Annotated in this window: 46 protein-coding genes, 2 tRNA genes, 3 pseudogenes and 1 other annotated feature (1 of these 52 cut by a window edge); of the genes and pseudogenes, 23 read left to right on the forward strand and 28 right to left on the reverse strand. The window is 62.1% G+C overall.

The features are described 5' to 3' along the window. Window positions 1-807: pseudogene (locus PG897_RS16570) on the forward strand (hypothetical protein); the annotation flags it as partial. Window positions 808-897: 90 nt separating this feature from the next. Here the strand turns inward: PG897_RS16570 and PG897_RS16575 are convergent. The 3 genes and pseudogenes from PG897_RS16575 to PG897_RS16585 all read right to left on the reverse strand — a co-directional run bounded on the left by PG897_RS16575 (window position 898) and on the right by PG897_RS16585 (window position 3,132). Further along, a pseudogene (locus PG897_RS16575) lies at window positions 898-1,295 on the reverse strand (YybH family protein). A 90-nt stretch (window positions 1,296-1,385) separates the two neighbouring features. After that, window positions 1,386-1,526 (reverse strand): annotated as a pseudogene (locus PG897_RS16580) (threonine synthase); the annotation flags it as partial. Window positions 1,527-1,536: 10 nt separating this feature from the next. Further along, complete coding sequence (locus PG897_RS16585; RefSeq protein WP_270829203.1) at window positions 1,537-3,132, reverse strand: ATP-binding cassette domain-containing protein; 1,596 nt, start codon at window positions 3,130-3,132, stop codon at window positions 1,537-1,539. Between the two features lie 405 nt (window positions 3,133-3,537). On the opposite strand from PG897_RS16585, the gene PG897_RS16590 reads away from it, so the two are divergent. Continuing rightward, complete coding sequence (locus PG897_RS16590; protein WP_010633339.1) at window positions 3,538-4,440, forward strand: hypothetical protein; 903 nt, start codon at window positions 3,538-3,540, stop codon at window positions 4,438-4,440. A gap of 100 nt (window positions 4,441-4,540) precedes the next feature. On the opposite strand, the gene PG897_RS16595 is transcribed toward PG897_RS16590, so the two are convergent. The 6 genes from PG897_RS16595 to PG897_RS16620 all read right to left on the reverse strand — a co-directional run bounded on the left by PG897_RS16595 (window position 4,541) and on the right by PG897_RS16620 (window position 11,300). Then, window positions 4,541-4,789 (reverse strand): hypothetical protein, encoded by a 249-nt coding sequence (locus PG897_RS16595; RefSeq protein ID WP_010633338.1) that lies wholly within the window; start codon window positions 4,787-4,789, stop codon window positions 4,541-4,543. A 322-nt stretch (window positions 4,790-5,111) separates the two neighbouring features. Further along, the gene (locus PG897_RS16600) at window positions 5,112-5,528 is read right to left on the reverse strand and encodes a YybH family protein (RefSeq protein ID WP_124250446.1); all 417 of its coding nucleotides are present in this window, start codon (window positions 5,526-5,528) and stop codon (window positions 5,112-5,114) included. Between the two features lie 94 nt (window positions 5,529-5,622). After that, window positions 5,623-6,897 (reverse strand): threonine synthase, encoded by a 1,275-nt coding sequence (gene thrC, locus PG897_RS16605; protein ID WP_270829204.1) that lies wholly within the window; start codon window positions 6,895-6,897, stop codon window positions 5,623-5,625. Further along, window positions 6,894-7,874 carry a homoserine kinase gene (gene thrB, locus PG897_RS16610; protein WP_017784806.1) on the reverse strand — a complete coding sequence of 327 codons (981 nt, stop codon included), beginning with the start codon at window positions 7,872-7,874 and terminating at the stop codon, window positions 6,894-6,896. Before thrB ends, thrC begins: the two co-directional genes overlap by 4 nt. A 2-nt stretch (window positions 7,875-7,876) precedes the next feature. Continuing rightward, window positions 7,877-10,336: a bifunctional aspartate kinase/homoserine dehydrogenase I gene (gene thrA / locus PG897_RS16615; protein WP_043169943.1), complete on the reverse strand. Its 2,460-nt coding sequence runs from the start codon at window positions 10,334-10,336 to the stop codon at window positions 7,877-7,879. A gap of 68 nt (window positions 10,337-10,404) precedes the next feature. Continuing rightward, window positions 10,405-10,535 (reverse strand) — a sequence feature (Thr leader region). A gap of 72 nt (window positions 10,536-10,607) precedes the next feature. Next, a complete protein-coding gene (locus tag PG897_RS16620; RefSeq protein WP_017784804.1) occupies window positions 10,608-11,300 on the reverse strand; it encodes a tRNA/rRNA methyltransferase in 693 nt (230 codons plus the stop codon). A gap of 195 nt (window positions 11,301-11,495) precedes the next feature. Between PG897_RS16620 and aceK the strand changes: the two genes are divergently transcribed. Beyond that, window positions 11,496-13,223 (forward strand): bifunctional isocitrate dehydrogenase kinase/phosphatase, encoded by a 1,728-nt coding sequence (aceK, locus tag PG897_RS16625; RefSeq protein ID WP_043169940.1) that lies wholly within the window; start codon window positions 11,496-11,498, stop codon window positions 13,221-13,223. A 109-nt stretch (window positions 13,224-13,332) separates the two neighbouring features. On the opposite strand, the gene PG897_RS16630 is transcribed toward aceK, so the two are convergent. After that, window positions 13,333-13,731 carry an META domain-containing protein gene (locus PG897_RS16630; protein WP_010633332.1) on the reverse strand — a complete coding sequence of 133 codons (399 nt, stop codon included), beginning with the start codon at window positions 13,729-13,731 and terminating at the stop codon, window positions 13,333-13,335. A gap of 172 nt (window positions 13,732-13,903) precedes the next feature. Between PG897_RS16630 and PG897_RS16635 the strand changes: the two genes are divergently transcribed. Continuing rightward, window positions 13,904-14,380 (forward strand): hypothetical protein, encoded by a 477-nt coding sequence (locus tag PG897_RS16635; protein ID WP_017765734.1) that lies wholly within the window; start codon window positions 13,904-13,906, stop codon window positions 14,378-14,380. A 5-nt stretch (window positions 14,381-14,385) separates the two neighbouring features. Here the strand turns inward: PG897_RS16635 and PG897_RS16640 are convergent, their stop codons facing one another. Both PG897_RS16640 and PG897_RS16645 read right to left on the reverse strand, forming a co-directional pair. Next, window positions 14,386-14,865 (reverse strand): putative 4-hydroxy-4-methyl-2-oxoglutarate aldolase, encoded by a 480-nt coding sequence (locus PG897_RS16640; protein ID WP_010633331.1) that lies wholly within the window; start codon window positions 14,863-14,865, stop codon window positions 14,386-14,388. A 42-nt stretch (window positions 14,866-14,907) separates the two neighbouring features. Beyond that, window positions 14,908-15,324 carry a DUF3293 domain-containing protein gene (locus PG897_RS16645; protein ID WP_201882481.1) on the reverse strand — a complete coding sequence of 139 codons (417 nt, stop codon included), beginning with the start codon at window positions 15,322-15,324 and terminating at the stop codon, window positions 14,908-14,910. 376 nt (window positions 15,325-15,700) lie between these two features. On the opposite strand from PG897_RS16645, the gene arcA reads away from it, so the two are divergent. After that, complete coding sequence (arcA, locus tag PG897_RS16650) at window positions 15,701-16,420, forward strand: two-component system response regulator ArcA (protein ID WP_010633329.1); 720 nt, start codon at window positions 15,701-15,703, stop codon at window positions 16,418-16,420. Between the two features lie 144 nt (window positions 16,421-16,564). Here arcA and PG897_RS16655 read toward each other — a convergent pair. Both PG897_RS16655 and PG897_RS16660 read right to left on the reverse strand, forming a co-directional pair. Further along, window positions 16,565-16,639 (reverse strand) — tRNA-Gly (locus PG897_RS16655). A 94-nt stretch (window positions 16,640-16,733) separates the two neighbouring features. Continuing rightward, window positions 16,734-16,807 (reverse strand) — tRNA-Gly (locus tag PG897_RS16660). A gap of 201 nt (window positions 16,808-17,008) precedes the next feature. Between PG897_RS16660 and cydD the strand changes: the two genes are divergently transcribed. The 4 genes from cydD to PG897_RS16680 all read left to right on the forward strand — a co-directional run bounded on the left by cydD (window position 17,009) and on the right by PG897_RS16680 (window position 21,555). Then, entirely contained in the window at window positions 17,009-18,778 is a 1,770-nt protein-coding gene (gene cydD, locus PG897_RS16665; RefSeq protein WP_201882482.1) for a heme ABC transporter permease/ATP-binding protein CydD, read from the forward strand. Next, window positions 18,771-20,516: a heme ABC transporter ATP-binding protein/permease CydC gene (gene cydC / locus PG897_RS16670; protein ID WP_043169934.1), complete on the forward strand. Its 1,746-nt coding sequence runs from the start codon at window positions 18,771-18,773 to the stop codon at window positions 20,514-20,516. The genes cydD and cydC overlap by 8 nt, the downstream gene beginning before the upstream one ends. A gap of 253 nt (window positions 20,517-20,769) precedes the next feature. Continuing rightward, window positions 20,770-21,141 carry an Rcs stress response system protein RcsF gene (rcsF, locus tag PG897_RS16675; protein ID WP_010633326.1) on the forward strand — a complete coding sequence of 124 codons (372 nt, stop codon included), beginning with the start codon at window positions 20,770-20,772 and terminating at the stop codon, window positions 21,139-21,141. Between the two features lie 21 nt (window positions 21,142-21,162). Next, the gene (locus PG897_RS16680) at window positions 21,163-21,555 is read left to right on the forward strand and encodes a DUF488 domain-containing protein (RefSeq protein ID WP_042052170.1); all 393 of its coding nucleotides are present in this window, start codon (window positions 21,163-21,165) and stop codon (window positions 21,553-21,555) included. A 70-nt stretch (window positions 21,556-21,625) separates the two neighbouring features. Here PG897_RS16680 and PG897_RS16685 read toward each other — a convergent pair whose 3' ends face one another. Next, entirely contained in the window at window positions 21,626-22,606 is a 981-nt protein-coding gene (locus tag PG897_RS16685; protein ID WP_043169933.1) for an NAD-dependent epimerase/dehydratase family protein, read from the reverse strand. A gap of 243 nt (window positions 22,607-22,849) precedes the next feature. Here PG897_RS16685 and tsaA point away from each other — a divergent pair, with 243 nt between their 5' ends. Next, window positions 22,850-23,557, forward strand: a complete 708-nt coding sequence (gene tsaA / locus PG897_RS16690) for a tRNA (N6-threonylcarbamoyladenosine(37)-N6)-methyltransferase TrmO (RefSeq protein WP_019839767.1) — start codon at window positions 22,850-22,852, stop codon at window positions 23,555-23,557. A gap of 40 nt (window positions 23,558-23,597) precedes the next feature. Here tsaA and PG897_RS16695 read toward each other — a convergent pair whose 3' ends face one another. From PG897_RS16695 to PG897_RS16710, 4 genes are read right to left on the reverse strand one after another with little or no spacing between them, the layout of a single operon-like run. Then, the gene (locus PG897_RS16695) at window positions 23,598-25,043 is read right to left on the reverse strand and encodes an HD domain-containing phosphohydrolase (RefSeq protein WP_017781989.1); all 1,446 of its coding nucleotides are present in this window, start codon (window positions 25,041-25,043) and stop codon (window positions 23,598-23,600) included. A 50-nt stretch (window positions 25,044-25,093) separates the two neighbouring features. Next, window positions 25,094-26,215 (reverse strand): beta-ketoacyl-ACP synthase III, encoded by a 1,122-nt coding sequence (locus PG897_RS16700; RefSeq protein ID WP_201882484.1) that lies wholly within the window; start codon window positions 26,213-26,215, stop codon window positions 25,094-25,096. A 55-nt stretch (window positions 26,216-26,270) separates the two neighbouring features. After that, the gene (locus PG897_RS16705; protein WP_043169931.1) at window positions 26,271-27,434 is read right to left on the reverse strand and encodes a vWA domain-containing protein; all 1,164 of its coding nucleotides are present in this window, start codon (window positions 27,432-27,434) and stop codon (window positions 26,271-26,273) included. Window positions 27,435-27,437: 3 nt separating this feature from the next. Continuing rightward, a complete protein-coding gene (locus PG897_RS16710) occupies window positions 27,438-28,280 on the reverse strand; it encodes an AAA family ATPase (RefSeq protein ID WP_043169930.1) in 843 nt (280 codons plus the stop codon). Between the two features lie 167 nt (window positions 28,281-28,447). Here PG897_RS16710 and cysK point away from each other — a divergent pair, with 167 nt between their 5' ends. The 4 genes from cysK to crr all read left to right on the forward strand — a co-directional run bounded on the left by cysK (window position 28,448) and on the right by crr (window position 32,441). Continuing rightward, window positions 28,448-29,416, forward strand: a complete 969-nt coding sequence (cysK, locus tag PG897_RS16715) for a cysteine synthase A (protein ID WP_010633318.1) — start codon at window positions 28,448-28,450, stop codon at window positions 29,414-29,416. 442 nt (window positions 29,417-29,858) lie between these two features. Then, window positions 29,859-30,116, forward strand: a complete 258-nt coding sequence (locus PG897_RS16720; RefSeq protein ID WP_005303128.1) for an HPr family phosphocarrier protein — start codon at window positions 29,859-29,861, stop codon at window positions 30,114-30,116. Window positions 30,117-30,160: 44 nt separating this feature from the next. After that, window positions 30,161-31,888 (forward strand): phosphoenolpyruvate-protein phosphotransferase PtsI, encoded by a 1,728-nt coding sequence (gene ptsI / locus PG897_RS16725; RefSeq protein WP_005303130.1) that lies wholly within the window; start codon window positions 30,161-30,163, stop codon window positions 31,886-31,888. A 43-nt stretch (window positions 31,889-31,931) separates the two neighbouring features. Beyond that, entirely contained in the window at window positions 31,932-32,441 is a 510-nt protein-coding gene (crr, locus tag PG897_RS16730; RefSeq protein WP_005303134.1) for a PTS glucose transporter subunit IIA, read from the forward strand. A gap of 78 nt (window positions 32,442-32,519) precedes the next feature. Here the strand turns inward: crr and PG897_RS16735 are convergent, their stop codons facing one another. Beyond that, on the reverse strand, window positions 32,520-33,482 hold the full coding sequence (locus tag PG897_RS16735; RefSeq protein WP_043169929.1) for a GGDEF domain-containing protein: 963 nt from the start codon (window positions 33,480-33,482) through the stop codon (window positions 32,520-32,522). Window positions 33,483-33,822: 340 nt separating this feature from the next. On the opposite strand from PG897_RS16735, the gene PG897_RS16740 reads away from it, so the two are divergent. Continuing rightward, window positions 33,823-34,368, forward strand: a complete 546-nt coding sequence (locus PG897_RS16740; protein ID WP_010633316.1) for a cytochrome b — start codon at window positions 33,823-33,825, stop codon at window positions 34,366-34,368. 83 nt (window positions 34,369-34,451) lie between these two features. On the opposite strand, the gene PG897_RS16745 is transcribed toward PG897_RS16740, so the two are convergent. From PG897_RS16745 to PG897_RS16760, 4 genes are all read right to left on the reverse strand, one after another. Beyond that, entirely contained in the window at window positions 34,452-38,207 is a 3,756-nt protein-coding gene (locus tag PG897_RS16745) for an AAA family ATPase (protein WP_201882489.1), read from the reverse strand. After that, the gene (locus PG897_RS16750) at window positions 38,204-38,386 is read right to left on the reverse strand and encodes a hypothetical protein (protein WP_043169924.1); all 183 of its coding nucleotides are present in this window, start codon (window positions 38,384-38,386) and stop codon (window positions 38,204-38,206) included. The genes PG897_RS16745 and PG897_RS16750 overlap by 4 nt, the downstream gene beginning before the upstream one ends. Then, a complete protein-coding gene (locus PG897_RS16755; RefSeq protein WP_043169921.1) occupies window positions 38,383-39,609 on the reverse strand; it encodes an exonuclease SbcCD subunit D C-terminal domain-containing protein in 1,227 nt (408 codons plus the stop codon). The genes PG897_RS16750 and PG897_RS16755 overlap by 4 nt, the downstream gene beginning before the upstream one ends. Before the next feature lie 102 nt (window positions 39,610-39,711). Continuing rightward, entirely contained in the window at window positions 39,712-40,140 is a 429-nt protein-coding gene (locus PG897_RS16760; RefSeq protein ID WP_005303147.1) for a GNAT family N-acetyltransferase, read from the reverse strand. Window positions 40,141-40,320: 180 nt separating this feature from the next. Between PG897_RS16760 and rdgC the strand changes: the two genes are divergently transcribed. From rdgC to PG897_RS16780, 4 genes are all read left to right on the forward strand, one after another. Next, a complete protein-coding gene (gene rdgC, locus PG897_RS16765; protein WP_005303149.1) occupies window positions 40,321-41,232 on the forward strand; it encodes a recombination-associated protein RdgC in 912 nt (303 codons plus the stop codon). A gap of 178 nt (window positions 41,233-41,410) precedes the next feature. Beyond that, window positions 41,411-43,189, forward strand: coding sequence for a gamma-glutamyltransferase (gene ggt / locus PG897_RS16770; protein WP_201882491.1), 1,779 nt, complete (start codon window positions 41,411-41,413; stop codon window positions 43,187-43,189). Between the two features lie 386 nt (window positions 43,190-43,575). Then, window positions 43,576-45,219, forward strand: a complete 1,644-nt coding sequence (gene ybaL, locus PG897_RS16775; RefSeq protein WP_043169917.1) for a YbaL family putative K(+) efflux transporter — start codon at window positions 43,576-43,578, stop codon at window positions 45,217-45,219. A gap of 397 nt (window positions 45,220-45,616) precedes the next feature. Then, the gene (locus PG897_RS16780; RefSeq protein WP_005303156.1) at window positions 45,617-46,798 is read left to right on the forward strand and encodes a M28 family metallopeptidase; all 1,182 of its coding nucleotides are present in this window, start codon (window positions 45,617-45,619) and stop codon (window positions 46,796-46,798) included. A gap of 74 nt (window positions 46,799-46,872) precedes the next feature. Here PG897_RS16780 and PG897_RS16785 read toward each other — a convergent pair whose 3' ends face one another. Beyond that, the gene (locus PG897_RS16785) at window positions 46,873-47,085 is read right to left on the reverse strand and encodes a hypothetical protein (RefSeq protein WP_043169915.1); all 213 of its coding nucleotides are present in this window, start codon (window positions 47,083-47,085) and stop codon (window positions 46,873-46,875) included. 304 nt (window positions 47,086-47,389) lie between these two features. On the opposite strand from PG897_RS16785, the gene pykF reads away from it, so the two are divergent. The 4 genes from pykF (at window position 47,390) to pgl (ending at window position 54,396) form a co-directional block, all read left to right on the forward strand. Next, window positions 47,390-48,802: a pyruvate kinase PykF gene (gene pykF / locus PG897_RS16790; protein ID WP_019839755.1), complete on the forward strand. Its 1,413-nt coding sequence runs from the start codon at window positions 47,390-47,392 to the stop codon at window positions 48,800-48,802. 150 nt (window positions 48,803-48,952) lie between these two features. Then, a complete protein-coding gene (mscK, locus tag PG897_RS16795; RefSeq protein WP_201882494.1) occupies window positions 48,953-52,276 on the forward strand; it encodes a mechanosensitive channel MscK in 3,324 nt (1,107 codons plus the stop codon). A 210-nt stretch (window positions 52,277-52,486) separates the two neighbouring features. Next, entirely contained in the window at window positions 52,487-53,320 is an 834-nt protein-coding gene (locus PG897_RS16800) for a hypothetical protein (protein ID WP_042007389.1), read from the forward strand. A 65-nt stretch (window positions 53,321-53,385) separates the two neighbouring features. After that, window positions 53,386-54,396: a 6-phosphogluconolactonase gene (pgl, locus tag PG897_RS16805; protein WP_201882495.1), complete on the forward strand. Its 1,011-nt coding sequence runs from the start codon at window positions 53,386-53,388 to the stop codon at window positions 54,394-54,396. Window positions 54,397-54,452: 56 nt separating this feature from the next. Here the strand turns inward: pgl and PG897_RS16810 are convergent, their stop codons facing one another. The 3 genes in view from PG897_RS16810 to PG897_RS16820 are tightly spaced (at most 45 nt apart) and all read right to left on the reverse strand, a layout consistent with a single transcriptional unit that may run on beyond the window. Further along, window positions 54,453-55,193: a dienelactone hydrolase family protein gene (locus PG897_RS16810; protein ID WP_201882510.1), complete on the reverse strand. Its 741-nt coding sequence runs from the start codon at window positions 55,191-55,193 to the stop codon at window positions 54,453-54,455. A gap of 45 nt (window positions 55,194-55,238) precedes the next feature. Then, window positions 55,239-56,765: a methyl-accepting chemotaxis protein gene (locus PG897_RS16815; protein ID WP_005303170.1), complete on the reverse strand. Its 1,527-nt coding sequence runs from the start codon at window positions 56,763-56,765 to the stop codon at window positions 55,239-55,241. A gap of 39 nt (window positions 56,766-56,804) precedes the next feature. After that, window positions 56,805-57,436, reverse strand: the 3' portion of a protein-coding gene (locus tag PG897_RS16820) for a substrate-binding periplasmic protein (RefSeq protein ID WP_005303172.1). 100 nt of this gene lie beyond the right edge of the window; only the last 632 of its 732 coding nucleotides appear in the window; its start codon lies off the right edge, out of view; its stop codon occupies window positions 56,805-56,807.

Genomic DNA, 57,436 nt, shown 5'->3' on the forward strand with positions numbered 1-57,436 from the left:
CAGGCAGCCTGTCAAGGTATTCGAAGAGTACCGTCAGGCGGCATAGGCGAGTGTCGCACTTCGAAGTTGAATTCGCGGAGTGAAGATCTATTTAAACATAATGGAGCGGAAATTCAACAAACTAATTTTGGGAAACTTTTGTTAACTGACATATTTAAGTACACACAGTATAGGAGCTCTGCCTTTTGTCGAAATCTTTATATAGAAATGGGGTTTGAAGAAGCTGTATGCCCATACTGCAACAATAATAAAATAGGCATCATAAAAAAGGAGACCAGAATTAATGGTAGTAGTTTAATGTTATTTGAACTAGACCATTTCTATCCAAAATCGATGTACCCATTCCTCGCTTTATCTTTATACAATCTAATCCCAAGCTGTCATGATTGCAATGCAACAATAAAAAAAGAAAAAGACTTTACTATAGAGACACATACTCATCCATATCATGAATCATTCGATGACTTATATAAATTTAAAGTAGACCTGCAATCTTTTCAAGATCACTCCACTCATAATTTATGCATAACAAAGAATGAAATAAAACCACATGATAAAAGTGCTGTTGATTTTGAACTAGAAGCAAGATATCAGCTGCATCAGAGTGATATAAACAGCTTGATTCAATATTTTATGAAGTATAGACACCTAATAAATAGTGACCGAGCAGATATGCTTTATGACTTTATATTAGGAATCGGAGTAACAAAAGAAAAAAAGGCTATTCTAAAAAAAGCTCGTTCTAAAGTACTAAGAGACATCCTGTTACAAATGGATATACAAAACAATCTAGGGTTAGAGCTTTAAGAGGCACTACATCAAATGATGTGACCAAATTCATAAAAAACTGGTGGTACTGAGAAGTATCACAGGTCTCTATTTTTCGCTTTTTCGCTTCTATTTCGCTAACAACTCCGTTCCATAAGAGTTATCTATGGTACAGCGCCACAGCCCATCGGCCTCTTTACGAAACACATAGGTGACGTGGCGGGTTTCATCGATCCGGCCGCCTTGCCCATCGGGATAGCACAGCTGGGTCTCCATGATCACCAGCGCATTGTCAGCCTCTTCGATCACCTCCATAGCCCCCTGTGTCACCTCGAGCTGGCCCTGTGAAAATAGTCCGAGATGGCCCCGAAGGCGTGGCGGATGGCGGGAATACCGCACACCACCATGCTGGGCTTGACCACTAGGGCGGCATCCTCGGCGTAGAAGGCCATCAGGGCGTCGAAATCACGCCGGGAAATGGCAGCGTCGCAGGTCTCGATGAGAGTTCGAAGAGAATGCTGACTCATCTTAATTCCTTATATGGGGCGGCTTGCCCGCCCTGTCACGGATAGAAAACAACGGATAGCCCCCCCCGAACTCGGGGATTGGCAGTCAACTTAACAGAGCAGGAAGGCCCTTAGGCGAGCAAACTCCGCAGGCAGGTTGTGGGATAGCAGCGGCAGTTCAGCATGCTTGGCGAGCGAGCCGGGCAGCGGCACATCCAGACCCTGAATCTTGTCCACCGACTCCTTGAATTTGTGTAGAGGCTTATACGCTTTTCACCGCCTGCTTCTCCCCCTCCAACCAATACTCCCTTTCAATCCCCACACCGGCCACAAAGTCGGGATCGTGGGAGACCAGCAGCAGGGTGCCCGGATAGTCGGCCAGCACCTGAGTGAGTAGCTGGCGCGAGGAGTGATCCAGATGGTTGTCCGGTTCGTCCAGCAGCAGCAGGTCGGGCTGTTGCGCCAACACCATCAAGAGGCCCAGCTTTAACCGCTCACCGCCGCTCAGACCATGACAGGGCATCAGGGCGCGATCGCCGCGCAGCGCGATACCCGCCAGTCGGGTTCTTGCGTCGCTCTCGGAAAGTGTCGGTGCAACCGCCAGCAGGTTGGCCAGCGGGCTGAGGTCTCGCGCAATCAGGCTGAGCCCCTGATCAAGACACGCCAGCCGGCCATTGATGCGAAAACTGCCTGCCTCGGGCGCCAACTCACTGCGCAGCATCTGCAGCAGGCTCGACTTGCCGCTGCCGTTGCGACCGGCCAACAGACAGCGAGCCCCCCGTTGCAGCACCAGATCTACCTGCTGATCATGCCAGCGCCTGTGGCGCGCCGCCGTGATCACCAGCGGCTGGGCCGCCCCCTTGCGATCGCTTTCCGCCGGCCACTGCATGACAAGCGGCTGCACCTCCGCCAGTGCGGCTGCCGCCTCGGCACGCGCCTCCACCTGGGCACTGTGGCCCCGCTCGTGGCGATCCAGCACCTTGCCAAGGGATTTGCCCGCCTGTTCCGCTTTGAAGTCGAGCAGGATCTTGGCCTGGGAGCCGCGCTCGCGCCGTCCCTGACTGGCCCGCCTGGCCGCCTGTTCGCGCACCTTTTGCACGCTGCGCGCCGCCGCCTTTTCACGGCGCTCCGCCTGCGCCAGTCGGGCGCTGCGGGCAGCCTGCAGCTCCGCCTGCTGCGCCAAGAATGCCTCAAACGAGAGGCTGGTGCTCTGCAGCCCCTGCTCGCCCAGCTCCAAAATCTGGCTCCCCTGATTGAGCAGACGCCGGTCGTGACTTACCAGCAGATAGCCACCACTGTGGCTGGCCAATCGCTGACTCAGCCACGCGATGCCACTGGCATCCAGGTGGTTGTCCGGCTCATCGAGCAGCAGAAAGTGAGCAGATCTCGCAAACAGCGCCAGCAGGCGCAAACGGGTGAGCTGGCCGCCGCTCAGGGTGCTGACCGGGGTATGGGCATCGAGTCTGAGGCCAGCCTCTGCCAGCAGGTCGGCAAGATCGCTGCGCAGGTTCCAGCGATCAGCCAGCCGCTCGAAATCGTCCAGGGCGCCGCTCCCCTGCTCGATGCGCTCAAGGGCCCGCAGCGGCTCGCCCCAGCCGATCACGTCGGCCACGCAGGCTGCGCCGTCATGAGCCTGCGCGGGCGCGAACTGGGACAACCAGCTGATGGGGGTCAACCACTCAATCTTGCCAGAAGCCGCACGGCGCTGGCCTGCCAGCAGTTCCAGCAGCAGACTCTTGCCGATGCCGTTACGGCCGATCAGGGTGCAGCCCGCAGCGGGCAAAGTGAAGGTAAGGGGTACAGTGCAGGCGCCGAAGGGCAGCTGCAAGGCGTTGATATGACATGCGATATGGGTCATCTGAACTCCTGTGGGCCAATGCGGAAGCCGCAGGCCAAGAGCCAAGCCAAATGACAGGGACACGTGTCCACAAGTGGGAAAACAAACAAGGAATCAGCATCAACCTGTCACGGTAAGACGCACCCGTTCTCCCTGGCGGGAGAGGAATCAAAAGAGGGGTGCGGACAGGTTAAATGCGCATCGGAGGAAGTACTCATATATCAGAAGAGCCAAGAGGCTAACCCGGCGAGTGCGGGCAGGTCAACCGCCATGACCGGGTTCACGCAGCTATGCCGCTGAATTTTCACCCACAAAAAGCCTCGTATGAAAACCAGTCAAGAGAGGCAATTCAATACCCATATGGAGCACAATTGATGACTGAGTTGATCTAGACTGTGCGCTCTTTTTTATTCGGGACTCGACAATATGAAACGCGCTTTCTTCGCCGCTCTGACCATGCTGGCTGCACCTGCCATGGCCGAACAGACCATTGCCCACCACTTCGCCACACTGGAATACCAGCGGATCATCGATGGCTGCCAGATGTATCGCCTCAATACCCCGCAAGGCGCGACCCTGCTGTTCGGACACAACTTCAATGACACTGGCGTCAATGCGGAAGGAGGCGTCTCTGCCGGTACCATGGATCTTTACTCCTACATGTATTCGGACCCGAAATATCGCAGCTACTCCCTGCGGGGCACCAATAATCTCTATCAGCCCTCCACCAGCGACTCTTATACCTTTATGACCCTCTCCGTCGGGGCCGGCAGATCACCCGACAACTTCATGTTGTCCCAGCGCAAGAACATCGAACGGGCGACCTCTTACTCCAGCGGCGATACCCAGCTCTCGATGCATTTCTATGACGGACAGGATCAGCCGAAATATGACAAAGCGATGCCGAAATATCTCTCGCTGTGCGGCAGCAACATTGCCTCCTTCGACTCATTGACCAGCCTTAGACTGCGCATCGCCAGCTCCACCATCAAGGTGCAGTACCCAAGATTCAACCAGCCTGCCGGGATCAAGGCCAGCAATGATCTGGTCAGCGAAGTCCAGCTCGCCTGGAGCAATGTCGACAACAGCGCCATCACGACCCGTCAGCTTAAATACACCCGCATCTCCCGCGCCGAGAAACTCGACAAGCCGCAAGATCAGAAATTTGTCGAGCTGGCCAAACTCGGTATCAACGACGATCGCTATATCGACATCAATGGCGACCAGAATCCTCTGATCCCGGGCAAGGAGTATGTCTATCAGGTGCAGTACTGCGACGGTTACGACTTCTGCGAAGCGAGCCCTCAGGTGATTGGCAAAGCCAATTAAGCAGCACGCTATCGAAGCAATAAAAATCCCCCGCGCTCGGGGGATTTTTATTTCCTGTTTATCCTGTTTGGCGGGCAACTGTCTGCGCCGGTGCTCGCTATCAGCGGTTCTTGAGCGCCTCCACCCTGGCGATCAGGATGGCCATAAAGCCGGAGATGATGATCAACCCGACGCTGACAGGCAGCACAGAGACGGCGTAAGGAACAACAATTGCGCCACCGACCAGAGAATCCGAGAAGATGCTCAAGGGCAGCGGCAACAAGATTAACAGTGCGATATAAACCAGCACCCTGGCGATCACCAGAGGGGTCTTAAGGGATTGCGTTACGACTCTTCGGTACGGCCACATGATGGTTTGCTCCCTGATCCGTTATTATCCGGCCATCGGCCGCCAACCCTGAGCAGGGTGCCGACCTTGTTCGTCCATGATGGCTTCATGCAGCACCCTGATTAACAGCCACCGAGCGGCTGGTCAAGGGATTCCCCATCGGCGGCTTTTTCCCACGATTTTTATTCTTCTGCGCGCCGCCACTATGGCGGAGAAAACCTGCATCAAACCGGCGCCGCACCACAGCAACCTCTGACAAGTGTTTCTATATCAGCAGCTTGTTGATTGCCTGCCATTCGGGGGCTTGTAGCAGCCCCCACTCTGGGATAGCCCCAGAGAGCGTTCAGGCAGAAGGCGCGGGATCCACCGCGGCCAGCAGCGCTGTGCCGTAGGAGTTGTCTATGGTGCAGCGCCACTGCCCATCGGTTTCTTTGCGAAACACATAGGTGGCGCGGCGGGTTTCCTCAGTCAAGCTCCCCTGGCCATCGGGGTAATTGAGCCGGGTCTCCATGATCACCAGCGCATTGTCGGCCCCCTCGATCACCTCCATGGCGCCCTGTTTCACCTTGAGCTGTCCCTGAAAGTAATCCGAGATGGCAGTGAAGGCGCCGCGGATGGCGGGAATGCCGCGCACCACCATGCCGGGCTTGACCACCAGGGTGGCGTCCTCGGCGTAGAAGGCCATCAGGGCGTCGAAGTCGCGCCGGGAGATGGCCGCATCGCAGGTCTCGATAAGAGTTCGAAGGGGATGCTGATTCATCTTCACTCCTTATAGGAGGCGGCTTGCCCGCCCTGTCACGGATAGAAAACAACGGATAGAAAAATCCCCCGAGGTCGGGGGATTGGCAATCAACTTAACCGAGCAGGAAGGCCCTTAGCGGGGCAAACTCCGCCGGCAGGTTATGGGACAAGAGCGGCAACACGGCGTGCTTGGCGAGCGGGCCGGGCAGCGGCACGTCCAGCCCCAGGATCTCGTCTACCGACTCCTTGAACTTGGCCGGATGGGCGGTGCAGAGGAACACCCCCACCTCGTCCTCAGCCAGCTGTTCGCCCAACAGATCCCAGGCGATGGCGCCGTGGGGTTCGCACAGGTAATCCAGCTGGTGCAGGCGCTGCAACGCATCGCGAGTCTGGGCATCGTCACGCATGCCTGACCCCAGGGTCTCCAGCGCCCAGCCTTTGCGACGGCACAGCTCTTCTACTCGCGGCCAGTTGTTGGGGCGGCTCACATCCATGGCGTTCGACAAGGTAGCGACCGTCTGGTGCGGATCCCACTGACCGGTTTTCAGGTAGCGCGGCACGGTATCGTTGGCGTTGGTGGCAGCGATAAAGCGCTTCACCGGCAGCCCCAGCGCCTTGGTGATCAGACCCGCGGTGAGGTTGCCAAAGTTGCCGGACGGCACGCTGATGACTGCCTTGGCACGATCGGCTTTCGGCAACTGGGCCACCGCCTCGAAGTAGTAGCAAACCTGAGCCAGCAAGCGGCTGATGTTGATGGAGTTGGCGGAGTTCAGACCAATGGCCTTTTTCAGCTCCTCGTCATCGAAGGACTGCTTCACCAGCGCCTGGCAGGCATCGAAGTCGCCGTCGATGGCGATGGTGCGGATGTTGCCACCCAGGGTGCAGAACAGCGCCTCCTGCAGCGGGCTGATCTTGCCCTTCGGGTAGAGGATCACCACCTCTATCCCCTCCAGACCATAGAAGGCGTGGGCCACGGCGGCGCCGGTGTCGCCGGAGGTGGCGGTCAAGATGGTGATCTTGTCGTTGGTTCTGAACGCAGCCAAACACTGGGCCATAAAGCGGCCGCCGAAGTCCTTGAACGCCAGGGTCGGGCCGTGGAACAGTTCGAGGGCATAAGTGCCATCTTTGAGTTTCACCAGCGGCGCCGGGAAGGTGAAGGCGGCCTTGACCAGCTCGTGTACCTGAGGTGCGGCCACCTCGTCCCCCAGCAGGTGGCTGAGGATGCGGGCGGAGCGCTCCACCAGCGGCAGATCCAGCAGGGCATCCACATCGGCCAACGGCTCAAGCTGCTCGGGGAAGAACAGACCCTGCTCGCGACCCAGACCCTGACGCACCGCCTGAGCGAAGCTCACCTGTTCACTCTTGTCCTTGATATTGTAAAGATTCATAGCTCGCTTCCTGTTACCCGTGCCCCGGCCATGTCGAGTTTGCAAACCCGGGCAAATCCATCTTCGTTCTGCACGAAATGTGCGTCCATCCAATCCTTCATCCGCTCGGCCTGGGCCAGATCCTTCATCACCACGAACACGCTGGGGCCGGAGCCCGAGATGCCGGTGGCCAGCGCCCCGTTCTGGGCGGCCTGGGCCCGCACCTCGGCAAAGCCTTCAATGAGCGCCGCGCGGTAGGGCTCGGCAATCACGTCTTTGAGTACGCTCGCCGCCAGCCCCTCCTGCCCGGTGTAGCTGGCGTGCACGAAGGCGGCCAGCCGGCGGCCATAGGTGAGGCAATCCTGGCGGCGATACTGGGCCGGCAGAATGGCGCGGGCGGCGGCAGTGGAGACCACTGTGCCCGGGTAGCAGACCACCCAGTACCACTCGTCAAACACCGGGATGCCCTGGCTGATGACGCCGTGCTCTTCCAGCACCAGCTGCATGCCGCCCAGATAGCAGGGGGCGACGTTGTCGTAATGGACGGAGCCGGAGATCTTCCCTTCCATCTCCCCCATCAGCAGCAGCAGGTCGTGTTCATTGAGGGGCGCGCCGTGAAAAGCGTTGAGCCCTTCCAGTGCCGCCACCACGCTGCAGGCGCTGGAACCCAGACCCGAGCCCACCGGCAGGTTCTTCTCCAGCACCATTTCGAGCGGCTTGAGACCAAGGCCACGCTTCTCCAGCGCCTCGCCATAGGCGAGCCAGCAGTCATGGAGGATGTTCTTTTTCGGGTCAGCCGGCAACTTGTGGGCGTAGCGGCCCACGCTAGAGAGAGCAAATGCCGTATCGGCCGCCTTGACCTGGACCCTGTCCCCCAGCAGAGAGCCATCCACGGGGGCGAGCGCCGCCCCCAGTACATCGAATCCCACGCTCAGGTTGGCGCTGGAGGCGGGGGCATAGGCCACCACGCTGCTGCTCTGGTACATGTCTGAACTCATGCTTACAACTCCTGCTTCCAGTTTTGGGTGCGCAGCACGTCAGCAAAGACGCCCGCGGCGGTCACTTCGGTGCCGGCGCCATAGCCGCGCAGCACCAGCGGGATCGGCTGGTAGTAGGTAGAGAAGAAGGCGAGCGCGTTCTCCCCGTCTTTGACCTTGAACAGCGGCTCGTCGGCGCCGACTGCCTTGATGGCGACCTTGCACTTGCCACCCTCGATGGAACCCACGTAGCGCAGTACCTTGCCGTCACGCTGGGCAGCTGCGAACTGGTCGCGGAACCAGCCGTCAGCCTCCGGCAGGCGGGCCATAAAGGCTTCCACATCGCCGCTGACGTCAAAGCCGGGCGGCAGCGCCTGCTCCACTTCCACATCGGACAGCTCCAGCGCCATGCCGGCCTCGCGAGCCAGAATGAGCAGCTTGCGGGCCACGTCCATGCCGTTGAGATCGTCGCGCGGATCCGGCTCGGTGAAGCCGTTGCCACGGGCAATCTTGGTGGCATCGGAGAAGGCCATCCCCTCGTCCAGCTTGCCGAAGATAAAGGAGAGTGAACCGGAGAGCACGCCGTCGAAGGCGCGCAGCTTGTCGCCAGCCTTGATCAGGTTCTGCAGGTTCTCGATGACCGGCAGGCCGGCGCCCACGTTGGTCTCGTACAGGAATTTGCGACGGGTCTGGCGGGCGGTGCGGCGCAGCGCCTTGTAGTAATCGAGCGACCCGGTGTTGGCCTTCTTGTTCGGGGTGACCACGTGGAAACCGGCGGCGAGGAAGTCGGCATACTGGACGGCGATGGCCTCGCTGGAGGTGCAATCGACGATCACCGGGTTGATGAGGTGGCTCTCTTCCACCAGCTTCTTCACCGCCTCCAGGCTGAAGCTGTCACGGGCTTCCACCAGCTGTTCACGCCAGTTGGCGAGGTTCAGGCCATCCTTGTTGACCGCCATCTGGCGGCTGTTGGCGATGCCCACTACCCGCAGGCCAGTGCCCTGCTCGGCCAATACCGGCTGCTGGCGGGCAATCTGATCCACCAGGGCCGCGCCGACACCGCCGACGCCGACTACGAAGAGATCGATGAACTGCTGGCTGCCGAAGAAGTTCTGGTGGCAGGCCTTGATGGCTTCCGCCACCTTGCGATCCCGCACCACCGCCGAGATGGAGCGCTCGCTCGAGCCCTGGGCGATGGCGACGATGTTGATGGAGGCCTGGGCCAGCGAGGTGAAGAAGCGGGCTGCCATCCCCTTGGAGGTGCGCATGCCGTCACCGATGAGGGAGATGATGGCGAGATCCTGCATGATCTCCAGCGGATCCAGCAGCTGGTTCTTGAATTCGAGCTCGAACTCGCGCTCCAGCACCTTGCGGGTCTTGTCGCAGTCATAGCTGTGGATACAGAAGCTGACGCTGTACTCGGAGGATGACTGGGTGATGAGGACGATGCTGACCCCGGCGCGGGAGACGGCGGAGAAGATGCGGCCAGCCATGCCCACCATCCCCTTCATGCCGGGGCCGGAGACGTTGAACATGCACATGCCGGAGAGATCCGAGATGGCCTTCACCTTGAGGTCGTCATCCCCCTGCTCGACGCCGATAAGGGTGCCCGGCCCCTGCGGGTTGAAGCTGTTCTTGATGAGGCAGGGAATGTGGAACTGGGCCACCGGCGCGATGGTTTTCGGGTGCAGTACCTTGGCACCGAAGTAGGAGAGCTCCATCGCCTCCTTGTAAGAGAGGGTTTTCAGCAGATAGGCGTCCGGCACCAGGCGCGGGTCGCAGTTGTAGCAGCCTTCGACGTCGGTCCAGATCTCGCAGCACTCGGCATCGACACAGGCGGCCAAGACGGCGGCGGAGTAGTCGGAGCCGTTACGGCCGAGCAGCACGGTCTCCCCCTTGTCGCTGCCACCGGTGAAGCCCGGCATCAGGTAGAGACAGTCGGAGCGCAGGCCCTTGGCGGCGAAGCGCAGGCGGGAGGCTTCGATGTCGACGTGAGCTTCGAGGTAGCCGCCGTCGGTCACCAGCAGCGCTTCCGGCACAATGACGTCCAGCTCGAGGCCGCGCACCCGCAGCAGCTCGTGCATGAAGGCGATGGAGAGGTTCTCGCCCCGGCTCAGGATGCGAGCCTGCACGTTGTCCGGGCAGAGCCCCAGCAGGCGGATGCCCTGCATCAGCCGCTCCACCTGATCCAGTTCGCTGGTGAGACGGGCCTGCAGCGCCTTGTCATCCAGCGCCGGGTAAGCTTCCTTCAAGCCGGCCAGCAGGCGGGAGAAGATGCCGTTGATTTCAAACAGGGTGCTGCTGGCATCCATGCCGCGGCTGGTCTGCTCCACCAGGGCCACCAGGTGGTTGGTCACCTTGGCCGGTGCCGACAACACCAGGGCAACCTGGGATTGGCCGTGGGTATTCACCGCGATATCGGCAACCCGTAAAAAACGCTCTGCATCGGCCAGTGACGACCCGCCAAATTTCAACACTCTCATCGCTATCTCCCTGTATTCCCTGCAAATTGATCCGCTAATCGGTCTGAAAACTGTCTGAAAACAACCCAACAAAAAAGGCCCGTACTGGGTGGGTACGGGCCTTTTTCTGATTTCTGTGCTTGTTCGTCAGCGCATCAACCGGCCCCAGTGCCACCTGTGGTGGTACCGGTAATAATGGTGGTGGTGATGACGCTGGTGAATAACTGCATGACGAACACTCTTGAACGAAGCTGGCTTTTAGCAATACCGCGCCGGGCGCCGGGCTGTCAACCTAAACCTCTTTGCCAAGTTTGCGGGCAAGGTCTTTGCAGAGCAGATGGAGCATGTTCAAATCCCGCTGCGGCAGCATGGGCACTCGGTCCATCACCCATTGATGCAGTTTTTCATCCTGCGAAACACCGAGATCACCAAGAATTTCTGCTGTTTTGCTTTTCAGCACCCGAACCTGTCCGGCGTTATCAATATTTTCTGCTAGCACCTCGGGCTCATCGAGCAACTGGCTCAGCTCGTAGGCGTACAGCATGATCGCCTGGCCCAGGTTCAGGGACGGATAGCTCACCTTGAGCGGCAGGTAACTGATGAGATCGACCTGGGCCAGCTGCTCGTTGGAGAGGCCCGACTCCTCGCAACCAAACACGATGGCGACCTTGCCAAGGGAAGGCTTGGCCTTGATCTGGTCACGGATCTCGGCCGGAGTGAGGTAGTGCTGATAACGGCCGCGCTGGCGGGCAGTGGTGGCCACCACCAGATCCATGTCGGCCAGCGCCTCCTCCAGGGTGTCGAACGCCTCGGCCTGGGCCAGGATCTCCTGCGCACCATGGGCCACCCAGCTCGCCTCCTCCTCTTCGTGCACCCGGCTTGCCACCAGTCGCATGGCATCAAAGCCCATGGTTTTCATGGCGCGGGCGGCAGCGCCCACGTTGGCAGGGCGGGCGGGGGCCACCAGCACAAAATAGAGTTTCATCGGGTCTTCTCCTGGGCAGGGCCGAACGTGCAAACCACAGCGGAACGTCGGCAAAACAGGGGCGCAATCTACCGTTTTCACCCGAAAATTGCCACTTGAACAGACGTTTGAATGTTGCCATAGTGGCCTGGAATGTGGACAAATTGCAGCCAATCCCAGGCGCCATCGGCCCGACAGATCACAAGGAAGAGAGAGATGCAGCAGCCATTGGAACAGGCCGTCGCCGAGACGATTCTGCAACGCTTCGAGTCGTTTTACAGTCGGTTTCTCGAAATCACCCAGGGCAGCAAGAGCCGTTTTGAAAACAGCGACTGGCTGGGGGTACAGCTGGCGGGGCGCGAGCGCATCCGCCTCTATGACCACCACGTGGGGGCGACGGCTGGCTCCATTCGCCAGATGATGGGAGAACACCACGCCACCCAGGAGCTACTCAAGCGGGTCAAGGGGGCCTTCAGCGACCTGCTGCCCAAGTGCGAGAACTTCGAGGTGGCGGAGTCCTTCTTCAACTCCGTCTACCGCCGCATCTTTCGTCATCGCAACATCCGCGACGAAAACCTCTACATCCACCCCTTCGTCAGCCGCGGTGACAAGCCCGATCTGAGCGCATTGCTGCGCATCTACCGCACCGATCTCGCCCACCTGCCGCAGACCCTGAGCCAGCTGCTCGGGGATTACAGCTTCACCCTGCCCTATGAGGACAAACAGCGGGATATTGTCGATATCCATCGTCATCTTGCCGAGAACGGTCCGCATATTCTGCACGATGAGCCTTTCGCCATCGAACTATTGAAAGAGGTCTTCTACCGCAACAAGGGGGCCTATCTGGTGGGGCTGATCCGGGCAAGGGAGCAGGTCTTTCCCTTCATCCTGCCCCTGCTCAGCACCGGCCAGAGCATCTATGTGGATACCGTCATCTTCGAGCCGGATCTCGCCTCCATCGTGTTCGGCTTCGCCCGCGCCTACTTCATGGTCTATGCCCCGGTGCCGGCGCTGTTCGTCGCCTTCTTGCGCCAGATCATGCCCCACAAGCCGGACTACGAGATCTACAACGCCATCGGCTGCCAGAAGCACGGCAAGACAGAGCTCTACCGCCACTATCAGCACCATCTGGCCCAGAGCCGCGAGCAGTTCGTCATCGCGCCGGGCATCAAGGGAATGGTGATGAGCGTGTTCACCCTCCCCTCCTACGACGTGGTGTTCAAAGTGATAAAGGACGAGTTCACCCCCCCCAAGGACGTGAGCCACGAGCAGGTGAAGGCGAAGTACCGGCTGGTAAAGCAGCACGACCGGGTGGGACGGATGGCCGATACCCAGGAGTTCACCAACTTCGAGTTTCCCCTCGATCGCATCTCGCCGGAGCTGCTGGCCGAGCTCAAGGCGGTGGCCCCCTCGGCGCTCACCATCACCGCCGACAAGCTGGTGATCAAGCACCTCTACACAGAGCGCAAGATGATCCCGCTCAACCTCTATCTGGACAAGGCGGACGAGCAGCAGACCCGGCTCGCGCTGGAGGAGTACGGCAACGCCATCAAGCAGCTGGCGGCGGCCAACATCTTCCCAGGGGACATGCTGTTCAAGAACTTCGGCGTCACCCGCCACGGCCGGGTGGTGTTCTACGACTACGACGAGATCTGCTACATGACGGAGTGCAACTTCCGCCAGATCCCGCCACCCCGCTACCCCGAGGACGAGTGGAGCGCCGAGCCCTGGTATTCGGTGGCCCCCAACGACATCTTCCCCGAGGAGTTCGCCACCTTCCTGCTGCAAAAGCCGCAGGTGCGCGAGATCATGCTGGCGCTGCACAAGGAGATGTTCGACGCCAACTACTGGAAGATGCTGCAGAGCAACATCAAGGAGGGGGTGTTTGAGGATGTCTATCCCTACCGGCGCAAGAAGCGCTTCAAGTTCCAGCGCGGCGGCTAGCCGATCCGCCCTCGTTGCAAAAGGGAGTGCAAATAGCAAAAGGGACGCCGTGGCGTCCCTTTCTGCATCCGGCTGCGTGCGCTACGACAGCCTCTGACAAAAACGTCAGTTACTTGGCGGCAGGCATGGCATCGAAGGTGAGCAATGCCGCCTTGTTGGCGTCGCTCAGCACCAGCTGCTGGCCGCTGATCTGGAAGCTCGCCACTTTCTCCAGTGTCTGCAGGTAGAGCATCTCCTTGCCGGCCAGCTCGCCCATGCACATCATGCGGGTCGAGCCCATGGGGCCCAGCGCCAGCACGCCGTCACCCTGCTGGGTAATGCTGCCGAAATAGCGGTTGCAGCCGCCTTTGCCCGCCACCTTGTCACCGGCGACTTGCAGGGTAAAGGTGTCGCCGCTCGCCCCTTGCAGTTGCCAGGTGGAGGCTTGCAGTTGTGTCAGTTTGGAACCAGTGGCCATGGCGCAGCCCCCCAGGGCCAGCGCGGCCAGCAGAGTCAGTTTCTTGTTCATGGATTCACCTCTCGATATCAGCGAAATAGGGGAAGAAACAGGATGATGGGGGCCTGTGTATCATGAGAGCGGAGCAAATCAAAACTGTTTTATTGTGATCGGGGTTCCCTTTACTAACAGCTGGCATGTGCCATGCTTGTATTCCTGTTCCGGACCCAGGGAGGGGAAAAGAATGGTCAAATCATCCGTCATCGCACTCGTCTCATGCCTCAGCCTCACCGCCCAGGCCGCCGACTGGGATTTCCTCAAGAACGACACCGACAGCCAGCTCTACGTCAAAAGCTACTCAGGCGTGCTGCTCGGCAGTCAGACTCATCACAACGACAGTTTCGATCTCTGGCTCATCAATACCGGCTATCAATATCCGCTGCACGATGGCGTCAGCCTCTACATGGAAGCAGGCCCTGCCATCGGCCCCAGCAGCGAGCAATCCGGTTACAACCTGAGCTCGGGGGTGCGCTACCAGCTCTCCCCCATGCTCAACATCGGCAGCCAGCTCAAACAGCTGGAGGTGAACAAGCCCAGCACCTTGCTGGAGCTCAACACCAGCCTGCTGCTGACCCCGCAACTGGCCATCACCGCCAACTACGGTGTCAGCGCCTTTCGCACCGAACAATCCCTCAGCGTCGGGGTCGGCTTCAACTTCTAGCGAGATCAGATAAGCCGGGTGGCGCTCACCAGCACGCCGTTGAGATCGGCGTAGACGTAGTCACCCGGATGTATGGTCACCCCGGCAAACGACACCACCGCATCCAGCTCACCCAGCCCCCGCTTCTCGGTCTTGACCGGGCAGGGCGCCAGCGCCTTGACCCCCAGCGCCAGTGTCGCCAGCGTGCCCACGTCGCGCACGGCGCCGTAGATCACGATGCCTTCCCAGCCCTGCTCCGCCGCCTTGATCGCCAGCTGATCGCCGAGCAGAGCGCGGCGCAGGGAGCCGCCGCCATCGATCACCATCACCCGCCCCTGCCCGGGTCGGTTGACCAGCTCCCGTACCAGGCTGTTGTCCTCGTAACAGGAGAGAGTGACCGCCTGGCCGTGAAACAGCGCCTTGCCACCGAAATTTTGAAACAGCGGCTCCGCCACCTGCAGGGCATCGCCGTACTCGTCGCAGAGATCGGGCAGTAGATCCAGCATCATAAGTCTCCTTCCATGGACATGAATTCGCTCATTCTTTCATCAAGCAGAGCCCCTGACAATCCAGTGGGATTCAATTCTGCCCAGATGGTGTGGCTCCCCCGTCAGCAACACCGGCAGCAGCCAGATCTCCCCCTGTTCCACCCAGTAGATGGCATTCTGACCAAAACGGGCTGCCAGTTGGATAGCCTCGCTGCGCGGGCAGGCCAGCAGCAGCGACGACTCCTGCCATGTTTCATCCAGCGAACTGCCCCGGCAAGGTCCCATCACCTGCCAACGAGGAACCGCCGCAATGGCCCGCCACAGGGCCCGCTGACGGCGGGTATTGCGACGCATTCCCAGCTGGCGACTGGCCGGACTCCAGGCCGTCACTATGGCGTAAGCAGGCCATTTCGGCGCCGAAAAGGGTGCAATAAAGCAGATTTTTCTGTAGTTTTCCCACAAATTCATGTCAACCACATGTTACATTCCATTACATTTTATAGGGGCGAAAATGGGGGCAACCCCAAGTATCATGCTGTGAACTCAGGGTTTGACCTATATCAAACCAGAGTTAAAAAGTTGCTATCTGACGGCAAAGAGTGTTGTTATGCGCCTGTTAACTGATAAAATGCAGCCACTTTTGTAATGGACTACCTTTCCAGGCTTCTCTCGATCAGACTTATTGAGAGCCTATGTGTGGCACAGGGATGTTTGCCAACGCTGATGCCAAATTCGCGATAATCCGACCTGATATTCATACCCAGGATGACGTAATTAATTTTCAGGACCGGTCGGGTAACGCCAAAGAGTGTTAAAATTTAGATAATTAACTGATAAGAATCTGGGAATACTCATGCAAACACCACACATTCTGATCGTCGAAGACGAACTGGTCACTCGCAATACCCTGAAAAGCATCTTCGAGGCAGAGGGCTATATCGTACTCGAAGCCAACAATGGCGACGAGATGCATCAGGCCCTGACTGCCCACACCATCAACCTGGTGATCATGGACATCAACCTGCCGGGCAAGAATGGCCTGCTGCTGGCTCGTGAGCTGCGTGAGGACGACAACATCGCCCTGATGTTCCTGACCGGTCGCGACAACGAAGTGGACAAGATCCTGGGTCTGGAAATCGGCGCCGACGATTACATCACCAAGCCGTTCAACCCCCGCGAGCTGACCATCCGTGCCCGCAACCTGCTGAGCCGCACCATGAACGTGGCCGCCGGTGGCGAAGAGAAGAAACTGGTGGAGCGTTACCTGTTCAACGGCTGGGCACTGGACATCAACAGCCGCGCCCTGGTCAGCCCGGCTGGAGACATGTTCAAGCTGCCGCGCTCCGAGTTCCGCGCCATGCTGCACTTCTGCGAAAACCCGGGCCAGATCCAGACCCGTGCCGAGCTGCTCAAGAAGATGACCGGCCGTGAGCTCAAGCCCCACGACCGAACCGTGGATGTCACCATCCGCCGCATCCGTAAGCACTTCGAGAGCGTCAACGACACCCCCGAGATCATCGCCACCATCCACGGCGAAGGTTATCGCTTCTGCGGCGAGCTGGAGCAGGAGTAACTCTCCCTCCTCCCGAGTTGAAAAGGCGCCGATGGCGCCTTTTTCATTGCAACTGCTTTCAGGAGTGCCGGTCAGGCAGTGAGCCTCGCCCAGAAACGGATAACAAAAAGCCCACTCGCAGGAGTGGGCTTTTTGCATCAAGGCTGGAGCGGGCAGCGGGAATCGAACCCGCATCATCAGCTTGGAAGGCTGAGGTAATAGCCATTATACGATGCCCGCCTGGCATCAAAACTTGCTTGGTGTGATGGGGAAACCCCACGACAGACAGCCGTTTCGGCTGATGTGACAACGGCCTTGGCCATTATCAGGAATTTGGAGCGGGTGATGGGAATCGAACCCACGTATGCAGCTTGGGAAGCTACCGTTCTACCATTGAACTACACCCGCGTCAGGGCCTCTACTATATGCATTTTGCCGCCGAGCGCAATCACCCCGATACGGTTTTTTACCATAAATCAATCTGTTCGGCCAACTAATGAGCAGCAAGCCGCTTTTTCCATCAATCGTTTTCACCGGCCGGAATTTACAAGGTTGCCAAGCCTGGGGGGCGAGGATAGTCTTGCGCCACTCGACGCGAGGATGGTGGTAATGGATAAAAAAACGCAAAAACGACTCTATGGCTGGTTGCGCAATCAATCGAGCCACGGCCGGCGCTGGATCGGCCTCTCCATCGGCTTTGGCCTGGGGCAGGGCATCCTGATGGTGGCGCAGGCCTGGCTGCTGGCCACCCTGCTGCACGGCTTCATCATCGAAGACGCCACCCCGGCGGGATCCATTCCCCTCTTCATTACCCTGCTGCTGGTCACCCTCGGCAAGGCGGTGCTGGCCTATGGCCGCGAGGTGGCCAGCTTCAAGGCAGGCAGCGCGGTGCGCCAGGCCATCCGCGAGCTGGTGCTCACCCGCCTCGGCCGGTTGGGACCGGCCTACATCCAGCGTCGACCGGCCGGCAGCTGGGCCAGCCTGCTGCTGGAACAGATTGAAAACATGCAGGATTTCTTCTCCCGCTACCTGCCGCAAATGGCGATTGCCGTGTTCATTCCGGTGGTGATCCTGGTGGCCGTATTCCCGGTCAACTGGGCCGCTGGCCTTATTCTGCTGGGCACGGCGCCCCTCATTCCGCTGTTCATGATCCTGGTGGGGGTCGGTGCCGCCGATGCCAACCGCCGCAACTTCCAGGCGCTGGCCCGTCTCTCCGGCCACTTCCTCGATCGCCTCAAGGGGCTGCGCACCCTGCAGCTCTTCATGCGCACCCAGGCGGAAGGGGATGCCATTCGCGATGCCTCGGAAGATTTTCGCGAACGCACCATGGAGGTGCTGCGCCTTGCCTTCCTCAGCACCGCCGTACTGGAGTTCTTCGCCGCCCTCTCGGTGGCGCTGGTGGCCGTCTACTTCGGTTTCTCCTATATCGATCACCTGAACTTCGGCCACTATGGCACCAAAGTTACCCTCTTTACCGGCCTGTTCGTGCTGTTTCTGGCTCCCGAGTTCTACGCCCCGCTGCGCGAGCTCGGTGCCCACTACCACGCCAAGGCGCAGGCCATCGGCGCCGCCGAACAGCTGCTGGAGTTCCTCGAGGCCGAGGTGAGTGAACCCGCCTCAGGCAATGCGCCGTTCCATGCCGACTCCCCCATCAGGGTGGAAGCCCGCGCCCTGGAGGTGCTGAGCGCCGAGGGCAAGGTGCTGGTCGGCCCCATCGACTTCACCCTGGAAGCGGGTTCACGCACCGCCCTCATCGGCATCAGCGGCGCCGGCAAGAGCTCGCTGGTCAACGCCCTGCTCGGCTTTGCCCCCTATCGCGGCGAGCTCAAGGTCAACGGCCAGGAGCTGGCCAGCCTCGACATGAGCCAGTGGCGCAGGCAGCTGGGCTGGCTCTCCCAGAACCCGCAGCTGTTCCACGCCTCGCTGCGTGACAATCTGCTGCTGGCCAAACCCGCCGCCAGTGACGGCGAACTGGAAGAGGCCCTGAAACGGGCCCAGGCATGGGAGTTCGCCATGGAGAAGGGACTCGACTATGCGGTGGGGGATCAGGCCGGCGGCCTCTCGGTCGGCCAGGCCCAGCGCCTGGCACTGGCCCGTACCTTGCTCAAGTCCACCCAGCTGATGGTGCTGGACGAGCCGACCGCCAGCCTGGATCGCCACTCCGAGCGAGCCATCATGACCACGCTGGAGCAGGTCATCGCCAACCAGACCCTGCTGATGATTACCCACCGCCTCGATCAGCTCACCAAGATGGACCAGATCCTGGTGCTGGAGCGTGGCAAGCTGGTGGAGCAAGGCAACTTCCAGCAACTCAGTACCTCGCAGGGGCCGTTTGCCCGCCTGCTCTCCCAACGTAACGAGGGTTCTCTCGATGACTGATCTCTTGCCGTTTCTGCGCCTCTATCGCCAGCACTGGCTCAGCCTCTCCATCGGTCTGCTGCTGGCCCTGGTCACCTTGGCGGCCGGGATGGGACTGCTGTCGCTCTCCGGCTGGTTCCTCTCCGCCGCCGCCGTGGCGGGGCTGACGGCGGCCACCCGCGATCACTTCAACTACATGACGCCGGCCGGCGGGGTGCGCTTCTTCTCCATCATCCGCACTGCCGGCCGCTGGGGTGAGCGAGTGGTGAGCCACGACGCCACCTTCCGGGTGCTGACCCGGCTGCGGGTTTGGTTCTGGCAAAAGCTCTCGCCGCTCTCCACCGGCGCCCTGGCAGGCTTTCGCCAGGCGGACCTGCTCAACCGGCTGGTGGCCGACATCGACGCCATGGACCACGTCTACCTGCGGCTGGTTACCCCCATAGGTGCGGCCCTGCTCAGCACTGCCGGTCTGGTGCTCTTTCTCTCCTTCTTTGACAGTGAGCTGGCACTCACCCTGGGCGCCATCCTGCTGTTTGGCATGATTGCCCTGCCGCTGGTGTTCTATTTCCTCGGTCGCAAGCCCGGACAGGCGCTGATAGCGGAAAAATCGCGCCTGCGTACCCGTCTGGTGGACTATCTGGACGGTCAGGCCGAGCTGCAGATGTTTGCCGCCGCCCCCCGGGCGCGCGACGAGCTGCAGCAGGCCGAGCAGGCGCTGATCCAGGCCCAGGCCCGCATGGCCCGGGTGAGCGGGCTGGCCAACGGCTCGGTGCAACTGCTGAGCGGCTGGACCCTGACCCTGATGCTGTGGCTGGCCGGCCACGGGGTGGCTGGCGCTGCGCCGGATCCCATCACGGCGCTGATGGTGTTCGCCACCCTGGCCAGCTTCGAGGCACTGATGCCGCTGGCCGGTGCCTTCCAGCACCTCTCCACCAGCCTCACCTCGGCCCGCCGCCTCAACGAGATCCTGCAAGAGGCCAAGGCCCCCGAGTGGGGCCACGAAGAGCGCCACGCACAACAGGGGGCGCTGCAGATAAGCGACCTCTATTTCAGCTACCCGGGCAACCCGCAGCCGGTGCTGCGCGGCTGCACCCTCCAGCTGCAGGCCGGCGAGAAGCTGGCGCTGCTGGGCCAGACCGGCTGTGGCAAATCGACCCTGATGGGACTGCTGACCCGCGAATGGCACCCGCAGGCCGGCAAGATCCTGCTCGATGGCAAGCCGCTCACCGACTACAGCGAAGGGGCGCTGCGCGCCTCTCTCTCGGTGGTGAGCCAGCGGGTGCACCTGTTTGCCGATACCCTGCGCGGCAACCTCAAGCTGGCCGCCCCCCATGCCAGTGACGAGCAGCTGGTGCAGGTGCTGACCCAGGTCGGCCTCGCCAACCTGCTGGAAGATGACAACGGCCACAGCGACAGCGGGCTCGATGCCTGGCTGGGGGATGGCGGCCGGCCGCTCTCCGGTGGCGAGCGCCGCCGCATCGGCATCGCCCGCGCCCTGCTGCACGACGCGCCGCTCTGGCTGCTGGATGAGCCGACCGAGGGGCTCGACAGCCAGACCGAGCGGGAGATCATGGAACTGTTGTTCAAGCTGGGGGCAGATCGCACCCTGCTGCTCATCTCCCACCGTTTGCTGGGGCTGGAGCAGATGGACCGGATCGCCCTGATGGAAGAGGGGCAGATCCGCCTCTGCGCCCCCCATCAGACGCTGCTGGCGGACGACTACTACCGCAGCCTGCATCAGCGGCTGGCGCCGGCCTGATGAGCAACGAGAGAGGGGCGCCCGGTGCGCCCCTCTCTCATGACAGCAGGCAAGTCATCTTTGCCGGCGGCGTGAAGCTGCACAGGCAACACGTGGCCGGATCCTTGTCACACCCCGTCCATACGGCTAAAAATGGGGCTGGTCGCCACCGTCGACTGGCCCCTATAATGGCCCCTTCGCTATTCCACAAGATGCCGACATGGAGCGCCTGCGCCTTGCTACTGTCCTCATCACCGACACAAGATACGAGACGATGAAACGCCTGATCCTGATGATGCCCCTGATTGCCTCCGGCTGCGCCGACTTTGCCTTCAACAGCAATCTGGACAAAGAGAACTTCGACGAGTACTTCAAACCGGGCAGCGTTCAGATCTATGAACAGGGCCAGCTGGCCGATCTCAACTACCTCTACCTCGGCACCGTCGAAGGAGAGTCCTGCCAGAGCGATGCCAAGCAGCCGATCCCCAACGCCGGCGAGGCCCGCACCCTGGCCCGCCGCCGTGTGGCCGACATGGGCGGCAACGGCGTCACCTTCGACAAGTGCGCCGAATTCAGCGACACCCCGGGCTGCCTGAAGCAGGTGATCTGCTACGGTCAGGCGCTGAAAGTCGCCACCGAGAAATAAGCGCAACTGCAAGGAGCCTGCATGGCACTGGCCATCGTTCGCCTCGGCACACCCCGTCTGCCCGACGAGGGACTGCGGATCGGCACAGTGCGCCGCCCGCCCCGCGGCGTGCCCAAAACCGAGTTTGCCAGCCAGGATTGGTACGACGTCTGGTTCCCCAATCTAGCCCCCAGCAACGACACCATGAAGCTGGGCCAGGCTGCCGAAACGCCCGCCCAGTGGAGCGCCTTCAGCAAACAGTACAAGGCGGAGCTGGCGACCCCCGCCGCCAGGCACGATCTGGCGCTGCTGGCCGCCCTCTCCCACACCACCAACCTGTCGGTGGGCTGCTACTGCGAGCAGGAGTCCCGCTGTCATCGCGCCATCTTGCGCGAGCTGCTGGCCGCCGCCGGCGCCGCCATGCGCGCCGAGTAACGCAGCTCACATCAGACAGAAAAGGGCATCTCTCGATGCCCTTTTGCTTTGCTGCCGCACTTGCCGGCCCCTAGCGGACCAGCTGACGCAGCCGCGCCTCCTGCTCGGCTGTGATGCCGGCGGCCACCACGGCGTCCGGCGCGCCGACCAGCCACTCGGCCACATCCGCCACCGTCTCCTCCAGCGGCCGAAAGTTGAGGCCCTGCACGATGGCCGCCTCGGCGCTTATGCGGCCATAACCGGCATACTCGGGCTGCGCATTGGGCAACAGGGTCGGGTAGCTCTGCCAGGGCTCCACCCCGGCGGCCAGCAGCGCGGGCCAGGGCGCCCATTCGGGCAGGATCGGGGTCGCGGGGGCCAGCCTGGCGGCCAGGCGATCCACCCAGTCGCTCAGCGCGATACCGGGTTTGACCAGATTGAAGATGCCGCTCAATTGCTGATCGGCGGCCCGCAGCACGAACTCGGCGCAGTCGCGCACGTCCAGATATTGCAACCGATCTTCCCCCTGCCCCGGCAGCAGCCAGGGGCCGCCTCGCTGCGCCCGCGTGATCCACCAGGCCAGTCGACCGGTGGGGTCATGAGGGCCGCACAAGACGCCCGGGCGCAAGATGCAGAGCCGCTCGCCCCAGCGGGCACGATAGGTCGCCTCGCACAGCACCTTGAGGGTGCCGTAATCTTCCGGCAGCTCCCCCTCGGCAATCTCGTGCAGCGGCGCCGACTCGTCCTGTCCGGGTTGGGCGAAGTCGCGATAGACACTGATGGTGGAGATGAAGATCAGCCGCTCGCAGCGCCCGAGCAGGGCGGCCGAGAGGCTCGCCGCCTGTTCGGGACGATAGCAGCAGGTATCGATGGCCAGATCCCAGCCATCCTGATGATGATGCAGCGGGGTCAGGTCCTGATCCCTGTCCCCCTGCAGCTGGGTGAGTTCGCGCCAGTCCGGATGCTGGCGCCGGCCGCGATTGAACAAGGTCACCTCGTGGCCCCAGTCCAGCGCCAGTGAGGCGAGATGGCGACCCAGAAATCCGGTGCCGCCGATGATCAGCAGTTTCATCCCTGTCTCTCCTGTGCGGCGCGGCCCATCCTCGATGGCCACGCCGGTTGTGCCGGCCCGCCCTGCCGACGGACCTTTCACTCTTCCTGCGCCCACCCTACGCAAGTTGGCGGCGCGATACAGCCTTCGGGCGGCCGGGATGGGAGCGGGATCACGGCAAACGGAGAGCCACCGGCTGGCGGGCAAGCCTGCGTTTTAAGGGCTGCTGTGCTACATTGCCGGGGTTTTCAGTCAGGATCCGCCATGAAGTTCGAAATCGACACCCTGGGTATCATCCGCTCTCCCTACAAGGAGAAGTTCGCCATCCCGCGCCAGCCCGGTCTGGTCAAATCGGCCCGCGCCCGCCTCGAGCTGCTGCCCCCCTACGATCAGCCGGACGTGCTGCGCGGCATCGAGCAGTTCTCCCACCTCTGGCTCAGCTTCGTGTTTCACCAGACCATGGCGCAGGGCTGGCACCCGACGGTGCGCCCACCGCGCCTGGGCGGCAACGAGCGGGTCGGGGTGTTTGCCACCCGCTCCACCTTTCGTCCCAACCCGCTCGGCCTCTCGGTGGTCGAACTGCACGGGGTCGGCCGTGAGCGCGGCAAGCTGTGGCTGGAGCTGGGGGCGGTGGACCTGCTCGATGGCACCCCCATCGTCGACATCAAGCCCTATGTTCCCTATGCCGACAGCCTGCCGGATGCCCGCGGCGGTTTCGCCCCCGATGCCCCCACCCCGCCGCTGGCGGTGAGTTTCAGCCCAGAGGCGGAGCAGCAGCTGCAACCCTGGCTCAAGGCCCACCCCGAGCTGCGCCTGCTGGTGAGCGAGGTGCTGGCCCAGGATCCCCGCCCCGCCTACAAAAAGGGCAAGCCGGATGACAAGGAGTACGGCGTCAGGCTGTTTGACTGCAACGTGCGTTTTCGCATCAGCGAGCCCAGTTGCCTGGTGCTCGCCATAGAGCCGGCCCAGTGAGCCAACCATAAAAAAAACCACCCATGCGGGTGGTTTTTTGTCAGTCGTGATCCTTGTGCCTGAGGGCAATCTGGCGAAATTCCTCCTCGCAGGCGAGGAAGGCGTCGACGATGGCCGGATCGAAGTGGCGGCCACGCCCCTCCACTATGATGGTTCTGGCCTGCTCATGGCTGAAGGCGGGCTTGTAGACCCGTTTCGAGATGAGGGCGTCGTAGACATCCGCCAGCGCCATCAGCCGGCCCGACAGGGGGATCGCCTCCCCCGCCAGCCCGGCCGGATAGCCGCTGCCATCCCACTTTTCGTGGTGAGTGAGGGAGATCTCCCGCGCTAGCCGCAGGAAGGAGTTGGAGCCGAGCTGGGCTTCGGCGCTCGCCAGCGCATCGGCGCCAATCTGGGGGTGGCGCTTCATGATGGCGAACTCCTCGTCCGTCAGCTTGCCCGGCTTGAGCAGGATGGCATCGGGAATGCCCACCTTGCCCACGTCGTGCAGCGGCGCCGACTTGAACAGCAGATCGATGGTGGCATCGTCCAGCGGATAGCGCTCCCAGTCGCTGCGGCTCAACTGCTCCGCCAGCACCTTGACGTAGAACTGGGTGCGGATGATGTGGGCGCCGGTCTCGTTGTCACGGGTCTCCGCCAGCGAGGCGAGCCCCAGGATGGCCACGTCCCGGGTCAGGTTGAGCTCGTCCTGACGCGCCTTCAGCTCGCCGATCATCTGGTTGGTGCCGGCGGCAATCAGGCCGAACTCATCGTCCCGGATCACCGGCACCCGCGCCTCCAGATCGCCGCACTGCACCTGCGCCATGGCACGAGTCTGATGCATCAGGGAGAGGGTCAGGTTGCGGCCATAGCCGCGAATGATGAGCCAGAGATAACCGAAGGTCACCACCATCACGAAGGCGATCTCCAGCAGTATGTAATGCTGGGCATCGAGCCGCGGCAGGCTCTTGTCCACCGTGACCAGCCACTCCAGATCCTTGTTGAACAGCAGGAAGAACACAGCGCCAAGCAGGGTCAGGGTGGTGAAGGCGAACAGGGAGAACTTGCGGGAAACCGGCATGGCCAGCGGCTGGTTCAGCACCAGACAGGCCTGATGTTCCCGCAGCTTGGCCCGCTGCCAGTCCCGCTGCAGCGACAGATCCGCCGCCACCAGGAAGCCCAGGGTGCTCATCCCCAGCAGGATCTTGAGGTGGCTCTCCAGCGGAAAATCATACCGGATGCCGTTGTAGCCAGAGAGCAGCAAGGCCCCCAGCAGGTAGAAGCCCACCTCCAGCCCGAAGCCTCCCAGCCCCTGACCGGACAGCGTCACCTTGCGCAGCAGCTGATCGCGCAGGACAAACATGATGGCGAAGGTCACCAACGCGGGCCCCAGCAGCTGGGGCAGCGTCAGGCTCTCCAGGAATGGGCAGACCTGCAGCCCGTAAAGACAAAACAGTGACAGTGTCACCCCGTAGTGAAGGGCGCAGCGCCCCGTGATCCTCTGCATGATTCCACCCAAACCTTATCGTCATGACGGCGGGGAGATGACCCCGCCCCTCACAGGCGCCGCAACAACAGGCTCCCGATCGAATAGCCGGCGCCAAACGAGCAGAGCACACCGCGGGCCCCCGCGGGAAGGTCGCGATTGTACAGATGGAACGCGATAATGGAACCCGCCGAGCTGGTGTTGCCGTAGCTGTCGAGGATCACCGGCGCCTCCTGCTGGCTGGCGTCATGGCCGAGCAGCTTGCGGGCGATGAACTGGTTCATGGTCAGATTGGCCTGATGGAGCCAGAGCCGGCTCAGGGAGTCTGCCGCCCAGCACTGCTCATCAAGCTGGCCGGCGATCTGATCGCACACCAGCGGCAGCACCTCCTTGAACACCTTGCGCCCCTGCTGGCGGAACAGCTTGTCGTCGCCGTAACGGGTGCGCGGGCTGAGCCGGTTTAAAAAGCCGAAGTTGTTGCGGATGTTGTTGGAGTACTGGGTCACCAGCTTGCTGGCCACCAGTTGCCAGGGGTTGGCCACCTGGCAATCGGCCTCCCGCTCCAGCAGCACGGCGGTACAGGCGTCACCGAAGATGAAGTGGCTGTCTCTGTCGCGAAAATTGAGGTGCCCAGAGCAGATCTCCGGATTGACCACCAGCGCCAGTCGGGCGGTACCAGCCGCCAGCATGTCCGCCGCCGTCTTGATGCCGAAGGTGGCGGAGGAGCAGGCCACGTTCATGTCAAAGGCCATGCCGCCCGCCCCCAGATAGTGCTGCAGTTCGATGGAGAGGGCTGGATAGGGGCGCGGCATGTTGGAGGCAGCCACTATCACCAGATCTATTTCCCCCGGCTCGCGACCGGCGGCGATCAGCGCCTGCTCAGCGGCGGCCACCGCCATCTCCACCATGATGGAGGGCTTGTCATCGGGTCGCTCCGCCAGCAATGGCTGCATGATGTCGGGATCCAGCACCCCCTCCTTGCTCACCAGATAACGGCTCTTGATGCCGGAGGCCTTTTCGATGAATTCGCTGCTCGAATGCTGTTTGGCGGGCAGCTGGCCGGCGTCGATGGCGGAAGCGTTCTCCTCGTTGTAGAGATCCACGTACTGGTTGAAGGCGGCCACCAGCGCTTCGTTGCTGACGGCAAAGGGAGGGGTATAGAGGCCTGAGCCACTGATCACGATAGAGGTCATCTTTGCTCCTCGCCGGGTTCACTCCCGGCTTGTTGGTCTGTTCGGGTAGAGAGGGTCACAGCTGGTCAATGGCCGCAGCCAGACCCGCCAGAGTCAGCGGGTGCATGCGCCCGCCGATCAATTCGTTCATCAACTTGATGGAGGGGTGCCAGAGCCACTCCCGCCGCGGGGTGGGATTGATCCACACCAGCTTGGGAAAATGCTGCTGCAAGCGGGCCAGCCACACCTGACCGGCCTCCTCGTTCCAATATTCGACGCTGCCGCCAGGCCAGGTGATCTCGTAGGGGCCCATGGTGGCATCCCCCACCAGGATCACCTTGTAGTCGCTGCCGTAGGTGCGCAGCAGGCGCAGGGTGTCGAAGCGCTCCTCGTGCCTGCGGGCGTTGTCTCGCCAGACAAAGTCGTAGAGACAGTTGTGAAAATAGAAGTACTCCAGGTGCTTGAACTCGTGGCGCAGAGCGGAGAAGAGCCGCTGCACCTCGGCCACGTGGGCATCCATGGAGCCTCCCACGTCGAAGAAGACCAGCAGCTTGACCCCGTTGTGGCGCTCGGGTCTGAGCTTCACATCGAGCCAGCCCTGCCTGGCCGTGCTCCGGATGGTGTCGTCGAGATCCAGCTCATCGGGGTTGCCCTGGCGCACCCAGCGCCTGAGTTTGCGCAGCGCCAGCTGGATGGCCCGTTGTCCCAGAGGGGAATCGTCGCTGAAGTTGCGATAATGGCGCGCCTCCCACACCTTGACCGCCTTGCCATGCTGGCCCTCTCCCCCCATGCGGATCCCTTCCGGGTGAAAACCGCCGTGGCCGAACGGGCTGCTGCCACCGGTGCCGACCCACTTGTTGCCGCCGGCGTGACGCTCCTTCTGCTCGTTCAAGCGCTGGTTGAGGGTCGCCAGCAGTTGGTCGAACCCACCAAGGGATTTGAGCAACGCCTTCTCCTCGGCGCTCAACAGCCGCTCGAACTCCTTGCGCAGCCACTCATCCGGCAGGCTCTCCGGCAGCAGGGGGATGGCGGCCAGCCCTTCGTAATACTCGGCGAAGGCGCGATCGAAGCGATCGTAGTGAGCCTCGTCTTTTACCAGCAGACAGCGGGCAAGCTGGTAGAACTCATCCATGTCGAGGCTGGCCAGCCGGGCTGCCAGCGCCCCATGCAAGTCCAGCAGCTCGCGCAGGCTGCAGGGGAGCTGGTGGCGACGCAGGTGGGTAAAAAAGTCGATCAGCATGGGTCAGCTGCCGCGTCTGGCCAGAAAAGCGAGCTTCTCAAAGAGATGCAGGTCCTGCTCGGTCTTGAGCAGGGCACCGTAGAGGGCGGGTACCAGCTTGCCTGGCTCGCGGGCGCGCATCGCCTCGGGGGCGATGTCGTCGGCCAACAGCAGCCGGATCCAGTCCAAGAGTTCCGAGGTGGAGGGTTTCTTGCGCAGCCCCTCTACTTCCCGCAGCTCGAAGAAGAGATCCATCGCCTCACCGAGCAGGCTCTCCTTGAGGTCGGGGTAGTGAAGTTTGACGATGGCCTGCATCTCGGCCTTGACGGGGAAGCGGATGTAGTGGAAGAAGCAGCGGCGCAGGAAGGCATCCGGCAGCTCTTTTTCATTGTTGGAGGTGATGATGACCACTGGGCGCTGGCGGGCCTTGACCCGCTCGCCGGTCTCGTAGACATCGAACTCCATCCGATCGAGCTCCTGCAGCAGATCGTTGGGGAACTCGATGTCCGCCTTGTCGATTTCATCGATGAGCAGCACCGGGCGCTGGTCGGCGGTGAACGCCAGCCACAGCTTGCCGCGGCGGATGTAGTGGCCTATCTCCCCCACCCTGGGGTCGCCGAGCTGGGAGTCCCGCAGCCGGGCTACCGCATCGTACTCATAGAGCCCCTGCTGGGCCTTGGTGGTGGATTTGATGTGCCAGGCGATAAGCTCGGTACCCAGATGGCGGGCCACCGCTTCGGCCAGCTCAGTCTTGCCCGTACCGGGTTCACCCTTGATGAGCAACGGCTTCTCCAGCACGATGGCGGCATTGACCGCCATCTTGAGCGCCTCTGAGGCGAGATAGCGATCGCTTCCTGCAAATCCCATAACGTCCATTCCTTTGACGACGAGAGACCTTTTCGCGAGGGAGGTCTCAATAAGAAAGAATAAGCTCTATATCTTGTAATAACATATTGTTATAACAAATCGTCACTTCTCATTCAGAAACCACAGGGTAATCTTGTTTCATCGCCGTAACAAACAGGGATAGCACCATGAGCAAAATTTTTGAGGACAACAGCCAGACCATAGGTCACACCCCTCTGGTTCGTCTCAACCGTGTTACCAAGGGCCGCGTGCTGGCCAAGATTGAGAGCCGAAACCCGAGCTTCAGCGTCAAGTGCCGTATCGGCGCCAACCTGATCTGGGATGCCGAGAAGCGCGGCGTTCTGACCAAGGGCAAGGAGATCATCGAACCCACCAGCGGCAACACGGGTATTGCTCTGGCCTTCGTGGCCGCCGCCCGTGGCTATCCCATCACATTGACCATGCCGGCCACCATGAGCCTGGAACGCCGCAAGCTGCTCAAGGCACTCGGCGCCAACCTGGTGCTGACCGAAGGGCCGCTCGGCATGAAGGGGGCCATTGCCAAGGCCAACGAGATCCTCGAGTCCGAGCCCGGCAAATACGTGCTGCTGCAACAGTTTGAAAACCCGGCCAACCCGGAAATCCACGAGAAGACCACTGGTCCCGAGATCTGGGATGCCACCGATGGCGAAGTGGATGTGTTCGTGGCCGGCGTCGGTACCGGCGGCACCATTACCGGTGTCTCCCGCTACCTGAAACAGACCAAGGGCAAGGCGGTGGTCTCCGTTGCCGTCGAACCGAGCGAATCGCCGGTGATCAGCCAGCGTCTGGCCGGCCTTGAAATCAAACCGGGTCCCCACAAGATCCAGGGCATAGGTGCCGGCTTCATCCCGGGCAACCTGGACCTCACCCTGCTGGACCGCGTCGAACAAGTAAGCAGCGATGACGCCATCGAAATGGCTCGCCGCCTGATGGAAGAGGAAGGCATTCTGGCGGGCATCAGCTCAGGTGCCGCCGTGGTGGCCGCAGCTCGCCTCGCCGAGCTGCCGGAGTTTGAAGGCAAGACCATAGTGGTCATCCTGCCGAGCGCTGCCGAGCGCTACCTCTCCAGCGCCCTGTTTGCAGGGGTGTTCAGCGAACAAGAGCTGCAGCAATAAGTGATCGGATTATTTCAAAACAACGGCGCTCCCAGGAGCGCCGTTTCTTTATGGGCTAGACTGAGCACTTGGCAGCGCCAGTCGACCCCTTATTTTTCGGGGTAAAATAACAAGCAAAGCAGTGACGAAAAAAGCAGACATTCTGTGATAAATCTCATATCCTGTGCCGCGTCACGAGGTGTTTGCCGACTAGGTATCACAAAGTAACAAAGTGTTATTTTTCGTTATAAAATAATTTCAGGCCAGCATTGACGCGGCTTGTAGCGCGATAACGGAAAAGAGTTGAGGCAGACACCGAATACTGCACAGAAAATTGACCTGGATTAAACCATTGCAGGTCTGATTTCGTTACTTTACAACATATCCATACTGACACGGTGCGAGAAGGAAGCGTCAAAAGCATCCCTCACACCAAAAAATATCAATAATATGGGGTGAAACCATGTACGAGAAGTCTGTTGTTATTACTGCTGAAAACGGCCTGCACACCCGTCCGGCAGCTCAGTTCGTGAAAGAAGCCAAAGAATTCCAAAGCGAGATCACTGTGGTCTCCGGTGGCAAATCCGCCAGCGCCAAGAGCCTGTTCAAGCTGCAGACCCTGGGCCTGACCAAAGGCACCAACGTGACCATCCAGGCCGACGGCCCGGACGCTCAGAAAGCCGTTGAGAAGCTGGTTGCCCTGATGGACGAGCTGGAGTAATCCAGCTTTATTCCTCCCCCACAGTCGTTTTAATAGGAAGGATTATGATATCTGGCATTCTTGCGTCCCCCGGTATCGCATTCGGCAAGGCGCTTCTTCTGAAAGAAGATGAAATCGTTATCAATCAGGGCAAAATCGCTGCCGAACAGATTGATGCCGAAATCAACCGCTTCCTCGAAGCCCGCACCAAGTCAGCCGCACAGCTGGAAGCCATCAAAGAGATGGCCGGTCGCACCTTCGGTGAAGAAAAAGAGGCCATCTTCGAAGGCCACATCATGCTGCTCGAAGATGAAGAGCTGGAAGGGGATATCAGATCCTTCATCAAAGACAACAAGGCCACCGCTGACAAGGCCATCTACGAGGTCATCGAGCAGTACGCGAAGATGATGGCCGAGCTGGATGACCCCTATCTGCGCGAGCGCGCCACCGACTTCCGTGACATCGGTACCCGTCTGGTCAAGAACGTACTGGGCATCGCCGTTGTCAACCTGAGCACCATCGACGAAGAGGTGATCCTGGTCGCCAAAGACCTGACCCCGTCCGAAACCGCTCAGATCAACCTGAAATACGTGCTGGGTTTCGTCACCGACATCGGTGGCCGTACTTCCCACACCTCCATCATGGCCCGCTCCCTGGAGCTGCCGGCCATCGTGGGCACCAACGACATCACCGAGCGCGTCAAGAATGGTGACGTGCTGGTGCTGGACGCGATCAACAACCAGATCGTCCTCAACCCGACTGCCGAACAGCTGGCCAAGTTCAAAGAGATCCAGGCCCAGTTCCAGGCCGAGAAAGACGAGCTGGCCAAGCTGAAAGATCTGCCCGCCATCACCCTGGATGGCCATCAGGTCGAAGTGTGCGCCAACATCGGTACCGTCAAGGATACCGAGGGTGCCATTCGCAACGGCGCCGAAGGCGTGGGTCTGTACCGTACCGAGTTCCTGTTCATGGACCGTGACGCGCTGCCGACCGAAGACGAGCAGTTCAAAGCCTACAAAGAAGTGGCCGAAGCGATGCCGGATCAGCCGATCATCGTGCGCACCATGGACATCGGCGGCGACAAAGAACTGCCCTACATGAATTTCCCGAAAGAGATGAACCCCTTCCTGGGCTGGCGTGCCGTGCGGATCTTCTTCGATCGCGCCGACATCATGCACGCTCAGCTGCGGGCCATCCTGCGTGCGTCTGCCTTCGGCAAACTGCGCATCATGTTCCCGATGATCATCTCCGTCGAAGAGTTCCGCAGCCTGAAGGCCACCGTAGAGACGCTGAAAGCCGAACTGCGTGCCGAAGGCAAAGCCTTTGATGAATCCATCGAAGTGGGTATCATGATCGAGACCCCGGCTGCTGCCGTGATGGCTCATCATCTGGCCAAGGAAGTGGATTTCTTCAGTATCGGTACCAACGATTTGACCCAGTACACCCTGGCCGTCGACCGTGGTAACGAGATGATTTCCGCCATGTACAACCCGCTGTCACCCTCCGTCCTGACCCTGATCAAGATGGTTATCGATGCATCCCACGCCGAAGGCAAGTGGACCGGTATGTGTGGTGAGCTGGCTGGTGACGAGCGTGCCACCCTGCTGCTGCTGGGTATGGGTCTGGATGAGTTCTCCATGAGCGCCATCTCTGTACCGCGTATCAAGAAGCTTATCCGCAACACCAACTTCGAAGATGTGAAGGCCATGGCTGATCAAGCGCTGAGCTTTGCCACCGCCGCCGAAATCGAAGCCTGTGTAGATAACTTTATTAAGCAGAAGGCAGTCTGCTAAGATCGGCTGCAAACAGCGACAATCATCTCTAGGAGCTTTTACTATGGGTCTGTTTGATAAACTGAAGAAACTGGTTTCCGATGACAGCTCTGATACCGGCGGCATCGAAATTTTTGCCCCGCTGTCAGGCGAAATCGTACCGATCGAAGATGTGCCCGACGTTGTCTTCGCCGAGAAGATCGTCGGTGACGGCATCGCCATCAAGCCGGCCGGCAACAAGATGGTTGCTCCGTGCGACGGCACCATCGGCAAGATCTTCGAGACCAACCACGCGTTCTCGCTGGAATCCGACTCTGGTATCGAGCTGTTCGTTCACTTCGGTATCGACACCGTTGAGCTGAAAGGCGAAGGCTTCAAGCGCATCGCCCAGGAAGGTCAACAGGTCAAGCGCGGTGACACCATCATCGAGTTCGATCTGGCCGTTCTGGAAGCCAAAGCCAAATCTACCCTGACTCCGGTGGTCATCTCCAACATGGACGAGATCAAAGAGCTGGTGAAGATGACGGGTGCCGTGACCGTGGGCGAGACCCCGGTGATCCGCATCAAGAAATAAGGCTGCATGGGCCGAACGCCCATCGCTGCAACAAAAAACCGAAGCCCAGGCTTCGGTTTTTTTATAGGCGCCTTCCGGCTATTCCTTGCCGAAGACCACCTGGTTGCGCCCGTTGCTCTTGGCCTGATAGAGCGCCTTGTCAGCCACCTGCAGCAGGCTGTCGCTGCTCTGGCCCTCGCTTCGGGTGGCACAGCCCAGGCTCATCGTCAGGGAGAAGCTCTGCCCCTCCCACGCGACCACATGGCCGACAAACTGCCGGCGCAACTGCTCGGCCCGCTCGACCACCAGCTCAGCATCCACCCCGGGCAGGATCAGCAAGAACTCCTCTCCGCCCCAGCGGGCCAGGTGCTCCCCGGCTCTCAGCTGGCCGGTCATGATGCGGGCCGCCTCGCACAGCGCCGCATCCCCGGCGGGATGCCCGTAGCGATCATTGATCTGCTTGAAGTGATCGATGTCGCCCAGGATCACCGAGAAGGGTTCTCCCTGCAGCCAGAGCGCCTGCAGTTGCTGGCCTGCAGCCCGCCGGTTGCCAAGCTCGGTCAGTGGATCGGTGCAGGAGATCCGACTCACCTCCTCTATCATGCAGTGCAGATCGTGAATGTCGCGCAAGGTCACTATGTGCCAGCCCGGCATGGCATCGGCTTTCAACTGGGCCGTGATGGTAAACCAGCGCTGCTGGCCGTTCTTGCAGTAAAGCAGGGCATTCATCTCGGCCACCGCAGCCCCGCTTGCCAGGCTGCTCATCACCGCCTGGTTCCAACGCGAGATGGCCAGTGCCCGGCTCTCCTCGTCGCGATAGACGGTGGCAAACCAACTGGCCATGTCAGGCAGATCCGTCAGGTCGTAACCCAGTTGCGTCACGAAAGCCCGGTTCACGAACCTGTGATGGCGGGCGGGGATCTCCGACAGCCGGGTGGGGATGCTGTCCAGCGTCTCGCTGCAGGCCGATTCCGAGATCAGGATAGGAAACGGGATCACGTCGAAGGAGCGAAACAGGATCTGCTGCAGCTCGGTCAGGATCACGGGATCTGTGATGGTCAAGGTAATTCCCTTCACCTGTTGAGGATTTTATTAAAGGTAAATGAGGGGAGAAGAGGGGTAAAGCCCTCATTGAACTGGGCTGGGTGCCCGTTTCCCGGCCGCAACACACCCTGCTCTGCGGCTTTGCATCAGCCGTTCTCCCCCCTGGCAGCCTCTCCTTGATGAGCGAAACCAGTTCTTCGACCGGCGCGCTGCCGGCCTGTTACAAATAACATGTTAAAAACACACAGAGATCAAGGTTTTGACACATCTTCGCAGTAACATGGAAAAAGTGGCCCGGAGGCAGGACGCCCGATGAGACCACCCGTGATGCAATGCAAGCCCCGAAAAGGATACGAACATGCTGAAAAATACCGAGCAACGTTATGGCAGCCTGAGCATAGGGCTGCACTGGTTGACCCTGCTGCTGATGATCGCCGTCTATGCGCTGATGGAGTTCAGGGACATCTTCCCCAAAGGGTCGGTCGGCCGCGACCTGATGAAGGAGTTTCACTTCATGGTGGGTCTGCTGATCCTGGCGCTGGTGGTGGTGCGTCTGCTGGTGCGTGCGAGCAGCCCCTCACCGCGCATCGTGCCCGAGCTCTCCCCTCTGATGCTCAAGCTAGCCAAGCTCGCCCACCTGGCGCTCTATGGCTTCCTGATCCTCACCCCGCTGCTGGGCTGGCTGCTGCTGAGCGCGGGTGGCAAGCCCATCCCCTTCTTCGGCCTTGAGCTTCCCGCCCTCATCGCCCCCAACGACGGCCTGAAGGGCACCATCAAGGAGCTGCACGAGACGCTGGCCAACATTGGCTATGCCCTGATTGCCCTGCATGCGGCGGCATCCATCTACCACCACCACGTACTCAAGGACAACACCCTGACCAATATGCTGCCCGAGCGCAAATAGCCAGCGAGACGGGTTGCACACCAACAAGAAGGCCCCTTTGACAGGGGCTTTCTTGTTCATGGATGGTCATGGATAACGCGCCGTCATCCGGGCAGCACCACCCGGCTTTCGCCACCGCCGAGGGCTTCCACCCGCACCTGTACGCCGATCCGCTCCACCAGGGTCTGTACGTGGGAGATGACCCCGATCTGGCGGCCGGCCGCCTGCAGGGAGTCCAGGCTTGAGAGCGCCAGATCCAGGCTGTCGGGATCGAGCGTGCCGAAGCCCTCGTCGATAAAAAGCGATTCGACCTGGGTCTGGCGCGACGACAGGCTGGAGAGGGCCAGCGCCAGCGCCAGCGACACCAGGAAGCTCTCGCCGCCGGAGAGGGAGTCTACCGAGCGCACCTCGTCCCCCATGTCGAGATCCACCACCTGCAGCGCCAGATCGGTGCCGGGCACCCGCTCCAGTCGATAGCGAGGGGAGAGCTCGGCAAGCTGGGCGTTGGCCTCCAGCAGCAACCGCTCCAGGGTGAGGCTCTGGGCGAAGGTTCGCAACTTGGCACCGCTGGCCGAGCCGATAAGATCGGAGAGTCGCTGCCAGTGATCCGCCACCGCCTGCTGGGCGGCCAGCTCCTCCTGCAGGGTGCCCGCCTTGAGGGCAGCCGCCTCGGCCTGGGCCAGCGTGCTCTTGCACTGGAACAGCTGCTCGTCGAGGGCGCGGCAGTGTGCCTCCAGCGCCGTCAGCCGGCTGTCGAGCTCCTCTGGCGCCAGTGCAGCCAGCTCGGGGTGATGCTCGCGGTAACGATCCCGCTTGCTCTCCTCCAGCGCCAGCGCCCGCTGCCGCTCGGTCAAGCGGGTACGCGCCTCGGCGCGGGCATCCTCCAGCGCCTGCAGGGCGGCGCGCCGCGCCTTGAGCTCATCCGGGCTCATGGCCAGCAGGCGGCGCAGGTCATATTCGGCGATGCCGAGGCTGCTGGCGTGAGCAGCCCAGCGCCCCAGCACCTCCCGTCGGCGCCGGCTACTCACCTGCTTCTCCTGCTCCAGATGGCTGAGACGGGTCTTGAGCTCGGTCTGGCGCTCGCGCAGGGCGCGGGCCGCCCCCTGCATCGTCTCCAACTCGCTGGCCAGTTGCTGCAGCCGCTGCTGCCAGCGATGCTCGACCTGGGCAATCTCCTCGCCCCCCAGACAGGTGGCGCGGCTGGTGACCAGCCCCTGCCGCTGCTGTTCATGCTCCTTGTAGTCGCGCTCGAGCTTGTGCAGCAGCTCGCGCTGGGTCTGCAGGCGCGCCTCCTGGGCGCTCAGGGCAGGGGTGAGGCTGGCAATCTCGCCAGCCAGCCGCTCCCACTCGCTCTGGCCGTGCAGCCAGGCCTCGCACGCCCGCTGCCACTCGAGCCACTGCTGGCTGCCCAGCCACTGGCGCCAGGGCTGGCCCCCCATCTGCTCGTCGAGCCGGTTGCCCCCCTGCTCGAGGCGCTGGCGCAGGATCGCCTCCTGCTCGCCCATGGCCTTCACCTCCCCCTCCAGGGCGATGCGCTGGCGGTCTGCCTCCTGCCACTGCTGCTCGAACTGCTGGTGCTGGCTGGCCAGCTGGCTCAACTGCTGGCGCACGGCCTGCAACTGCTGCTGCCCCTGCTGGGCCTCACGCAGTTGCTGCTGGCTACGGGCCAGCCCCTGCTCCAGGCTTTGGCCACGGCCGAGCAGGATGCTCATCAATTCATTCCACTCGATTGGGCTCTGACCTAGCGGCAGCGGATGGCCGAGCAGGGTATCGCCCCCGAGCTGTTGCCAGCGCAAGGTCAGCTGCTCGGCACGGGTCTCCAGCTCCGGCAGATGTTGCTGGCGCACCGCCAGCTGACGGGCCAGCTCCTGGCGCTCGCTCTCGCACTGAATGTATTGGTTATTGAGCCGCTCCCACTCGAGCTCGAGGCCGCGGGCGCGCTCCGCCAGCTGGCCCAGAATACCCGCCACCTGTGGTTGGCTCTGGTGATAGGGGTGCTCCTCGGCGCCGCAGAGGGGACAGGGTTCACCGTCGCGTAAGATGTGGCGATGCTGCTCGAAACTGGCGATGGCACGGGACTGCTCCAGCGCGTGGCGTGCCTCGTCCCGCTGCAGGGCGAGCCGCTCACGAGCCGGCGCCAGCTCGTCGCCGAGGCTGGCCAGCTTGCCGAGCGCCAGCTCCAGCTGGGCTATCTCCTGCTGCAGGCGACCATGCTGCTCGCCGTGATTTCGGCCATAGTCGGCCAGCTCCAGCAGCTGCCGCAGTTGGCCCAGCTGTTCGGTCTGCTGCTGCCACTGCTCCTGCGCCTTGGCCAGGCGCCCATCCCACTGCTGCTCCTGCAGCTCGTGCTGTTGCTGCTGCAGCCGCTCCTGCTCGCGCTGCCAGTAGTCGCGCTCCTGTTGCCCCTGCTCCAGCTGGTGCTGCAACTGCCTGAGAGCGCGCAGCTTGTGCTCACGCAGGGTAAGGAGCTGCTGCAACCTGCCGGCATCTTCGGCCCAATCCTGCATGGCGGTGAGCAGGGGCTGCCATTGGCGGGCCACCGGCGCCAGCTCCTTGTGCTCTTCAAGCCAAGCGCCCCACTGCTGGTGCTGGGCCTTGAGCTGCTCCACCTGCTGGCGCTGCTGGTGCCAGCCCTGCTCCAGGGTGAGCTGCACCTCCCGCTCCTGCGTTCCCTCCTGCTGGATCTTCTGCAGTTGCTGCTGCTTTTCCCTAATGCGGGTATCGAGCTCCTGCGCCCGCTTGAGCTCGGGCTGCAGGGCGCCCCACTCGCGCTCGGCGGCGATCTTCTCAGCCAGCAGCTGCTGCTCGGTGAGGGCGCTCTGCTGGGTCTGCTCCTCCAGCTTGCCAAGCTCGGGGCCAAGCTCAGCCAGCAGTTTCTCCTGCTGCTGCACCTCCAGAGTGAGGCGAGCCAGCTCGTCGTGATCGGCACGGGCCACCTGGGCCTGCTCGGCGCGGGCAAACTCCTCGCGCTCGGGGGCGGCCGCACCGTGGGCCACCTCTGCGGCGGCAAGGGCAGCCTCCCCCTCCTCACAGGCCTGCAACTGGGCGGCGATGCGGCCGTTGAGGTCGCGCAAGTCCTGCATCAGTTGCTGTTGTTGTTGCTCGTGTTTGAGGCTGGTGGCGAGGCTGACCTGCTGGCTCACCCACTGCTCGCGGGTCGCCTCGTCCATCAACGCCACGTCGCCGAGCCGCTGGCTGATGGCGGCCAGTTGCTGCTGCTCCTCCCGCGCCCGTTCATGGGTCTGAACCGAAATGGCGGAGTAGAGCTCGGTGCCGGTCATCCGTTCGAGCAGGGCCGAACGCTCGTCGGCGCTCGATTTGAGGAAGGCGGCAAACTCCCCCTGCGGCAGAATGACGGCGCGGCGAAACTGCTCCCAGGAGAGCCCCACCAGCTCGTCGATGCGATCCTGCAGCTCCCGCTTGCTGCCACTGAACACCTGGCCCGACGCCACGTCGGTCAGGCTGCGCTCCTGAGCCTGAAAGCGCCCCTCGGCGCGGTTGCGGGCCCGGCGCACCGCCCAGCGGGCCAGCCAGACCCGGCCGTCGCAGCCGCGAAACTGCACCTCCGCGAAACCGCTGGCGTGACCGCGGCTGAGGATTCCGCGCACGTCGTTGGCCTTGAGCTTCTCCTCGTCATCCATGCGGCCCACTTCGGCCACGTTCTTGCGATTGGCGATAAAGCGCGGCATCTCGTCGTAGAGCGCCAGGCAGATGGCATCGAGCAGGGTGCTCTTGCCGGCGCCGGTATTGCCGGTGATGGCAAACAGGCCGGCGGCCCCCAGGGCACCACCGGCAAAATCGATGGTGAATTGACCGGTCAGGCTGGCGAGGTTCTCACCACTCAAAGAGAGGATCTTCATACGCCACACACCTCCATCCATACCGACCCGATATCGTGCGTGCTCTTGCCCCCATCAGCCCGGGTATTGCCGGTGATGGCAAACAGGCCGGCGGCCCCCAGGGCACCACCGGCAAAATCGATGGTGAATTGACCGGTCAGGCTGGCCAGATTCTCCCCTGACAGCGACAAGATTTTCATGCATTGGCCTCCTTCACCTGCTCCAGGATCTCTTCAAACGACGCCACCAGCTCAGCCTCCGGCTCTCCGTCAAACTGACGCTGATAGCAGAGGCGGAACACTTCTGTGGGGGAGAGCTCATCGAGCCGGCGCTGGCCGGCACCGTCCGCCAGCCCCTGGCCCGAGCCCTGATAGCTGGTCGTGATGCGGGCCAGGCGCACCGGCTTGTCACCAATGGCGGCCAGCACGCGCTCGCGGATGCGGGCCTCGGGTTTGGGCAGCAGCAGCCGCACCTCGAGGAAGGGCTGTGCCTGCTGCGGGCAAGCGGGCAGGTCCAGCGCCTCGATGGCCTTGAGCGCCTCATCGAGGCCGCTCTGGGGCAGCCGGATCATCTCCACCGCGCGGGGCACCGGGATCCGCTCAAGGCGGGCCAGCTTGCCCCCCTCAAACGTCACCTCCAGCACCTGATGGTTGTAGTTCGCCTCGGCCAGCGAGAGCGGCAGCGGCGAGCCACTGTAGTGCACCCCCTCGGCCGGGCTCTGGGCCAGGTGCAGGTGACCCAGCGCCGTGTAGTCGGCGGCGGCAAACAGTTCGGCAGGCAGGGCGTGCTGGTTGCCACCGAGCACCCGCCGCTCGGAGAGCTCGGAGAGCTGGCCCGCCGCCAGATAGGCGTGCCCCATGGCGATGAGGGCCTGATCCGGATTACAGCGCGCCCGCCCCTCGCTCAACACCGCCTCATAGACCTGGCGTACCCCTTCGATGAGCCTGTCCTGCCCCTCGCTGAGCCCTTCGGGGCGCAGATCGCTGCTGCGCAGAAACGGCACGGCGGCACACCAGGCGGCCACCTCGCCGTTTTTGCCTCGCAGCGGCACCAGCAGGCGCTCGGTCTCGAGCCGCCCCTCGTCGTCCCGACTGATGCTGCCCACCAGATGCAGGTCGAAGGCGCGCAGCAGCTCGTGGGGAGCATCCAGCTTGGAGGGGGAGTCGTGGTTGCCGCCGATGAGCACCATCTCCAGTGCCGGGTGCTCGGCGCGCAGCCTGGCCAGAAAACGGTAGAGCTGCTGCCAGGCGCTGGCGGGGGGATTGGCGGTGTCGAACAGATCGCCCGCCACCAGCAGGGCGTCGATGTCACGGCTCTTGATGGTGTCGGCCAGCCAGTCGAGAAAGGCATCGTGTTCAAAACGGCGATCATGGCCATGGAGTTGGTGGTCAAGGTGCCAGTCGGCGGTATGCAGGATCTTCATGAAAAAACGGCTCGTATGGAGGTGGTGCCAGCAGCACCCGATGCAGACAAGATGAGGATATGCCTCCCTTTTTTCAAGCCGGACCGGGTGCTGGCGTCAGATTCAGGCGGGCTCGCAGCACATCTGGTACTGGGGATGACCGGTGAGCGGGTCGGCCAGCTCCCCCTCGATCACGAAACCGTGGCGACGATAGAAACGCACCGCCTGATCGTTTTCCACGAAGACCCGGGCATGCAGCCTGGCCCCCTTGGACTTGGCCTCCTGCAGCAGGGCATGACCCACCCCCCGCCCCTGACGGTCGGGGCGCACAAAGAGGGCGGCCAGGTAGTCATCCACCAGCGCCATGAAGCCGAGCAGCTCGCCGCGCTCCTCGAACACCCAGATGCGGGCGCGCTCGAGATAGCGGGTGCGCAGATCTTCCTGCGCCTGCCACCAGCAGGAGGCATCGACAAAATCATGGGCCTGCAGGGAGGCCAGCAACCAGATCTCGACGATCTCGTCCATGTCGTCGGACCGACTCGCCCTCAGCATATTGGTATCCTTGTTAACAACCTTAACATCCGCAGTCTAGGGGAGTTTGATGACGGCTTTGGGGACGGATATGACTCCCTGTGAAGTCGATCGCCCTTTATTTAGCAAGAATGATTGGCTGATCACAAAGCGCCTCTCTAGTACAATGCCCGCCGGACAATCTATGAGACCGAGGACGCCATGTGGTTTAAAAACCTGCAGATTTATCGCTTTACCCGCCCCTTCGAGCTGACCGTCGAGCAGCTGGAAACCCAGCTGGAAGCCTGTGCCTTCACCCCGTGCGGCAGCCAGGACATCTCCCGGTTCGGGTGGGTCAAGCCCCTTGGCAAATTCGGCTCCACCCTGACCCACTCCGCCGCCGGCCACATCCTGCTGTGCGCTCGCAAGGAAGAGAAGATGCTGCCCGGCACCGTGGTCAAGGAGATGCTGGCGGAGAAGGTAGAGGCGATCGAGTTCGAACAGGGCCGCGCCCTCAAGAAGAAAGAGAAGGAAGCGCTCAAGGAAGAGATCATGCACACCCTGCTGCCGCGCGCCTTCAGCCGCACCAGCCAGACCTTCGCCTGGATCAACCCGGCCGACAACCTGATGGTGGTCGACGCGGGCTCCGCCAAGAAGGCGGACGATCTGCTGGCTCTGCTGCGCAAGTCCATCGGCACCCTGCCGGTGGTGCCGGTGGCCCTCAAGAACCCGCCCGAGATCACCATGACCGAGTGGCTGAACGAGGGCAACCTGCCCGCCTCCTTCACCCTGGAGGACGAGGCCGAGCTGCGCAGCGCCATGGAGCACGGTGGCATCATCCGCTGCAAGCAGCAGGATCTGATGAGCGACGAGATCAAGAACCACCTGGCCAACGACAAGCTGGTGACCAAACTGGCCCTCAACTGGGGCGAGACCCTGAGCTTCGTGCTAGGGGATGACCTCTCCATCAAGCGCCTGAAATTCAGCGAAGAGCTGCGCGAGCAGAACGACGACGTCACCAGCGAAGATCCGGCCGCCCGTCTGGATGCCGACTTCGCCCTGGTCACCGCCGAGCTGGCCCAGTTCATCCCGGCCCTGTTCGCCGCCCTGGGCGGTGAAGAGCAGTCCATCTAAGCGAAATGGCTCAGCCTGATTGCAAAAAACCGCCTCCGGGCGGTTTTTTTATGGGCGGGCGCCGGTACGACTTGTTGATAGATGAGTAACTTGTTGATCTGATTCGACAACTTGAGTCATTAGCGCCAATCGTGACATAGTCGCCCTTCATGCTCATAAAACAGACAAGGAGAGTGTCATGTTGCGCAAACCGCTGGGGCTGGCCATCGCCCTCGCTCTGCTGGCCGGCTGCGCCGCTCAGCAGAGCCCGCAAACGCCCCCCGCCCACACCCTGATCGCGCCGGAGGCCGCCAGCGGCTGGCAAGAGAAGCAGGGCTGGCAGGGTCACGACTTCATGGTGGCTGCCGCCAACCCGCTGGCGGTGGAGGCGGGCTACCAGATGATCCAGGCCGGCGGCAGTGCGGTGGATGCCGCCATCGCGGTGCAGCTGGTGCTGACCCTGGTGGAGCCGCAATCCTCCGGCATCGGCGGTGGCTCCCTCATGCTGGTGTGGGACGGCAAACAGGTAGCCGCCGTGGATGGTCGCGAGACGGCCCCCACCGCCGCCACCGATCAGCTATTCATGAAGGATGGCAAGCCGATGGCCTTCTACGACGGCGTGGTGGGCGGGCGCTCGGTGGGCGCCCCCGGCACGGTGCGGGCACTGGCGCTGGCCCACCAGCGTTACGGCAAGCTGCCCTGGGCCAGCTTGTTCGAGCCCGCCATCACCCTCGCGGAGCAGGGATTCGTGATAAGCCCGCGGCTGGCCGCGCTGCTGACCAAGGATCCCTATCTTGCAAAAGACCCGGACGCACGGGCCTACTTCTATCAGGCCGACGGCAGCCCCAGAGCGGCGGGCAGCCGGCTGACCAACCCGGCCCTGGCCAAGGTGCTGCTCACCCTGGCAAGTCAGGGGCCGGACGCCTTCTATCGCGGCCCGCTGGCCGAGGCCATGGTGGCCAAGGTGCACGCTCACCCGACCAACCCCGGGGTGCTGAGCGCGGTCGATCTGGCCAGCTACCGCGCCAAGCTGCGCGACGGCCTCTGCTTTGACTATCGCCAGAGCCGGGTGTGCGGCTTCCCGTCCCCCTCGTCCGGCACCATCGCCCTTGGCCAGATCTTCGGCATGCTGGAGAGTCGCGACATGGCGGCCCTCAAGCCGGTGCCAGGGGAGCAGGGCCAGCCGGCCGCCTCCGCCGAGGCGATCCACCTCTACAGCGAGGCGGCGCGGCTCGCCTTTGCCGACCGCAACCAGTACGTGGCGGACAGCGACTATGTGGCGGTCCCCATCAGCGGCCTGCTCGACAAGCACTATCTGGCCCGGCGCGGCGCCCTGATCGGCGAGCGCTCCATGGGGCTGGCCAAGGCGGGCACCCCGCCGCTGGCGCCGGCTCGCGGCCAGGATGCGACCCCTGAGCTCCCCTCCACCAGCCACATCTCCATCGTCGACAAGGCGGGGATGGCGGTCTCCATGACCAGCTCCATCGAAGACGGCTTCGGCTCGCGGCTGATGGTCAACGGCTACCTGCTCAACAACCAGCTCACCGACTTCTCTTTCACCTCGCTGGATGCCGCCGGGCTGCCAGTGGCCAACCGGGTGGAGCCGGGCAAGCGACCGCGCTCCTCCATGTCCCCCCTGCTGGTGTTTGACAAGAGCAGCGGCGAGCTGGAGATGAGCCTGGGATCACCGGGGGGCTCCGCCATCATCAACTACGTGGGCAAAACGCTGTTGGGCACCCAGGATTGGGGGCTCAACCTGCAACAAGCGATCAATCTGCCCAACTTCGGCAGTCGCAACGGCCCCACCGAGCTGGAGGCGGGCCGCACCCCGGCCGCCGTGGTCGAGGCACTCAAGGCGAAGGGGCACGAGGTGGTGCTGAGCGAGCAAACCTCGGGCCTGCAGGGGGTGCAGCGCAACGCCGGCGGCTGGCTTGGCGCCGCCGATCCGCGCCGGGAGGGGATCGCCAAGGGTCAGTGAACCCAGGGGTCTGCCCCCAACCCTCAATGCAACGAAGCGGCCGGTTGGTCGCTTTTTTTGTGAGATCAGGCTGTGCTCGCCCTGGCCACAAAAATCATCACCGATTGATTAATGCTGCCAAGCCAGGTCAATAAAAATAGAGCACCTCACCTTAAAACCATCACTTATCCACTTTTTATCTCAAAATTAGCTTTAAATGTGGATAAAGATTGTCTTTCCACCAAAAACGTATTATTTTTCAACAGAAACGGCAACTGTTGTCCCTCAGACACGCCCCGTGCACGGGACCAGCATCTGTCTCTTTCGCCCCCTGCTCATTGACAGCTGCCCTCTTCACCCGCGCGGTGATCTGGTAGCCCCCTGACTGCCATTAGCGAGGTGACGACATGGACCACTCCCTTCCCCTGATTACCACCCTGGTCGGCGGCTTCGTGCTGGCCTACATCCTCGGCATGCTGGCCCAGCGCCTCAAGATCTCCCCCATGGTGGGCTATCTGGCGGCCGGCGTCATCTCGGGCCCCTTCACCCCGGGGTACGTGGCCGACATGAAGCTGGTGCCCGAGCTGGCAGAGCTGGGGGTGATCCTGCTGATGTTCGGGGTGGGGCTTCACTTCTCCTTTCGCGATCTGATGTCGGTAAAGCGGATCGCCATCCCAGGCGCCATCGCCCAGATCGCGGTCGCCACCCTGCTCGGCATGGGGCTCGCCTCGCTGCTGGGGTGGGATCCGATCGCCGGCCTGATGTTCGGCCTCGCTCTCTCCACCGCCAGTACCGTGGTGCTGCTGCGGGCGCTGGAGAGCCGCCAGAATCTGGAGACCCTGCAGGGGCGCATCGCCATCGGCTGGCTCATCGTCGAGGATCTGGTGATGGTGCTGGCGCTGGTGATGCTGCCCATCATCGCCGACATCCGGTTCGGCGAGCAGGCCATGAGCTGGCAGAGCATAGCGCTGGATCTGGGCTGGACCCTCGGCAAGGTGAGCCTGTTCGTGGCGCTGATGATGGTAGTGGGCAGCCGCTTCATCCCCTGGCTGCTGACCCACACCGCCAGCACCGGCTCGCGCGAGCTGTTCACCCTGGCGGTACTGACCTGCTCCCTTGGCATCGCCTTCGGCGCGGTCAAGCTGTTCGGCGTCTCCTTCGCCCTTGGCGCCTTCTTCACCGGCATCGTCATGAACCGCTCCGAGCTGAGCCACCGCGCCGCCAACAACACCCTGCCGCTGCAAGACGCCTTCGCCGTGCTGTTCTTCGTCTCGGTGGGCATGCTGTTCAACCCGGCGGTGCTGCTGACCGAGCCGCTGGCGGTGCTGGCCACCCTGTTCATCATCATGTTCGGCAAGTCGGCGGCGGCCTACGCCATCGTGCGGCTGTTTCGCTACAGCAAGCGTACCGCCCTCACCATCTCCGCCAGTCTGGCCCAGATCGGCGAGTTCTCCTTCATCCTCATCGGGCTGGCCATAGTGCTGAAACTGGTGCCGGAAGGAGCCCGTGACCTGATCCTGGTGGGTGCCAGCCTCTCCATCATGCTCAACCCGCTGGTGTTCAACGCCGTCGAGCGCTATCTGGAGAAACAGCCGGACGCCGACAACACCCAGGTGCTGGCCGAGTGCACATGCCCGCCGGTGGAGATGAAAGGCCACACCATACTGGCGGGCTATGGCCGGGTCGGCCGTCTGCTGGTGAACGGCCTGCAGCAGGCCGGGCGCGAGCTGGTGGTGATCGAGCAGGATCCGCACCGGCTGGAGAGCCTGCGCCAGGCCGACATTCCCCACGTCAACGGCAACGTGGCCGATGACGAGGTGCTGTGCCGCGCCGCCATCGCCGACGCCAGCTGGCTGCTGGTGGCCATCCCCAACAGCTTCGAAGCCGGCGAGGCCATCGCCCAGGCCAGGCTCATCAACCCGACCATCCGGGTGATCGCCCGTGCCCACAGCGACGACGAGGTGAGCTTCCTCACCAGGCAGGGGGCAGACAAGGTGATCATGGGGGAGCGGGAGATAGCCCTCGGCATGCTGGCCCAGGCCACCGCCTAAACCCACGTTTAGATGCAGAAGAGGGGCACTGCCCCTCTTTTTGATGGCTGCCGTCATGCCCGTCACTGACGCCGATGCACCCGGCCACGGCTTGCGCCACCGGCGGCGAGCAGCGATACGGCACAGTTTGACTCCCTTTGTCAGCCCCCCAGGTCAGGGCCGAGCGCCGCTGCTGCCGCGAGCACCCTGCTCACCGCCCCCTCGCCAGCACAAAGCTCCGCCAGCCACCCTCGCCGGCCCGCAGTAGACAGCAGATCCTGCAGCGACCCCCACCGGATTGGGGGAGCGCCGCGCCAGGTGGGCAAATTCGCAGGTCTGCCTCCTTGGCTAGACTGGGCCAGTCGTCTTATGACACCCATTTGGCACATGTGCCGCAACCAATCTGGAAGGATCCGCCATGAAACCCTTGTTGACTGCCCTCTTGCTCCCCCTGCTGCCCCTCGCCGTACAGGCCGCCGAGCCCGTCTGGATCACGGTCGGTGCCGACAGCGGCGTCGAACTCAAGCAGGTAAAAGCCAAGCTGGCCCCCCTGTTCAGCGCCAGCGGCGCCCCCATCCAGCTGGCCCAGGTCGAGGCGAGCGAGCTTGGCACCCTCTCCCACCTGATGCACGAAGGGCACCAGCGCTGCGGCGGCTACGTGGTGCACAGCACCCTGGCCGACGCCCTGCAGAGCATGGCCCAGCCCATCAGCCAGAACCTGTTCAGCGCCCCGCCGTTGACCCAGGGAGCCAGCGTCAACCGGCTGCTGCCCTATCTGGATCAGGGCAACATAGTCGGCACCATCAGCCAGCTCGCCAGCTGGCGCAACCGCTACTACACCACCACCACGGGGGTGCAGTCGGCTGACTGGGTGGCCGGTCAGTGGCAGACCCTGAGCGCGACCCTGCCCTGGGCCAGCGTCAGCCGGGTCAAGCACAGCGGCTATCCGCAGCAGTCCGTGGTGCTGACCCTCAAGGGCAGCCGCTACCCGGACGAAGTGGTGGTGCTCGGCGGTCATCTCGACTCCACCGCGGGCTCCGCCCCCAACAGCCGCACCCTGGCCCCCGGCGCCGACGACGATGCCTCCGGCATCGCCACCCTGACCGAGGTGCTGCGGGTCATCGCAGAGCAGGGCCGCCAGCCGGAGCGCACCCTGCAGTTCATCGGCTATGCGGCGGAAGAGGTGGGGCTGCGCGGCTCCAAGGACATCGCCACCCGCTACAAGGCGGCCAATACCAAGGTGCTGGCGGCGCTGCAGCTGGACATGACCAACTACCAGGGCTCGGCGGAAGACATAGTCTTCATGACCGACTACACCGACCAGGGGCTGACCGGCTATCTGGCCCAGCTGCTCGACGCCTATCTGCCCCAGATCCGCTACGGCTATGACAGCTGCGGTTACGGCTGCTCGGATCACGCCTCCTGGCACAATCAGGGCTACCCGGCCGCCATGCCGTTCGAGTCGCGCTTCAACGACTACAACCCCAACATCCACACCGCCCGGGACACCTTGCAAAACTCGGATCCCTCGGCTGCCCACGCCCTCAAGTTTGCCCAGCTGGCCACCAGCTTCGCCATCGAGATGGGCAAGATAAACTGAGCCGCCAAGGAGTAATGAAGCACCCAACACAAGAGGGAGGCCTGGCCTCCCTCTCTTCTTTTCAAACCTGCCGCTCAGGGCTGTCGATATGCCTTGGCAAGCGGGGGATTGGTGCGCGGCAAGCCTGGCTGCGCGCGGGCCGTGGCGGCCTGCGCATGCAGCCTTTCAAGGCGCTCGAACGCACGCAGCGTGCCATCGCGGGGAGCGGGATCGGCTGGCCAGCAGCTGGAGGGCAGCGCCTGCACGCCCAGCAGGGCGACGGACAACAGCAACAGATAAGGGGCCATCTTGCAGCACTCCGGTGGCAGCAGAGTGTCTATTCTTGTCGGGGACCGATGACGGTTTGATGAAGGGACGGGATCGTCATTTTACAACATTTGACGAGGCGGGCCGGCGCCGAGATACATATGGCGACATTTATGCCAAATCTGCGCTGACCAGTTAATTTATGCCCTAAAAAGTAGCCGGGAGGAAAACGTTATCCCTGAAAAGAAAACGTTATCTGGTCAAAACGTTGTTTCTGGATCATAAAAAGTATCCAAAAACTGGTGTATATTGCACGGCGGAAACTCCTTAACCATGAAGACTGACATGAAAAAGACCAAAATCGTCTGCACCATCGGTCCCAAGACCGAATCCAAAGAAATGCTGGCCAAGATGCTGGACGCCGGCATGAACGTCATGCGCCTGAACTTCTCCCACGGCGACTACGCCGAGCACGGTGGTCGCATCAGCAACCTGCGCGCTGTCATGGCCGAAACCGGCAAGCACGCAGCCATCCTGCTGGACACCAAGGGTCCGGAAATCCGTACCATCAAGCTGGAAGGCGGCAACGACGTGGCCCTGGTCGCTGGCCAGACCTTCACCTTCACCACCGACCAGACCGTGGTTGGCAACAAAGACAAAGTCGCTGTGACCTATGCCGGTTTCGCCAACGACCTGCGCGTCGGCAACCGCATCCTGGTTGACGACGGCCTGATCGGTCTGGACGTCATCGAAATCACCGAGCGCGAAGTTGTCTGTAAAGTACTGAACAACGGCGATCTGGGCGAGAACAAAGGCATCAACCTGCCGGGCGTCTCCATCAAGCTGCCGGCCCTGGCCGAGAAAGACAAGCGCGACCTGATCTTCGGTTGCGAGCAAGGCGTTGATTTCGTTGCCGCCTCCTTCATTCGCAAGAAAGAAGACGTGCTGGAAATCCGTGAGCACCTGAAAGCCCACGGTGGCGAGAACATCCAGATCATCTCCAAGATCGAAAACCAGGAAGGCCTGGACAACTTCGACGAGATCCTGGCTGTCTCCGACGGCATCATGGTTGCTCGTGGCGACATGGGTGTCGAAATCCCGGTTGAAGAAGTTATCTTCGCCCAGAAGATGATCATCGAGAAGTGCAACAAAGCCCGCAAAGTGGTCATCACCGCCACCCAGATGCTGGACTCCATGATCAAGAACCCGCGTCCGACCCGCGCCGAAGCCGGCGACGTGGCCAACGCCATCCTGGACGGTACCGACGCAGTCATGCTGTCCGGTGAGTCCGCCAAGGGCAAATACCCGCTGGAAGCCGTGACCATCATGGCCACCATCTGCGAGCGTACCGATGCCGTGATGCCGTCCAACCTGTCTGCTGCCAACGACAGCAACAAGCTGCGCATCACCGAAGCCGTATGTAAAGGCGCGGTAGAGACCTCCGAGAAGCTGGACGCCCCGCTGATCGTGGTTGCCACCGAAGGCGGCAAGTCTGCCAAGGCCATCCGCAAGTACTTCCCGAAAGCCTGGATCCTGGCCATCACCACCAACAAGAAGACCGCAGCCCAGCTGGTACTGACCAAGGGTGTGGTTGCTCACGTGGTTGACAGCATCGCCTCCACCGACGATTTCTATCGCATCGGTAAAGAAGCGGCCCTGGCCAGCGGCATGGGTCTGAAGGGTGATGTGGTTGTCATGGTCTCCGGTGCTCTGGTACCGAGCGGCACCACCAACACCGCTTCTGTTCACGTTCTTTAATCGGAACTGAACAAGCTGAAAACGGCGCCCGCGGGCGCCGTTTTTTTTATCTCGCCCCCCTGCTGCCCCTTTCTGCCCGGTGTTAGAATCCACGCGGATTTAATCCAAGTGGGACATCTCCCGAATATCGCGTAATAACCCGGAAGTTTTATGCTCTCAATACCGTTCAAAAGAGCCTCGGCCACCCTGTTGCCGCTGCTCTGCTTACTCGTCAGCCTCTGCGCCCCGCAAGCCATGGCGCAGGACGTGCCCCAACGTACCAGCGTACAACGGGCACTCGACGCCCTCGGCAAGTCGGACACCCTCACCGTCAGCCAGCAGGCCGACCAGAAATTCCTGACCGACACCCTCTCCCTGCTCGACAGCATCGAGAAAGAGAAGAGCAAGGCCAGAAGCCAGAACGAGCGCGTTCGCTCCCTGCCGGCCGAGCTGCGCGACATCAGCGCCAGACTGGATGCCCTGACCCAGGGCAAGAGCGCCGAGCAGATCAAGAGCGAATACGCCAGCATGAGCCTGAGCGAGCTGGAGAGTCGCCAGCCCGACGTCATGGCCAACATGCAGGATGCCCAGGAGGCCCTCGGCACCATCGGCAGTCAGCTCACCAACCTGCAGACCCTGCCGGAGCGGGCCCAGGCCAGCATGAGCCGCGCCTATCAGCGCAGCCAGGAGATCCGTACCCGCCTCAACGCCGGTGACGGGGTGAGCAGCGCCGAGAAGATGAAGCTCAATGCCGAGCTGGCCCTGCTGGATCTGCAGCTGGCCAACCTGCAGAAGGAGCTGGACAACCGCACCAGCATGCAGGATCTGGCGGTCAAACAGCGCGACTACCAGACCGCTCGCCTCGCGAGCGAAGAGCAGAAGCTGCAACTGCTGCAGGAGCAGAGCAGTGCCAAGCGCCTGGGCGACACCGAGAAGACCGCCGAACAGACCGGTGAGCTGGTGGCCGCCGCCGACAGCCCGCTGGTGCAAAAGGAGCAGGAGCTCAACCACCAGCTCAGCCAGCAGCTGGTCAGCGCCACCGCCAGCCTCAACTCGCTGGTGCAGAAGAACCTGCAGGCCAAGAGCTGGCTGGAGCGCGGCACTCAGACCGAACGCAACCTCAACGAACAGGTGCAGATGCTCAAGGGCAACCTGCTGCTGTCGCGCATCCTCTATCAGCTCTACCAGCAGCTGGAGTCCTCCCCCTCCACCCTGGTGAAGAACCTGGAGGAGCAGATCGCCGACCTGCACCTGGCCCAGTTCGAACTGAGCCAGCAGCGTGACCAGCTGTTCCAGAAGACCCAGTATCTGGACAACCTGATCGCCAATAGCAGCGAGCCGGTGAGCGAGGAGGACAGAGCCAGCCTCTCCAAGCTGCTCGACACCCGCATCAGCCTGCTCGACCAGCTCAACCGCCAGCTGGATGCCCAGCTGACCAACGCCATCAGCCTGCAGCTGACCCAGCAGCAGCTGGCGCGGATCTACTCCTCCATCGAGTTCACCCTGCAGCAGCACATCTTCTGGGTGAGCAGCAACAAGCCCATCGACGGCAAGTGGTTCATCAGCTGGCCGGCCCAGGCCTACAAGCAGGCCTCCGACTGGGTGCTGAAACCGGACTGGAGCGGCTGGGGTGAAACCTTGCTGCCCATCACTCTGCTGGCCCTGCCGCTGCTGCTGATAGGTGGCCTGCTGATCTGGAAGCGCCCGACGCTGATCGAGCGACAGAAGAAGATCACCAAGGATCTGGGGCGTTTTCGCCAGGACAGCCAGTGGCACACCCCGGCAGCCCTCTGCTATACCGTGCTGCAACGCCTGCCGGGCAGCCTGTTCATTCTGGCTGCCGGCCTGCTGCTGACTGACTGCGGTTTGCTCAGTTCCAAGCTGATTTTCCAGATCACCCTCAACCTGGCGCTCGGTTATCTGGTGTTCAGCGTCTATCTGGCGGTGATGCGCCCAGGCGGCATCGCCGAGAGCCACTTCCGCATTCCGAAAGCCGATCTGCAGGCCAAGCGCACCAGCATGCGCTACCTCTGGGTGCCCTTGCTGCCGCTCATTATGCTGTCGACCAAGGCGGTGGTGGAACCCTCCTCCCTTGGCAACGACGTGGTGGGTCAGGCGCTGACCCTGGCCCTGCTGGGGCTGGCCGCCTACCTGGTATTCCCCATCTCCCGCGCCCGCATCAAGGGCGAGGCGAGCATGCAGCAGTCCATCACCGCCATCGCCCTGGCGCTGGCACCGGTGGCGCTGATCGTGCTGGTGGGACTGGGCTACTACTACACCGCCCTCAAGCTGACCGGCCGGCTGATCGAGTCCTTCTACCTGCTCATCCTCTGGAGCCTGGTCTACCGTACCGCCCTGCGCGGCCTTGAGCTCGCGGCCCGTCGCCTGGCCTATCGCCGTGCGGTGGCCAAACGCGAACACAAGGCCCAGGAGGATGCGGAAGGGGGAGACACCATCGAAGAGCAACCCATGGATCTGGAGGATGTCAGCCAGCAGTCGCTGCGTCTGACCCGCACCGTGTTGCTGCTGATCTTCGGCGTCGCCTTCTACTGGCTCTGGTCCGATCTGGTGGCGGTCTTCTCCTACCTCGACAGCATGGTGCTGTGGCACCGCACTGAAGGGACAGGGGCCAATGCCGTGATGTTCCCCATCAGCCTGAGCGATGTACTGATAGGCTTCCTGCTGCTGGGCGGCGCCTGGTCGCTGGCCCGCAACCTGCCGGGTCTGCTGGAGGTGCTGGTGCTCTCCAAGCTGAACCTGGCCCAGGGCACAGCCTACGCCATCACCACCATGCTCAACTACGTGCTGATCGGGGTCGGCTCGCTGACCGCCCTCTCCATGATGGGGGTACAGTGGGACAAGCTGCAGTGGGTCGCCGGTGGTCTGTCGGTCGGTATCGGTTTTGGCATGAAGGAGATCCTCTCCAACTTCGTCTCGGGCATCATCATACTGTTCGAGCGTCCGGTGCGGATCGGTGACACCGTCACCATCGGCTCCTTCTCCGGCACCGTCTCGCGGATCCGCATTCGCGCCACCACCCTGACCGACTTCGACCGCAAGGAGGTGATCATCCCCAACCAGCAGCTGATGACCGAGCGGCTCATCAACTGGTCGTTGAGCGATACGGTCACCCGGGTCATCGTACGGGTAGGTGTGGCCTACGGTTCGGATCTGGAGCTGACCCGCACCCTGCTCAAGCAGGCGGCGGACGAGAACAGCCGAGTGCTCAAGGATCCGGCGCCCATCGTCTACTTCCTCACCTTCGGTGCCAGCACCCTGGATCACGAATTGCGCTTCTTCGTGAGCGAGCTTGGCGATCGCAACCCGGCGGTGGACGAGCTGAACCGCAAGATAGACCAGCTGTTCCGCGAAAACGGCATCGAGATCGCGTTCAACCAGATGGATGTCTACATCAAGAACATGAAGGACGAAGAGCAGAAGGTGGAGTCCGACTCCGCTCAGCCTCCCGCCCTGCCGGGCCCCCAGCCCGGTTAAGGCAGCCCCTCATCTCGCTCGAAGGCCCCGCAAGGGGCCTTTTTTGTGTCGGTGGCCCACCGCTTGCGCTGGTTTTGTGACGGGCCGGCCAGAATGGGGCACGGTTTGTCGCTAGCCTGAAGCGCTTGCCTCCCCGGATGACGGGGCCTGCCAATCCCGGCCGGCCGCGATACACTGAGGAGCCGATCCCCACATTTGCCAAGGTGCGCCATGAGTTCCCAACCCTCTCTGCTCTCTTTTCTCGGCTCTCCCCTGCTCGGGGTGGCCGCCACCTATGTCGACCCCGCCAGCAAGGAGACCGGCGTCTACATCTGCGGGGTCGAGATCCAGCCAGACAACGAGCTGCTGCTGACCTTTCCCAAGGGGCACCAGCTGGCGGTGGGGGAGAAGATCACCCTGCATCTGGACAACCGCACCGGGGTCGACGAGTACGACGCCTCCTTGAGCGTCTATCGCGTCTCCTACAAGGGGGTGATCGCCCGCACCGCTCCGGACAGGGTGCAGGTCACCCCGCTGCAGTTCGAACTCTGGTACGGCAACCGGGTGGTCTACGGCTTCGCCCAGCCGGGCTATCAACATCCGGCCGATGAACGCCCCGCTAGCGAGCTGCCCGTCACCCCGCTCACCGGCCTGCCGGTGCCTGACTTGCGTGAGGTTGAGAACAAGATCGGGGTGCTGGTGACCCGGGCCCAGTCCCAGCCCCACACCACTGTACTGGCGTTTCTCTCCTCCGATGAGGACGACATCTTCTTCATCACCTTCCCCGAGACCTTCAAGTCGCAGTTGCTCAAGCGGGACGGCCGCTGCCACTTCGCCATCGACTCGCGGGCGGTGTTCACCTACACCCGCGCCATCGAGTGGAACTACACCATCATCGCCGCCGATGCTTACCAGATCCCGCAGGATCACCCGCTGTTCGAACCTATCCGCGCCGCCTTCGTACAGAAGAACCCGTGGGAAGTGGGCTTTTTCAGTCACCCGCAGGTGGAGCTCTACCACCTCAAGGCCCGCCAGGTGGTCTGCCCGGGCCGGGCAAAAGAGTAGGCCCAGCCGGGCGCGAAAGAGGATAAGATGGCCTGCAGTTGCCCAGCACAAGGAGTGAGAAACAGATGCAGCAGGTCGTTTATGTGGCGAGCCCCGCCAGCCAGCAGATCCACGTATTTGCCCTGGCCGCTACTGGGGAGCTCACGCCATTGCAGGTGGTCGACACCCCGGGCCAGGTCCAGCCGCTGGTGATCAGCCCGAACGGGCGCTGGCTCCATGCCGCCGTGCGCCCCGATTTCGCCCTGATAAGCTATCGCATCGAGGCCGATGGCCGGCTGGAAACGCAGGGATCGGCACCGCTGGCGGGCAGCGCCTCCCACACCGCCATCTCGGCCGACGGCCGCTTCCTGCTGGCGGCCTCCTATGCCTTCAATCAGGTTACCGTCTCCGCCATCGCCGTCGACGGCCGGGCAGAGCCCCCCCACCAGCAGCTCGACGGCTTGCAGGCCGCCCATTCGGTCACCCTGCTGCGTGCAAATAAACAGGGCGAGCAGGAGGTGCTGGTCGCCTGCCTCAAGGAGGATTGCATCCGCCGCTTTCTGCTCTGCAAGGAGGGGCGGCTGCGCCCCCATCCGCTGGGGGATCTGGCGACCGCCAGCGGTGCCGGGCCGCGCCATCTTGCGCGGCACCCGAGCAATGGCGACCTCTATTGCCTCAACGAGCTCGACTGCACCATCAACCGCTACCGGCCCACCGCAGACGGCGGGATCCGGCTCTGTCAGAGCCTCTCCATGCTGCCAGCCGGTTATCAGGGGGAGCGCTGGGGGGCGGATCTGCACGTGACACCCGACGGGCGTTTTCTCTACAGCAGCGAGCGGGCAAGCAGCCTGCTGACCCAGTTCGCCATCGCGCCGGATGGCGAGCTCGGCGTGGTCGGCCACTTCCCGACCGAGACCATGCCCCGCGGTTTTGCCATCGACCAGAGCGGCCACTGGCTGCTGGCGGCCGGGCAGGCTTCCCACCAGCTGGCGGTGCATCGCATCGACCCGGTCAGCGGTGCCCTGACCCTGCTGGCACGCTATCACGTAGGGGACGGGGCCATGTGGGTGATCGTACTGGCACGCCATCAGCCATGATCAACAGACAGCAAAAAGCCATGGCACTGCCATGGCTTGCAAACCAGCGCACAGGGTTACTTTGCGGAGATCTCTGCCAGAAAACCGACCAGGCGTTGCCAGGCAAGGGCATCGGCTTCGGCGTGGTACCTGTCTGATCCAAACATACTGAATGCGTGAGGGGCACCACTGTAACTGGTCGCTTCATGGCTGATGCCGGCCTTCTCCAGCTCGCCGATCAAGACGGCAAACTGCCCCAGGCTGACCGCCTCGTCAGCACTGCCATGCTGTATCAGCACACGTCCCCTGACCTGTTGGTAGTTCTGACCTGGCGGCGTCTCCAGCCCGCCATGCACGCTCACTGTACCGTGTAGATCCGCCCCGCTGCGGGCCAGCTCCAGCACGGCGGCCCCTCCGAAACAGTAACCGAGCGCCACGACCTTTTCCGGTTTGCCTCCCAACCTCGTGGCCTCGGCCAGCGCCCCGGCGAGCAGGGTCCGCATGCTCGCCCTGTCCTGGTATAGCGCCCCTGTCAGCCGCTTTTTATCCTCCACCGCAGTGGGTCTCACGCCAACGCCGAACAGGTCGGCGGCAAACACCCGGTAACCCAAGGCCGCCAGCATGTCGGCACGCTTCATTTCATACCCGGTCAACCCATCCCAGTCATGGACCAGCAGCACCAGAGTTGACTGCTGACTGGCCCCCGCCAGATGATAACCTTCGAACGTCCGCCCTTCGACCTGATACCTGACGGACCCGGCCTGCAATCCTCCTGCCCACAGAGCCCAGAACAGGACAAGCATCCTGGTTACTCCCATCATCCACTCCTCTGCCTGGACGGCCAGCTCGCTGGCGCCCGGCGATCACACCCTGAACTGTTTGAGCAGACTGTCCAATTGAGCCGACAGCTGGCGCAAATCACTGCTGGCATCGGCTACCTGCCCCACCCGCGCCGCACTGTCGTTGTTGAGCCCGGCGATGCGATTGACGCTGTTGCTGACCTCTTCCGCCACCGAGTGCTGCTCTTCCGAGGCCTGGGCGATATACATGTTCATTTCACGGATAAGGCCGACCTGGGTCTTTATCTTCTCTACCGAGAGCTGCACGTCGGCGGCTTGTGCCCCCGCCTGGGAGGCCTTGTCCTGACTTTGCTGCATGCCTGACACCAGATTGTGGGTCGCCTGCTGCAAGCGCGCGATACTGGCACTGATCTCCTCGGTTGACTGGCGTGTACGGCCGGACAGCGTTCTCACCTCATCGGCTACCACGGCAAACCCGCGCCCCTGATCCCCGGCTCTGGCCGCCTCAATGGCGGCATTGAGGGCCAGCAGGTTGGTCTGTTCGGCAATGCCGTTGATCACTTCGATGATGTTGCCGATGCTGCTGCTCTCGCTCGACAAGGAGCGGATCAGGTTGGCTACCCGCTCCACCTCGCCGACCAGCTGATGAATGGCTTCATTGGCCTGGCCGGCCAGCTTGTAACCCTGCTCCACATAGAGGCTGGCTTCATCGGTCGCACCGGATGTCTTGACCGCATTGCCCGCCACTTCCTGTACCGCATGGCTCATCTGGGTGATGGCGGTCGCGACCTGATCCAGCTCTGACTGCTGTTCGGCGCTGCCATGCCGGGTATCGGTCGCCAGCGAATCGCACAGCTCCGCCGTCTGCAAGACGCCTGCCGACAGGGTGTTTATCTCCGACACCGTCCCCTGCAGCTTGGCAATGAATTGATTGATGTTGCCAGCCAGCGCCCCCATCTCGTCATGCCGGCGGATCTTGAGGCGCTGGGTCAGATCCCCATCTCCCTGGGCCAGATCGAAGACTGCGGAGTTCATCTGCCGCAAGGGGCGCAGCACATTGCGATGGATCAAGACCATCAGCAACAGGATGATGCCGACGTCCAGCACCACTATCTGCCAGACGGTGGTGATGAGCAGATGGCGCAACTGGATCAAAATAGCCCGATCACTGCTGACCACCAGCAGATTGGCCACCGTCTTGAGCTGGCCGTTGTCGTCGTAGACCAGCTCATGGCTGGCATGGCTGCCCAGATCGGCAGGCAGCTTTGCCACCACCTGAATTTCACCGGCATCATCACGGACAAACCCCGCAACCAGCTTGTCCTTGTTGACCACCAGCAGGCTGCTAAGCGCATCCGTGGCCAGCTCGGATTTGAGGGATGCCTCGACAAAAGCCGATTCGTAATTCCACAGCGGACCAGGCAAGGAGAGCTGCAACCGGCTGATGGCCTGCTCGACCATCTCGGCCTGTCGGCGGTAGCTCTCCTCCCTGGCGGCGTTGTAGTTATATCCACCAAACAACACCAGCAGCAGACTCACCGACAGGGAGGTCAGCACGGCAATCCTGAACGTCAGACTATTCCAACCCATGGTTCCCTCCCGATATCGGCAACGACGTCTTGTTACAACTTAATGGTACTTGGCATTGATCTTGTCGATGGTGCCATCCGCCTTCATGGCGGCCAGGATCTCGTTGAGCTTGTTGATGAGCTCATCCGGGGCTTCCTTGTTGAAAGCCAGGCTCATCTGGGTTTCCTTGAACACAAACACCGGCTTGGGACTGGACGTCTTCTCCTGGGCGGCCAGATAGGGGGCCAGGTACTCCCCGGTCGCCCAGAGATCGATGCGACCAGCCTCCAGTTTCTTCACGTTGGCGGTATCGTTGGCCGCCAGCTGCAGCTTGCCAAACCCTTGCGCCTTGAGATATTCGGCAGCGGCATCACCGTTGTAGCCCCCAACCGAATACTGCTTCGCATCTTCCAAGGAGTTGACCGTGATGGTGGAAGATGGATTGGCAAAGAAAACCCAGTTGTTGTTGACCAGCGGCCCGACCCACTTGAAGAGGGTTTCCCGCTCCGGCGTGCGCGTGGTGGAGTACAGGGCGGTATTGGGCGTGCTGAGGGTATCTTCGTAGGCACGCTTCCAGGGCATCATGCTCAGCTTGTATTCGACCCCGGCACGCTTGAACAGCTCCTCCACCACCTCCGTGGAGAGGCCGACTATCTTGCCACCCTCCCCCTGCATGTTGAACGGCGGATAAT

It is taken from the genome of Aeromonas sp. QDB20 (assembly GCF_027707805.1).
GTDB lineage: Bacteria > Pseudomonadota > Gammaproteobacteria > Enterobacterales > Aeromonadaceae > Aeromonas > Aeromonas dhakensis.

Bases quoted from the DNA above. Each gene is read 5' to 3' on its own strand.
- PG897_RS16585 (WP_270829203.1), bottom strand. From the start codon at position 3,132: ATGACCCATATCGCATGTCATATCAACGCCTTGCAGCTGCCCTTCGGC.
- PG897_RS16590 (WP_010633339.1), top strand. From the start codon at position 3,538: ATGAAACGCGCTTTCTTCGCCGCTCTGACCATGCTGGCTGCACCTGCC.
- PG897_RS16595 (WP_010633338.1), bottom strand. From the start codon at position 4,789: ATGTGGCCGTACCGAAGAGTCGTAACGCAATCCCTTAAGACCCCTCTG.
- PG897_RS16600 (WP_124250446.1), bottom strand. From the start codon at position 5,528: ATGAATCAGCATCCCCTTCGAACTCTTATCGAGACCTGCGATGCGGCC.
- thrC (WP_270829204.1), bottom strand. From the start codon at position 6,897: ATGAATCTTTACAATATCAAGGACAAGAGTGAACAGGTGAGCTTCGCT.
- thrB (WP_017784806.1), bottom strand. From the start codon at position 7,874: ATGAGTTCAGACATGTACCAGAGCAGCAGCGTGGTGGCCTATGCCCCC.
- thrA (WP_043169943.1), bottom strand. From the start codon at position 10,336: ATGAGAGTGTTGAAATTTGGCGGGTCGTCACTGGCCGATGCAGAGCGT.
- PG897_RS16620 (WP_017784804.1), bottom strand. From the start codon at position 11,300: ATGAAACTCTATTTTGTGCTGGTGGCCCCCGCCCGCCCTGCCAACGTG.
- aceK (WP_043169940.1), top strand. From the start codon at position 11,496: ATGCAGCAGCCATTGGAACAGGCCGTCGCCGAGACGATTCTGCAACGC.
- PG897_RS16630 (WP_010633332.1), bottom strand. From the start codon at position 13,731: ATGAACAAGAAACTGACTCTGCTGGCCGCGCTGGCCCTGGGGGGCTGC.
- PG897_RS16635 (WP_017765734.1), top strand. From the start codon at position 13,904: ATGGTCAAATCATCCGTCATCGCACTCGTCTCATGCCTCAGCCTCACC.
- PG897_RS16640 (WP_010633331.1), bottom strand. From the start codon at position 14,865: ATGCTGGATCTACTGCCCGATCTCTGCGACGAGTACGGCGATGCCCTG.
- arcA (WP_010633329.1), top strand. From the start codon at position 15,701: ATGCAAACACCACACATTCTGATCGTCGAAGACGAACTGGTCACTCGC.
- cydD (WP_201882482.1), top strand. From the start codon at position 17,009: ATGGATAAAAAAACGCAAAAACGACTCTATGGCTGGTTGCGCAATCAA.
- cydC (WP_043169934.1), top strand. From the start codon at position 18,771: ATGACTGATCTCTTGCCGTTTCTGCGCCTCTATCGCCAGCACTGGCTC.
- rcsF (WP_010633326.1), top strand. From the start codon at position 20,770: ATGAAACGCCTGATCCTGATGATGCCCCTGATTGCCTCCGGCTGCGCC.
- PG897_RS16680 (WP_042052170.1), top strand. From the start codon at position 21,163: ATGGCACTGGCCATCGTTCGCCTCGGCACACCCCGTCTGCCCGACGAG.
- PG897_RS16685 (WP_043169933.1), bottom strand. From the start codon at position 22,606: ATGAAACTGCTGATCATCGGCGGCACCGGATTTCTGGGTCGCCATCTC.
- tsaA (WP_019839767.1), top strand. From the start codon at position 22,850: ATGAAGTTCGAAATCGACACCCTGGGTATCATCCGCTCTCCCTACAAG.
- PG897_RS16695 (WP_017781989.1), bottom strand. From the start codon at position 25,043: ATGCAGAGGATCACGGGGCGCTGCGCCCTTCACTACGGGGTGACACTG.
- PG897_RS16700 (WP_201882484.1), bottom strand. From the start codon at position 26,215: ATGACCTCTATCGTGATCAGTGGCTCAGGCCTCTATACCCCTCCCTTT.
- PG897_RS16705 (WP_043169931.1), bottom strand. From the start codon at position 27,434: ATGCTGATCGACTTTTTTACCCACCTGCGTCGCCACCAGCTCCCCTGC.
- PG897_RS16710 (WP_043169930.1), bottom strand. From the start codon at position 28,280: ATGGGATTTGCAGGAAGCGATCGCTATCTCGCCTCAGAGGCGCTCAAG.
- cysK (WP_010633318.1), top strand. From the start codon at position 28,448: ATGAGCAAAATTTTTGAGGACAACAGCCAGACCATAGGTCACACCCCT.
- PG897_RS16720 (WP_005303128.1), top strand. From the start codon at position 29,859: ATGTACGAGAAGTCTGTTGTTATTACTGCTGAAAACGGCCTGCACACC.
- ptsI (WP_005303130.1), top strand. From the start codon at position 30,161: ATGATATCTGGCATTCTTGCGTCCCCCGGTATCGCATTCGGCAAGGCG.
- crr (WP_005303134.1), top strand. From the start codon at position 31,932: ATGGGTCTGTTTGATAAACTGAAGAAACTGGTTTCCGATGACAGCTCT.
- PG897_RS16740 (WP_010633316.1), top strand. From the start codon at position 33,823: ATGCTGAAAAATACCGAGCAACGTTATGGCAGCCTGAGCATAGGGCTG.
- PG897_RS16745 (WP_201882489.1), bottom strand. From the start codon at position 38,207: ATGAAGATCCTCTCTTTGAGTGGTGAGAACCTCGCCAGCCTGACCGGT.
- PG897_RS16750 (WP_043169924.1), bottom strand. From the start codon at position 38,386: ATGAAAATCTTGTCGCTGTCAGGGGAGAATCTGGCCAGCCTGACCGGT.
- PG897_RS16755 (WP_043169921.1), bottom strand. From the start codon at position 39,609: ATGAAGATCCTGCATACCGCCGACTGGCACCTTGACCACCAACTCCAT.
- PG897_RS16760 (WP_005303147.1), bottom strand. From the start codon at position 40,140: ATGCTGAGGGCGAGTCGGTCCGACGACATGGACGAGATCGTCGAGATC.
- rdgC (WP_005303149.1), top strand. From the start codon at position 40,321: ATGTGGTTTAAAAACCTGCAGATTTATCGCTTTACCCGCCCCTTCGAG.
- ggt (WP_201882491.1), top strand. From the start codon at position 41,411: ATGTTGCGCAAACCGCTGGGGCTGGCCATCGCCCTCGCTCTGCTGGCC.
- ybaL (WP_043169917.1), top strand. From the start codon at position 43,576: ATGGACCACTCCCTTCCCCTGATTACCACCCTGGTCGGCGGCTTCGTG.
- PG897_RS16780 (WP_005303156.1), top strand. From the start codon at position 45,617: ATGAAACCCTTGTTGACTGCCCTCTTGCTCCCCCTGCTGCCCCTCGCC.
- PG897_RS16785 (WP_043169915.1), bottom strand. From the start codon at position 47,085: ATGGCCCCTTATCTGTTGCTGTTGTCCGTCGCCCTGCTGGGCGTGCAG.
- pykF (WP_019839755.1), top strand. From the start codon at position 47,390: ATGAAAAAGACCAAAATCGTCTGCACCATCGGTCCCAAGACCGAATCC.
- mscK (WP_201882494.1), top strand. From the start codon at position 48,953: ATGCTCTCAATACCGTTCAAAAGAGCCTCGGCCACCCTGTTGCCGCTG.
- PG897_RS16800 (WP_042007389.1), top strand. From the start codon at position 52,487: ATGAGTTCCCAACCCTCTCTGCTCTCTTTTCTCGGCTCTCCCCTGCTC.
- pgl (WP_201882495.1), top strand. From the start codon at position 53,386: ATGCAGCAGGTCGTTTATGTGGCGAGCCCCGCCAGCCAGCAGATCCAC.
- PG897_RS16810 (WP_201882510.1), bottom strand. From the start codon at position 55,193: ATGGGAGTAACCAGGATGCTTGTCCTGTTCTGGGCTCTGTGGGCAGGA.
- PG897_RS16815 (WP_005303170.1), bottom strand. From the start codon at position 56,765: ATGGGTTGGAATAGTCTGACGTTCAGGATTGCCGTGCTGACCTCCCTG.